Here is a 56,651-nt window from a genome sequence, read left to right on the forward strand (position 1 = left end):
CGCCTGCCCACCCAAGCCCGACCCCAGCGCCGGCTATGTGTGGGGGATCGATCCGTACGACATCTACGTGACGGATATCGACGGCCGGAACATGAAGCGCCTCACGAACTACGGCGTGTACACGGCCGAGGGCGTGCTCAGCCCCGACGGGAAGCGCATCGTGTTCACGAGCCTCAAGGACGGGGACCTCGACATCTACACGATGAACGTGGACGGCACCGACGTGAAGCGCCTGACCACGACGCCGGGCTACGACGGCGGCCCGTGGTGGAGCCCCGACGGCACGAAGATCGTGTACCGCGCCTGGCACTACGACAACCCGACGGACCTCAAGGCGTACCAGGATCTGCTCGCGAAGCGCATGATCCGCCCCAATCGCATGGAGCTGTTCGTGATGAACGCCGACGGCAGCGATCAGCGACAGATCACGACGCTCGGCGGCGCCAACTTCGGGCCGTCTTGGACCCCCGACGGGCAGCGGATCATCTTCTCGAGCAACCACAAGAACCCGCGCAGCCGCAACTTCGACCTGTTCACGGTGAAGCTCGACGGCACGGGGCTCGAGCAGATCACCACCAATCCCGAGTTCGACGGGTTCCCGATGTTCTCGCCCAACGGCAAGCAGCTGATCTTCGCGAGCAACCGCGGCGCAACGAAGCAGGGCGAGACGAACCTGTTCATCGCGGAATGGAAGTGAGGTAGGCGGAGGTCAGCGCTCCGCCTCCGGCAACGGCAGGGCGGCGGCCGTGCGCCCAAGCGCCTTCAAGACCGCGGCGCAGGCTCGCTGGTCTTCCGGGCTGAGGCCACTCATGGCGCGCGTTACCACGGCGGCGTGGACCGGAAAGATCTCCGCCACAAACGCCGTCCCCTGTTCCGTGAGGGCGGCGTAGCGCGCGCGGCGATCGTGCTGGCAGCTGCGCCGCTCCACGAGCCCCTTGGCGGTGAGGCGGTCCACCAGGAAGGTGATGCCCCCGCTCGACACGAGAATGCGCCGCTGGACCTCGCCGAGCAGCATGGGGCCGCGGTGATACAGCGCCTCGAGAATGCCGAATTCCGCGAGGGTGAGCCCATGGCGGGACACATCGGCGGCCGCATGGCTGGCCACGGCGGCCTGCGCCCGCGACAAGATGACCCACAAACGCAGCGCCGCGTCCGAGACCTCGTCGAGGTCGGCGGGGTGCGCCTCGGGGTGCGGCGCCTCGGGGTGGGGGCGCCCGTCGGAACGCGCGGCGGGGGTGCTCATGGGGGGGAAGCCTCGGCTCGGCGCGGGGGTTTGGCAAGTGCCGAGGTGATCACTCGCCCCGTATTCCCGGTATAAACCGGCGAGTCCTATTGAATAGTGGACCGTACGTTCCGAATGAAAAACCATCATAATCAACGAAAGATGGTTATCCCGCTTCGCAATAGTACGGGGGATGGTGTTGCGTTGAAAAAGGAGTCTATAGCTTTCCCTCGTTGACCGATTTCCCCGTCGGTTCAGCGAACTTTCCGCGAGGAGGCGTGATGCGTAAGCCCCGACCGAACACGTACAATCCAGCGCAGGCGCTGCATTTGATCGCAGCCGATCGCACTGGGCTCCCCCTGAGCTGTCCGAGCTGCGAAGGTCAGATCGATCGCGACCCGGTCAGTCAGCCACCGCAGACCCACGCACACGTGACGCTGAAGTGCACGAGCTGTGGTCGACTGGCCCGCTACATCGCCGGCGTGAACTGAGCGGCCCTCCCCCACGCACCACCCGCTCCGAATACAGAACGCCCCCGCCGAGTGTCCTCGGCAGGGGCGTTTCGACAGGGGGCGAAATAACGGACCACGGCACTCCGCAATGCCGCGCACAATCAGTAGGTGATCGTCCCCTGCTTGGTCGTGTCCACGTCGTCGGCCTGGCCGGCCTTGAAGAGGAACGCCTCCATGTTGCGCGTGAGGAACGTCCGCGCCTGCGGGTCCATCACATTGAGCCCATAGTGGTTGATCAGCATGGTCTGCTGCTTGAGCCACTGGCCCCAGCAGTCCTTACAGATCTCGGACACGATACGGGCGCCGATGGCGCCGGGGAACGGCGGGCGCTCGAAGCCTTCCCTGGCAGTGGCACACCGCGTGCAAGTCACGTCGGCCATGAATGAGTACTCCGCGATGGGGACGTGCGCGCCTTCACGCGCATACTGCACTTCGGCGAGCCCGAAGAGCGAGAACGGTGTGATGACCATCCACCCGATGGCACACGCGGGCAGGTCTACGCCCCACGTGAACACGCACACCGCTGACAGTCGGCGAAAGCTAGTCTGGCGCAGCGAGCGCGCCAACGGGCCCGCACGCCTTCAGTACCGTGGCAGCGATCGATCGACGTCGAGACTCCACGCATCGATACCACCGTCGATGTTGATCAGCTGGGTGAAGCCGTGCGCCGCCAGCCAGTTGGCCGCCATTTCGCTCCGCATGCCGTGGTGGCACAGGAGCGCATAGCGCCGCGCAGGATCGAGTGTGTTGACGCGCTCGGGCAGTGTGTTGAGCGGTATGAGCTCGCTGCCTTCTAGGTGAGCGATGTCATACTCCCACGGCTCGCGCACGTCGATGATGTGTGGCGGCGCGTCGCTGCGGAGCAACGCCACGATGTCCTGGACCGTCAGATGTTCGACCACGTGTGTGTCAGTGCGGGTGTCTGGTTCATCGGGAAAGCGCGTCGGACCTTACGTGCCACTCAACGCGGCCCGCGCCGTATCGAGCGCCGCGGCGGCGCGCCCGAACCGCTGCACGAGGTCATCGATCTCCGCCGCCGTTTCCGCCTGTGTCCCGTAGCGGATCGCTTCGTTCACGCCGGGGAACACCATGCTCGAATAGCCGTTGTCCACGTCGGACGCGTAGATCAGCGTCCGATACCACGGACGGCTCTTGAGTCCCGTGTCGCGCGCGAAACCGCGCTCCACCGTGAGCAGCGCGGCGTTGGCGGCATCACGCTGCCCCTTGGAGACCGCACCGGCGAGCGCAGCATCACGAGCTTTGGCAAACGCCAGCGCCGCCTGCTCGAGTTTCGTGATCGCGGCCGCCAGCGTGCCCACTGGCGCCGTGCTCCACCCCTGCTGCGTGAGCCCGCGCTCGACGGGCGCGAGATAGCGGCGCATGGTCCGCGCAAACTCGGCATAGTCGTAGGGCAGCACGTCGGCATTGGCGAGACGCAGCGCGAAGGCCGCCCCGATCCGCCCCGAGGCCGCGTGATACAGGAACCCGGGATCGCCGAAGCGCTCCATCCAGGCATGCGTGTCGTACGCCGAGTGGTATGTGCCGGCCGGCCCACCGAATCCCCAGTCGGCGGTGGGGATACCGAAGTGATTGTAGAAGCCGGCGAAGTCGCTGCCGCCACCCGGGTCCCCCATGTTGGGTTCGAGCGTATCGGCGCGCGTGCCCGTCACCAGACGCCACGCCTCGTACACGCTACCGCGGCCCTTGGGGTCGGGCACGCTCTTCACCACGTCGCGCAGCATCGCGCGCATACTGGGCGACCCGCCGCCACCGAACTGCGAGCCCTGCGCCGACACGTCCTGGTTGAGATACGCCACCGCGCCCTTCTTGAGGCGCAGCGAATCGTCCTCCACGTACTCACTGCTCCCCACCAGTCCCCACTCTTCGGCATCCCACGTGGCGAAGACGATCGTTCGGCGCGGGCGCTGCCCCTTCTTGGCCATATCGGCGAGGGCGTGCGCGGCCTCGAGCACGCTCACCGTGCCGCTGATGTTGTCAGCCGCACCGGGGCCCCACGAGTCGCGGTGCGCGCCGATGTACACATACTGGTCGGGGTACTCGCTGCCACGCAGATACCCGAGCGTGTTGTGAATGGTCTTCGTGCCGGCGGTGGCGGCATCGGTGGTCACCTCCACCTTCACGCGCACCGGGCCCGGGCCCACGTGGTAACGCAGTGACAGGCCGCCCTGCCAGTTGCGCGGAATGTCGGTGCCGCGCACGCCGTCGAGCAGCGCCTGCGCGTTGGCCGCGCTGATGGGCACCACGGGAATCTTCGGCAGCGCGGTCTCTTCCGGCTTGAGCCGCGGCGCCCCCGGCGTGCTCGCATATCCCGGCGTCAGCGGGTCACCAGCGCCGTTGAACACGCTGCCGCGCTGCACGCCGCGGAGCGGACGCATGGGCCCTTCGGGATACACGTCGCCGGTCACGAAGCCGTCGTCGAGCGGATCGGTGTAGATGAGCACCGCCACCGCGCCGCGCTTCTCCGCTTCCCGCGCCTTGATGCCGCGGAAGCTCCGCCCGTAGCGCGCGAGCACCACCTTCCCCTTCACGCTCACGCCGAGCGAGTCGAGCGTGGCGTAGTCTTCGATGAGCCCGAAGTTCACGAACACCACGTCGCCTTCGCCCACACCGGCAGGGCTCGACCCGTTGACCGTGAGATACTGGGGCAGTTGGGTGGCCGGATCGCTGCTCACCGACGGCTCGGTGAGATCGAGGGCCACAGTGTCACGATACATGCGCGTGATCTTCACGCCGGTGGCGTGCGGCAGCCAGACATCGTACGACCGAAGCTCGGTCTCGAGCCCCATGGCCTTCATCTGGGCCATGACATAGTCGGCGGTGCGCTTCTGCGCGGGCGAGCCGGCAATGTGCGGCTCCTTCGACAGCGCAGCGGAACGCGCGTTCGCGCGCGAGGCCATGGGCCCCGCAATGGCGGCCTGCTCGAGCTGGCGCTGCGCAGAGGCACCGGCGGGCGAATAGCCCGGAATGGCCGGCAGTTGCTGCGCAGCGGCGGGGGAGACCGCCGCACCGATCAGCGCAGCAGCAGAAAGTAGACGGCGAAACGACACGGCACGGCTCCGTTAGGGAGAGAGAGGTCTGGGAATGTACGCAGCAGCCGACCCGTTGCGTTACCTACCCCAGCTCCGTGCCTGCCCTCTTCCGTGCCGCGCGCCCATTCAGGACGCCTCGTACTCCTCGGCCGCGCGCAACAACGCCTGCTGCAGCAGCGCCTCACGGTTGGCGCCCTCGGGGAGGGCCGCGGAGATCACCCCGAACTGCCGCAGCATCTCGTCTTCCAGCTGGGCGCGCGTGGGCGAGTTGATCCCCAGCACCGCCAGCGACATCACGGCCAGATCGCGCAGCGGCTTCACCGTGTCCTCGTCGAGCGCCCCCAGACTGGGAGGGCGCGGCGCCACCAGCGGCCGCTCACGTCGCCGCTCGGGGGGGTCGAGCAGGGCCTGCACGGGCGCAAAGGTGACGACGAACGAGCCCGGGGTGTGCTCGGCGTAGCCGGCAATCACGTGGCGCCGGCGCAGCGAGGGGAGCAACCGCACGATCGACTCACGGACCGGCGAGTAGCCATCGAGACTGTTGTTGCCGCGCCCGGTGATGACCAGCGCCTCGTCCGCACCCAGCATCTGCTGCTCGCGTAACCACCGCTCCGCGAGCTGCGCCGCCTGCAGTGCCGTGGGTTGCAGGCGGCGCAAGTTGAGGGTTCGGCCGGCGCCGAAGCGCAGCTCGTCGAACGCGCGACCGAGGCCGGTCATGGCCTGCTACCGACGGACACCGCGGTTCGCCGCCTTTGCCGCCGGCCGCGCCGGACGCGGCGGCGTGGTCAGCACCTGCGTGAGCACCCGGCCGTCGATCCGCTCGATGGGTACCACCTGCGCGAGCGCCGCGAGCGTGGGGGCCACGTCCACCGAGCGAATCGGTGCGGGATAACGGCCGGCCTTGATGCCGGGGCCGAGGAACAGCACCGGGATCTTCGCATCCAGATCGTACGGCATACCGTGGGTGGCAGAGCGCGTGGTGGCCACATAGTAGCCGGGCTTGAAGACCACGGTGAGCGCCACGTTCATGTCGGCCGGCAGCGAATGCATCCAGCGGCGCGCCACCTTGTCGCCACGGGCGGCAAGCGTGGGGAGATCACGCACGCGATACACCTGGGCCATACCGGGCAGCGTGAGCAGGGCGGTGCGAACCCGCTCGATCACGGAATCAGCGTTGATGCCCTTGGCCGCGAAACGGTCACGGTCCACCATCAGCATCCTGTCCTGGTACTCCAGCGCGTCGGTCTCGAGCCCACCCGCCACGAGCGCGCTGCGTACGGCATCAATCACGGGGCGCACGTCCACGCGCCCGCGATTGGGGTCGGTACCGGGGAACGCGGCTTCCGGATACGGCGTCACGCCGTGGTCGGATCCCAGCGCAAAGACGATGCGCGTGGAGTCACGGAGCGTATAGAGCGAGTCGATGAGGCGACCCAGCACGCGATCCACGCGTAGCACCTGATCGTGCAGCTCCTTGGAATCGGGCCCCCAGCCGTGGCCGATGGCATCGGTGGTGGAGAGCGACACGGCCAGCACGTCGGTCGTAGGGCCCTTGCCGAGCTCCATGGCCTGCACGCCGGCGAGCGCCATGTCGACGGTCAGGTCGTCCATCCACGGAAATGCGGTGAGCGAGTCGAGGCCGCGACGGCGGTCGGTGCCGAGCGTGTGGGGGAACGCGATGTCCTTGCCCTCGTGCTCGTACGCCACGCTGTCGCGTTCCGGATATGCCGACGCCGGCAACAGCGGGTTCCACGTCTGTCCGAGATAGGTCGCGGCCTGTTCACGCGCGTTGAACTGCTGCACCCACGTGGGCAGGGTGTCGCCGTAGTAGCGGCTGGTGGTGAAGCGGCCATCGAGGCCGTACCAGTACACCTGCTGCTTGGCCTTGCCGAGCGGCAGGATGGCGCCGCGATCCTTGCGCGAGACGGAGAGCGCGCGCGAGAACTGATCCCGGGAGCGGATCCAGTCGAACAGGGCGCTGCCGCGGAAGCGCCACGGCGAGGCGCCCCCGCCGCGCCCCAGCAGCAGCGGGGCCTGGGCATCGGATACGCCAAGGTCATTGATCACGATGCCGTTGTTGGCGGGAATGCGTCCCGACCAAAGGGTAGCGTGACCGGGCGCGGTCTCGGTGGTGGCGTGGTCGTGGAACGTTTCCGGGAAGAACGCCCCCTGCGTGAGGAATCGCCGGAACCCGCCGGTGAACTGCGGCGCCCACTTGTCGAGATAATCGGGGCGAAGCTGATCGATCGTGATCTGGACGATCAGCGTGGGCTTGAGCGGCTGGGCCGCGAGTGCGCTCGGCAGGAGCGGCGCACAGACAAGCGCGCCGGCCACGGCGCGACGGAGGGCGCGAAGAGTCATGCCCAAAATGTAGCAGCTCTCGGGCCGCGTGGTTCCGCGGTGTGGTGCCGCGGCGCGTCACCGGTGTGCAACAAACGACCGGCAACGACTCACCCAACAGGCGGCACGGGCACAACACCGGCGGCCCCGTCCGGCCTCGTGCGCGTCGCCGGATCGACGCGCCAGGACAGGGCCAACACCGCCGGTGATACAGCCACACGGGCTGGTGCACATCGCGGTTGCATCACGCGCGTGCACCGCGTGGATCCCGCACCGATCACGGAGGCACGTGATGGCGACCGCAATATTGTGCAAACTTTCGGAATGCACTAGAGGGGTCGCAAAAATCGCGCGCGGAGGCGCGTCAGCGGTGTGGACGCCGCGCCACCATGAGCTGCGCCATCGTCGCCGCCGTCGGGTCGTGCGCGCCGCGGGTCAACCCGTCGACGACACCATCGATATCGGCGTCCACGCGATTCTGGCTCAGCTTGTACTTCCCCTCGAGCGACTCGATCTCGATCGATACACCCACCACCGCGCGCATCTGGGCGTCCAGATAGTCGGCGGGCGCATCGTGCATGGCCCACGGATGCGCCTGCGACGCCTCGTGATGATCAGTCAGTGCGGCGAGATGCGTCGCCAACCACGCCACATCGTCGTGGAGCGTGACCGGTCCCTGCACGTGCACGGCCACGTAGTTCCAGGTGGGCACGACCTTGGTGGTCGTCTGCTTGGTGGCGTACCACGACGGCGTGATGTAGTGATCGACACCCGAGAAGACCACCAGCCCCGGCACCAGGGTGCTCCCCGTGGGCTGCAGCCGCTGCACATGCGGATTCATGCGGGCAAGGTGGCCGGTCAGCACGCCCCGCTCGCGATCGAGATGGAGCGGGACGTGCGTGGCGTATGGCGCGGTGGCGTGTCCGTCGGCCATCGCCGACACGAGGACGCCCAGCGGATGCGCGACGATGAAATCGTACAGGGTGGCGCGATCTGACTCGCGAAATGGGGCCGGGATGTACATGGGTCCTCGGAGGTGGTGGCGCTACGGGTGGGGCGGTGCCCCACCCACGATCACCCCACCATCGCCGCCTCGAGCATCGCGAGCCCGCTCGCCAACTCGGCCTGCGTGATCACGAGGGGCGGCAGGAAGCGCAGCGTGTGTTCACCGGCACTCACCATGAGCAGCCCGCGCTCGAAGGCGCGCCCGATGATCGCAGCCGCCGGCTCGTGCACGTCCATCCCCCACATGAGCCCCTTGCCGCGAATACCACGCACAGCCCCGGTGCGGTCGGCGATCCCCTGCAACTGCTCGCCGAACCAGGCCCCCGTCTCCCGCACATGCTGGAGCAGCGCCGGCTCCGAGAGGCGCTGCACCACGTGGTGCGCCACATGCGCGAGCAGCGGGCCGCCGCCAAAGGTGGTGCCGTGATCGCCCGGCTGCATCACGCGCGCGACGTCGTCGGTCACGAGGATCGCGCCGATCGGCAGGCCGTTGGCCAGCGGCTTGGCGATGGTGAGCATGTCGGGCTCGATGCCGATCTGCTCGTACGCGAAGAACGAGCCGGTCCGCCCCAACCCGCACTGGATCTCGTCGAGGATGAGCAGCACGTTGCGCTCCTTCGTAAGCGCGCGCAGCCCGCGCAGGAATTCGGGATCCACCACGCGCACGCCGCCCTCACCCTGAATGGGCTCCACGATCACCGCGGCCGCCGTCTCCGGATCGAGCACCGCGCGCAGTTCGTCGAGGTCGCGCTCCACGATCGTCACGCCACCCATGAGCGGGCGAAACGGCAGGCGGTAGGCGGGACGATCGGTCGCCGCGAGCGTGCCGGGCATGCGCCCGTGGAAGGAGCCGCGCACCGCGATGATCTCGTGCTTGGCCTGATGCCCGGTGCTCTTGGCCCAGCGCCGCGCGAACTTGAAGGCCCCCTCGTTGGCTTCGGCCCCGGAGTTGGCATAGAAGACGCTGCTCGCGAAGGAGTGATCCACGAACCACTGCGCGAGCGCCTCGCCGGGCGCGGTGCGATAGAGGTTGGACGTGTGGATCAGCCCCGCCGCGAGCGCCTCCTGCACGGCATGGTTGACGCCAGCGTCGTTATGGCCGAGCGACGTGACGGCAATGCCAGCCACGAAGTCGAGGTAGCGTTTGCCGGTGTCGTCGATCATGTACACGCCGTCGCCTCGCACGAAGAGCGGCGCCTGTCGCTTGTACGTGCCCAGAATGGCGGGCAGCGGAGCGTTCACCGGCGAGGTGGCCGGTGCGGCGGGCGGGAGCATCGTGGACGTCATGGCAGCTACCTGAAAGAAGAAGGCTTAAGCAACACCGGTCGCGTCAGCGCGCGCGACGATCGCGGTCCCCGCATCGGGAACAGTGAGGGCGGCGAGATCGCCGATCCGCACCCGGAGCACACCACCCGCCAGTGCCGCGGCACAGGCGTCGAGCTTGGCGGCCATGCCGCCACCGGCCACCCCACTGGCCACGAGATCGCGTGCGGCATCCAGCGTGAGCGTGGGGAGCAACAGCTTGTGGCCGTCGAGGACCCCGGGCACATCGGCCATCAGAAACAGTTCGTCGGCACCAAGTGCGGCGGCGATCGCCGCCGCGGCGTCGTCACCGTTCACGTTGTACGCACCGGCTTCCGGCGCGTGGCCATCGACCGCGTCGCGCGCCGCTACCGGCGAGATCACCGGCAGAAAGCCAGCGGCCAGCAGTGCATGGGCCACCGCCGGGTTCACCGACGACGGTATCCCGGAGTGCCCGAACTGCGCGACGTCGATCGGCGTGGCGCGCAGCAGCCCCGCATCCTCACCGCTGATGCCGACCGCCGGCGCTCCGGCCGCGACCAGGGCGCTCACCATCTGCTTGTTGGCGAGCCCGCTCAGCACCATGCGTACCAGCTCGAGCGCGGTGTCGGTGGTCACCCGGCGACCGCCGATGAACACCGGCTCCTCGCCGCGTAGTCGCTGCAGGGCGCTGATCTGGTCACCACCGCCGTGCACGACCACCACCCGCCCGTTGGTCGCACGCCAGAGGGCGGCGATGGCCGCGGGAAGAAGAGGATCGCTTTGGGTCCGGCCGCCGAGTTTGACGACGATCATGCCTGCAGCCCCGCCGTCTCGGGGAGCCCCAGCATGAGGTTCGCATTCTGGACCGCCTGGCCGGCGGCCCCCTTCACCAGGTTGTCGATGGCGCTGAACACCAGCAGCGTGGGCTGGCGCATCCCGCTCGGGAGCACGGCGCCGAGGCGCACCACGTTGCGATGCTGCACGTCGGCGAGCGCCGGCAGCGCGGTCGTGAGCTCTACGAAGGGCTCGCCGTCGTAGGCCGCGTGATACGGCGCGAGGGCGTTCGCGAGCGGACGCGCCAGAGGCACGGTGATGGTACTGAGGATGCCGCGATCTACCGGCAGGAGATGCGGCGTGAAAAGCAGGTCGCAGTCCGCGCCCATCCCGCTGAGGGCGGCGCGCATCTCGAAGAGGTGGCGATGCGAGTTCCCCACGCCGTAGGCCCGGAAATCCTCGGTGATTTCGGCGAAGAGCAGTTCGAGCTTGGGGCTCGCCCCAGCGCCGCTCACCCCGCTCGCTGCGGCGATGCTCACGGTGGCACCGGGCGCGATCAGTCCGGCGCGGGCGAGTGGGGCGAGCGCCACGAGGATGCTCGTGGCGTAGCACCCCGGGTTGGCCACCACCCGGGCGCCACGCAGGTGGTCACGGGACAGCTCCGGCAGGCCATAGGGCGCATCGTGCGGCACGCCGGCCGGAAGCGCGTGCGTCACGCCACCGTGCCCGGGGCGGAGATCGCTCGACAGGTCCACCACCCGTGAGCCAGCGGCAATCGCCTTGGCCACCCACTCCGCACTCGCCCCGTGCGGCAGCGCCGCGAAGACGAGATCCACGCCCGCCAGATCAGCCGCCTCCGGCGCGATGAGGGGCACGTCGTGCATGCGGCCCGTCGCGCGCACACGCAGCGTGGTGCCGCGCTGCGTGTTGGCGGTCGCAAAGGCCAGCGTGAGCTGCGGATGGCCCAGCACGAGGGCGCACAGCTCGCGGCCGGAGTAACCGGACGCACCCAGCACGCCTACGCGGAAAGGGGGGGTGACAGAGAGGTCGGGCACGATCGATGATGCGGAAGACGGTTGATTCGGAACGGCCGTTTATGCAGTCTTAATGCATAATTTTGCACACCGGGACTGTCAATTCCCGAGGCCTCTCCGTGCCTCCCCGTCTCCGTGCCGCCTTATCGCCGTGCCTCCCACGAGGGGTATCCGAAGTGTCCGACAAACACGACCGCCACGCCGCCATCCGCGAGATCGTCACGGCCCACGCCGTGGCGAGCCAGGAAGCGCTGCGCCGGCAACTCACCAAACGCGGCTGGGATGTCACCCAGTCCACCCTGTCCCGCGATCTGCGCGAGCTGCGGCTGGCGCGCATCCCCGACAATCAGGGACGCGCCAGGTACGCGTTCCCCGAGAACGGCGCCAGCGAGGCCGCCCTCGCGCGCCTCGAACGCATGCTCCCCGAACTGCTCGTGGAGGTGGAAGGGGTGCAGGTCCTGGTGGTGGCCCGCACGATGAAGTCCGGCGCCCAGCCCGTGGCCGAAGCGCTCGACCAGCTCGAATGGCCCGACGTGGCGGGCACCATTGCCGGTGACGACACGGTGCTGATCATCTGCCGCAGCACCGAGGGGCGCGAGAAAGTGCTCAGGAAGTTGCGGGCGTACATCCGAGGGTGAGCGCACACGCGGGGCCAACCCCACCGCTTGATCTCCCCCCCCGAAACTGCTCAGTTCCTCTCATCTCTCATCTCTCAAGTCTCATCGTCTCTCCGATGTCCAACGATTCCGGCACCCATAAGCTCTGGGGCGGTCGATTCGCCGGCGGCCCCTCGCCGCTGCTCGACGCCATCAACCGCTCCATCAGCACCGACTTCCGCCTCTGGCCGCACGACGTGCGACTCTCGCGGGCCTGGGCGCTGGCACTCGGCAAGGCCGGCGTCCTCACCATGGACGAGGCGGAGGCACTGCGCAGCGGGCTCGATCGCGTGGCCCTGCGCATCGCCGACGGCGCGCAGCCCATCGCGACCGACGAAGACATCCACACAATGATCGACCGGCTGCTGCACGAGGAGGCCGGCACCGTGGCCTCCAAGCTGCACACCGGCCGCTCGCGCAACGACCAGGTGGCCACCGCCTCCCGGCTCTGGACCATCGACGCGTGCCACAAGCTCGACACGGCCATCCGCGATCTGCAGCAGGCCCTGCTCACGCAGGCGGAGACGCTCACCGAGGCCATCCTCCCTGCCTACACCCATCTCCAGCGCGCCCAGCCGGTGAGTGGTGCGCATTGGCTCCTCGCGCACTTCTGGCCGCTCGACCGCGACCGCACACGCGTGGCCAACGCCGCGCGCGGCACGGCCACCCTGCCGCTCGGCTCCGGCGCCATTGCCGGATCCGCGTTCCCGGTGCCCCGTGACCTGCTGCGCGACGAACTGGGCTTCCTCGCCATCTCCCCCAACAGCATCGACGCCACCGGCGACCGTGATTTCGTGGCCGAAACGATGTTCGCCTGCACGATGGTGGCGGTGCACTGCTCGCGCATCGCCGAGGATCTGATCATCTACGGATCGAGCGAGTTCGGCTTCGTGAAGTTCGGCGACGGCTTCTCGACCGGCAGCAGCATGATGCCACAGAAGCGCAATCCCGATGTGTTCGAACTCGCGCGTGGCGGCGGTGCCCGCGTGCTGGGTGACCTGGTGTCACTGCTGGGCACCATCAAGGGGCTCCCGAGCGGCTACAGCAAGGACCTGCAAGACGACAAGCGCGCCCTGTTCAATGCGATCGACCTGTTGCATTTGGTGCTGCCCGCCATGGCCGGCGCGATCAGTGAGCTGCGCTTCGATCGCACCCGCATGCGCGCCGCCGTATCGAGCGCGATGATGGCTACCGACCTCGCTGACTATCTCGTGAAGAAGGGCGCCACGTTCCGCGAGGCGCATGGCGCGGTGGGAACACTCGTGCGGCAGGCGGAAGACGCCGGCATCGAAATGACCGCGCTTCCCGCCGAGGCCTTCGCTACCGCGCACGCGCTCTTCGGCAGCGATGCACGTGACGCCCTCGGCGCCGAGGCGTCGCTCGCAGCACGCAACATTGCCGGTGGCACGGGCCCTGTCGCGGTGGCGGCGCAAATCGAGCTGGCGCGCGCGTCGTTGACGACGGCGCCGCGCGCGATCGGCTCGGCGACGTGACCGCTCCGTCGCTCGGGTCGGGCTTCGTCTTCAACGGCTCGCGCTTCGACGGCGTGCTGTTCGACTGCGATGGGGTGCTCGTGGACAGCGAGCGCATCACCAGTCGCGTGTGGGCAAGACTGCTCACTGAGCGCGGACTGCCCACGACCACCGAGCAGTCCCTTGCCACGTACCTTGGCAACTCCATGGCGCGGTGCCTCGAGATCGTGACGGAGCAGCTGGGGCACGCACCGCCCGACGACTTGCTGCCCACCTTCTACGCTGACGTGAAGGTGGCGCTCGAACAGGAAGTGGAGCCGGTGACCGGGATCCATGACGTGCTCGATGCACTCGATGCCGCGCAGGTGCCCTACGGGGTGGCGTCGAACGGCGAACATGAGAAGATGCGCACCACCTTGGGCGCCACCGGGCTGCTGGCGCGCTTTGATGGGCGCCGCTTTTCTGCCGTGGATGTAGCGCACCCCAAACCCGCCGCCGACCTGTTTCTTCACGCGGCCGCGCAGCTCGGCATGGAGCCGGCGCGAACAATCGTGGTGGAAGACAGCCCGCTTGGCGTACTTGGCGCCCATCGTGCCGGCATGACCGTGATCGGCTACGCCGAACTCGTGTCGCCGGAACGACTGCTCGCCGCTGGGGCCGTGCACACCGTATCACACCTGCACGAACTGCTGCGCTACGTGACCGCACGGGCGTGAGGCCGTGTGGCCGGCACAGACACCGGGGGCGCGGCGAAGCCGCGGCCCCGGTTCATGTCAGCGAAACGCGTAGCCGATCGTCAACCGCAGCGTGGGCACGTATTCCGTGAACACCTCGAAGCCCTGCGGCTGGTCGTCCACGTAGTAGCGCTTCACGCCGCCGCCGATCGCGACCGCCGTGTGCCGTGAGCGCCCCAAGAGCCACTGGTAGTGTGTTTCCACCGAGAACGTCGGGCCGGAGGCGGCGCGGTGTGTTTCCGTGCAGGGACCAAGCTCCGGGCAGTAGTACGACGAGACATCGGAAATCCTGCCGTACCCGAGACCGGCGGCAATGGCGAAGCCTTCGAGCCCCTTCTCCTGTGGATAAAGGCGCAGCTTCGTATCCACGCTCGTGTAGCTGTCGTCCAGTTTGGTGTGTGAGCCGGAGACCGCCACCGCGAGATTGTCGCGTAGCTTGGTCTCGAGTTCCCCCTGGAAATAGCCGGCGAGCGGAAGGAACGGGTTGATGGCAATGATCGTGCGTGGCGGAGCGTTGCGCGCCGGATCAGTCGCCTGTGCGGCGAGACGGTCGGGAGCCACGGTCGTTACCGCAGCGAGCATCAACGCCAGGCCAACGCGGCCGATGGAAACCATCCGCATCAGAACCCCCATCCGATCGTGAGTCGTGCCGTAGGCAGCACACGCATGAGGCCTCCGACGGCCGCATCGTCGCTGAAGAAATAACGCTTGGCGCCGCCGCCGACCGTAACCGCTGTCGAGCGCGAGCGCCCCATAAGCCACTGGTACTGCGTTTCGATCGACACGGTCGGTGCCGTCGTCCACTGACCCGCGCGTTCGACCGGCGTGCACGACGGCTGTGCTGTGCAGACGTCGTAGGTGTTGTCCTGTTTCGCCCGGGCCATCCCCAGCCCGGCGGAAAACCCCAGCCCCTCGAGCGCACGATCCTGTGGATACAAGCGCAGCTTGGCGTCGAGGTTGGCGTAGTCGTTGTTCCACGGGGCCACGGAGCCGCCCAGCGCGACGCTGAGGTTGTCCTTGAGCTTGCGCTCGAACTCCGCCTGGAAGTAGCCAAACAGGGGCAGAAACGGATTCACCGCGATGATCTGCTGCGGACGGGCAGCCTTTCCGGCCGTCTGCTCCCGCAGCGTGCCCTGTGCACCGAGCGCGGCAGGGAGGAACGACAGGCCGACGATGAGAATCCCGAGTGAGGCCGTGACGACGTGACGGTGGCGCATGGTGAGCCGTGGGAAAGGATTACGAGACCTGCAGCAAGGCCGCCGCCGCCATCTGGCCACCGCGTGCGGCCCCCTCGAGAGAACTGGAGTGCAGGGTTTCGCTGGCACGCCAGAGCCCCGGGATACCACACGCCGGGCCCGGACCTTGTTCCCGCCAGCCGGGGGCCTGCTCGAACTGTGCATAAGGTACGCGCCAGAGGGCAACGCGGTCGAGCGCACTCTGCTCCGCCGATACGTTGCCCATGTGTGCGAGCTCCGCACGCGCGGCGCGATCGAGGGTGTCATCGTCGAGATCCGCCGGTGCACCCACCGCCGTGGCGGCGATGAGCGTGCGCCCGTGGCTGGCATATTCCGGCGCCACATCGGTGAGAGTGACGGCGTGCGAGATCACCGCGTGGGGGGCCGCGTTGAGCCACAGCGCCTTCCCGGGGATGGGCGAGGTGCGTGCCGTGTAGTAGAGCGTGGTGCACCCCCGCGCGCCGGTGGGTTCGGGGAGTGTCACGCCTGCCGTGGCCGCCAGACGCGCCGCCATGGGCGCGTCGGTGGCGAGAACCACCTGCGCGGCGTCGATCACCCGGCCGTCCGCCTGTCGTACCCCGGTCACCCGGCCATCCGCCACCACGAGCGACGCGACGGGCGCATTGAGATGCACCGTGCCCGGCTTGAGCTGCGACGCCAGCTGCGCGGTGAGCGCGCCGATGCCGCCGGCAGGGATCACCGTATCGCCCTCGGCGAGCATCTTGAAGGTGAAGAGCAGCACGCTGGCCGTGGTGGCCAGGGTGCGGTCCAGCAGGATGCCGCCGTAGAACGGCGCAAAGAAGCCGTCGATGACCGCCGGGCCGAAGCCGCGCGCGAGCAGGAAGTCACGCGTGCTGATGGTGGCGTAGCGCGGACCGAAGCAGTCGTCGATCGAGAGGCGCTGGGCGAAGCGGCGCAACGCCAGCAATCGCAGCTTGTCGGTGAGGCCGATCGCGCCCGCAAAAATCGTGTCGAGCAACAGCGCCGGATTCGCGAGCGCATCGCCGATCAGGCTGGTCTTGCCGTCGCGCGCGATCCGCGCGGCGGGGAGGAAGCGGCGCAGCGACAGCGTGGAGACATCCACGTACTGGCGCAGCGTGGGGTAGGCCGTGAAGAGCACCTGAAAGCCGTGGTCGATCACGAGCCCATCGTGCACCGTGGTGCGGACGCGCCCCCCCACGGTGGGGGCGGCGTCGAGCAGCAGGACGGGGCGCCCGGCCCGCTGCAGGTCAATGGCAGCGATCAGGCCGGCCACGCCGGCCCCGACAATGACGATGGGATTCCCCTTGGCAGCGCTCATCCGTACAAACTGCACACACGCAATCGCCGGGCGCTACGTGTCGCAACGCCCGGCGAGTACGACGCGTGTGTACTGAGCGACTCAGAACTGCACGAGGACCGCGGAAGCCTTTTCCTGCGACAGCTCGACCGCCTGCTGCACCGCGTCCGACGGCTTCCCAGCCTCGGCCTTCACCGTGGGGATCCCGGCGTCGGCGGCGTTGCCGGCGCAGGTCACCGTGATGGTCATCGGCGTGTAGATCCCCCATGTCAGACTAGCGGCCAGCATGTTGAGGAAGGAGTGCTTGGTTTCCACCTTGGCCACACCGGACGGACACTGCTTCGCCGTCTCCGTGACGGAGGGCGGCACGAGACCGGCCACGAACCCGTGCGCCCACGGACGCTGGATGGTGGTGCCGTTCGGCGCCCGGCCCGTATCGATGATCGCGTGATAGCAGCCCGACAGCATCAGTGCGGAAACGCCAGCGAACAGCATGCCCTTCTTCATGACTCTCTCCTCGGAGAATGGTTTGGCGGCACCAGGGGTCTGTGGTGCCCGCCAAATCTCTACTGTCGAGCTCGAAAGGGTAAGGCGGATGCACCACCCCACGCGGCCGCCCCGCCGCAATCGGACGCGCGTCAGACATTTTCCCCTACTCGGCGGACCTCAGCAAACCCACCATGACGCTCAGCCTGCCGACATGTGGGTCGGCAGGCGCTCTTTTTCATGGAGGCAGTATGAAGCGCGTCTTGTTCGCTGCCGTGATCACGGCCAGCCTGATGACCGGGACCTCGGCACTTGCCCAATCGCTCCCCCCAGCCCGCCTGGGGGTGCTTGGCGGCGTGAGTTTCGCCACGCTTGGCGGCGCCGATGTCGATGATGCCAACACGCGCACAGGGTTCGTGGGCGGTGTGTCGCTCACGCTGCCGCTGCGCGAGCGGCTGTCGCTCGAGCTCAACGGCCTCTACTCCCAGAAGGGGGCGAAGGCCTCAGATCAGAGCGAGAGCCTGACCCTCAAATTCGACTACATCGAGGTGCCAATCCTGCTGCGCTACGATTTCACAGCCGAGGGGGTCCGGCCGTTCGTGTCGGGAGGCGTGAGCCTGGCCTATCAGACGTCGTGCGAGGCGAAGGCGGCGACAGCGGACGTGTCGGGAGAAGTCGACTGCTCTACCCTCGATAGCGATCCCGACATCGCGTTCGATGTGAAGAAGTTCGACGCCGGACTGGCGTTCGGTGGCGGACTCGATTTCCCGATGGCCAACGACCGCCTCTTCACGCTTGGAGCGCGCTACGTGCTCGGGGTCACGGACGTCGTCAAGGATCAGACGGTCCGCAACCGTGCGTGGCAGCTCTACGCCGGGTTCTCGGTGCCGCTTCGATAGGCGTACCCTCCCCGGACACAACGAAGGGCTGCCGAACGGCAGCCCTTCGTTGTGTCCGAGTATCGCCTAGCTCAGCGGACGAGGAAGCGCGCACCGACCCGGAATGTGAAGCTGGTCGCCGCCATATCAGCGAACGGAAAAGACTCACCGTTCGCCGTCCAGTCACCGAAGGATCCAGAGGCATACTGTCCGGACACGTCGAAGGCGACCGTAGGCTTGGCGAAGATCTGCACACCCCCACCAAGTCCGCCGCCGATGCTGCGCGCCTTCACATTGAACGCATCAAAGATGTCGGAGGCAATCTCTCGGCGGAGAAGGACGCCTTCCACGTAGGGGCGCGCACGCTTCGTATCGTCGCGGAAGAAGAGACGACCCACACCGCCGATATGCGAGAGGGCGTACTGACCAAGTCCTTCAGCGGCATCGATATTCGCGCGGGCGTACTCGAGACCAATAGAGAAACGCTTGTTGAGCCCGTACATGGCTTCGACCTGGAAACCGGCGCCACTTTCCGTGGTTGTCGTACCGTTTTCAGCGGTGCTGAAGCTTGCGCCGGTCAAGCTCGCGCCAAGCGAGAGCCCCGTGGTCTTGGACAACCGGCCACCAGCTCCCTGCGCCTGAACAACAGCGGGAGCGGCAAGAATAAGTGTCGCGATGAGTCCACGACGCACGTTCCGATGCATCAGTTTCCTTGTCCGGGAGAGAGAAGATTGCCGAGTCGTGACTGGCCGTCACCGACGCGGATTCCCTAGACGGCCGTCAGAACCGCACGCCAAAGGTCAGGGGAAGGTAGCGCAGGCTCGCCCCATCCGTGAACACGTTCACGAACTTCGCCTCGGCAAAGGTGGTGAAGCCGGAGAGCTGGAAGGCGAGGCCGCCGCCGATCTGGAAGCCGAGGTGCGTCGTACTCTGACCGCCGACCGACTCCTTGGAGTCAAATCCCCCGAGACCGGCAAGCAGGTAGGGGCGGGTGGCCGATGTGCCCGCGGCGGGGAAGTCGTACAGAACGTTGCCGACAACGCCGAGGGAGCGGAACGATCCGTTGTTGGCGGCCTCGAAGTTCCAGTTGTCGAAGGTGACATCACCGCGAAAGCGGAGCGACGCGAACGTCGCCGGCGTGATGTATAGGTGTCCGGCGAGAGCGTAGCCGGTCTGCAAGCCTGCCGTGTAGTCACCGGTGGGGAGCGAGACGCCGCCGCTGATGCCGAACATGACCGGCTTCTCGGTCGTGGTGACCTGCGCCGAAAGCGCGGCCGGTGCCGCGAAGGCCGCGAGTGCCGCGAGTGCCGCCATACGGCCAACGACCGATCCCAATGCATGCAATGTGCGCTTCATGATTCCTCCAGTGACAAGACAATGGGGAGTTCCTCTGCCGAACCCGTCGCCGGGTGCGGTGCCGGGCATTCGCCCGGCTACTCCGGTGTTACTTGGACGGCCGTGACGAAGTACTCGGTTTCGCCAAAGCACGACGTTGGGACACCGACATGCTGGGCATAGGTTACCGTCACCCGCTTTCCGCTGAGGGCGGCGATGGCCTTCGCCACTGAATCATCGCGGACCGAAAAGGAGAAGCTGTCGGAGCGGAAACCCTTGGCAATGTCGGTGTACAGGGTGCCTTCCCACGTTTTGCAGAGCCAGCCTTTGCGCGAGATCTTCTGCACGTATCCTGCCCGCGTGCCGTCGGAATAGCTCCACGAGAGCGCCACGGCGGTCCAGGCGGCGAATCCGAGGGCGGGAAGGCCAAGCATCGCGGAAACCGTGACCCCGAGCCAGTGCCGGCGGAGGAACGAGGCCGTGGGCGTGCGGGGGGGGACCGGGGTCCCGCCGGTACCGGCGGCGGGCTGGTCGGCACCAGCCGACGCGGCGGCATATTCGTCTGAGGAGGGCGCGTTCATGCACGGAACTTGGGGAGGACCGCCGGAACGCGCTACCTTTCCCCGTGGCTGCCACACCGGCTCGCGTGGGCCATCGTCCCGCCGCACTCAACAGGATTTTCGCATCGTGTCGTCTTCCGCTTCCGGCTTCGGTCGTCGTCGCGCTACGGTCACCGTGAAGGTGCGTGGCGTCCCCGTGGGCTCTTCCGCCCCGGTGGTCGTGCAGTCCATGACCAACACCGATACGGCAGACGCCGCCGGCACGGCCGATCAGGTTGCCGCGCTGTTCGAGGCGGGGTCGCAAAAGGTGCGCATCACCGTCAACAACGACGAAGCGGCCCAGGCCGTCCCGGAAATCCGCCAGCGCCTCGAGGACAAGGGCCTCGACGTGCCGCTCATCGGCGACTTCCACTACAACGGCCACCTGCTGCTCACCAAGTACCCCAAGACGGCCGCGGCGCTCGACAAGTACCGCATCAATCCGGGCAATGTGGGCACGAAGCACCGCGACACGAACTTCACGACGATCGTGCAGGCGGCGATCGATCACGACAAGCCCGTGCGCATCGGCGTGAACTGGGGGTCGCTCGACCAGAACCTGCTGACCGACATGATGGACGCCAACGCGAACAGCGCCACGCCGCGCGACGCGAAGGACGTGTACATGGACGCGATGCTGGAAAGCGCGCTGCGTTCCGCCGCCCTCGCGGAAGAAGTGGGGCTCGCGCATGACAAAATCATCGTGAGCGCGAAGATCTCGGTGGTGCCCGACCTCGTGGAGTGCTACCGCCGCCTCGCCGCGCGCTGCGACTACCCACTGCACCTCGGGCTCACCGAGGCCGGCATGGGCAACAAGGGCGTGATCGCATCGAGTGCGGCGCTCGCGATCCTGCTGAGTGAAGGGATCGGCGACACGATCCGCGTCTCGCTCACCCCCAAGCCGGGGGGCGATCGCCGCGAAGAAGTGTTCGTGGCGCAGCAGATTCTGCAATCACTCGGCCTTCGCTCATTCGCCCCGCAGGTGACGGCCTGCCCGGGCTGCGGCCGCACCACCAGCACCTTCTTCCAGCGCATGGCGGAAGACATCCAGGGTTATCTGCGCGAGCAGATGCCCGTGTGGCGCGAGAACAAGCCCGGTGTGGTGGACATGAAGGTCGCCGTGATGGGGTGCGTGGTGAACGGGCCCGGCGAGTCGAAGCACGCCAACATCGGCATTTCGCTGCCGGGCACCTTCGAGGAGCCCAAGGCGCCGGTGTACGTGGACGGCAAGCTGTTCACGACGCTCAAGGGTGACCACATCGTGCCGGAGTTCCTCGTGATCCTCAACGAGTACGTGGAACGCACGTACGCGGTGACGGCGTAACGTCCGAACCGCGCAACGGCACGGCAGCGGGGAACGGCGGGCGCCGCTACCGCCCTGCTGTTCCGCTGTTGCGCCGTTCAGCGGGCCGGCAGCACATCGATGCCGCCCGCCTGCTGCCCCACATCCACGCGCGCCACCGTCTTCAGCGCCACAAGATCAATGATCTCCACCGTGCCCGGCTCGCTACCCACGCCCTCGACCGTGACGAACGCGTAGCGGTCGTCGTGCGTGATCGCCACGCCGTGCACCACCCGCCGCTGTGTGGGCAGGGTGACGAGCGTGGCGCCGGTTTTCGTATCGAGCACGCTCACACTCTGCCCGCGCTTGTTGGTGGCCACGAGCTTCGTGCCATCCCGCGTGACGGCAAGATTGTACACGCCGTTCCCCGCGGGAATGCGACGACGCAGCGTCCACGATGCCGCGTCGATCTCGACGAGATCGCTCGTGCCATTGCACGCCACCCATACGGTACGATCGTCGGCGCTGGGCTGCGCCCACGTCGGCGAGCACGTGGTGCTCCCGGCTGCGGGCTGCGCCAGACCGTGCCCGCTCATGTCGTGCCCCGCATGCGCGGCATCAGCGCCGCGCACCAGCGGCGCACCCATCATGCCACGCTCGACCCCCTTGGTCAGGAGAAAGTGGCGCGATACCTGCAGCCCGTCGAGATCAATCTCCACGAGCTGCTCGTCCATCATGCAGGTGCTGTAATGCTTCGTGCCCGCCCGGTTCACGCGGGAGCCGTGCGGCATGGCGCAGGTGGTGATGCGCGCGATTTCCTGCAGGCTGTCGGTGCGCACGACACTCACGTCGCTCGCCACCATATCGCCGTGCAAGTTGAAGTTCACCACCACGACCTTGCTGCCGTCGGGAGTGACCTGCGCCGTCGCTGGGAAATTGCCGAGCATGACCTGCCCCGCGTACGCATTGCTGCGCGTGTCGAACTTCCAGAGCACACCGTACGGTGTGCCGTGCGCGGTGGTCACGTAGTAGTGCGCCCCATCGGGGGTCACGGCCAGGCCGTGCGGCCCGTCGGGATCGGCCAGCATCACCCCCACATCATGCTGCCGCACGACCTTCGCGCCCTGCGGCCCGAACTCGATCACGGCCACGCGGTCCACACTCTCGCTCGCGACCAGCGCGGTGTACGTCTTCTGCGGGAACGGTGCCCCCTGCGCCGCCGCCGTGGATGCGGCGGCGACACCGGCAGCAACAAGCATGGCAACCCGCCGCATCATGGAACGATCGCGGTCTTCTTGGGCTCGGGCTTGGGGTCCATGCGCACGATCCACAGCCCGTTGTACATGTCGTTCACGTAGGCGAGGCCATTGCGCACCACCACGCCCCAGGTCATGGCGGCATTCTTCACGTAGCCGTCCATGTCGCCGGTGTGTACGTGCACCATTTCGCGCTGCTGGGCACGCAGGTCGCCGCGCAGCTCTCCGCTGATATCGAAGGCGCGGAAGCCGGCGTTGTAGGCACCCATGTAGAGCGTGTCGCCAGCCACCCACACGTTGTGTACACCGCCGTACTCGGGCTCATAAAACGCCACGCTCTTCGGCTTGCTGACGTCGCTCACGTCGATCACCTGCAGGCGACCGTAGGCGCGACCGGCACTCGCATCCTTCGCCCCCTTCACCGGCGCGGCGGGAAACACCTCATCGGCAATGAAGACGTAGTTCTTGTGGCGCCAGGCGGTGTGCGTCCCGCGAATGAAGCCCGGGCCACCCGCCGCTTCCACCTGCCGGTACATGTCGTTCAGGTCATACTTGTACTGGCTCACCACCTGCGGATTGCTCGGCGAGCCGCCCTTCACGCCGTTGCCGACGTCGAGAATCACGAGGCCGTCGTTCCAGTAGCTCAGGTAGGCAAGACCGTCCTGCACATCGATGTCGTGGAGCGAACGGCCGGCATCCGGACGCGGCGTCTTCCACACCGCCGCCGTCTTGGGATTGCACGGATCATTCCAATCGATGATGTGGATGGCACCCGTGCCGTCGTTGGTGAGATAGATGTGCGTGCCCCACTTCTCCTGCTTGTACACGAAGGTGCTGTGCACGCCGCCGGTGAGCCCCTCGGTGTAGTCGGCACACTTCTTCGGATGCAGCGGATCGTCGAGGGTCGCGATCACGATGCCGTTCTTGCGATCGCTCGCGCCTTCGCGCGTGAACACGAGGTGCTTGCCGTCCGGGCTGGTCATGATGTCGTTCACGCGACGCGTGTTCTCGACGATCGAATCGGTCACCACCGGCTTGGCCTTGTCGGTGATGTCGATCGTGAACATGCGATCCCCACCCGAGCCGGTGCCCAGGTAGGCGATCTCGCGCGTGGGATGGAGCCACACTTCCTCGGTGGTGAAACCGGTGCGCGGCAGACGCCCCACGACGGTCGCGGGGCGGCGCACATCACGCGGCGTAAGGCGCACCACGGCCTGCGCACTCTGCGTACCGAGGGTGGCGGTCACCACATAGGTGCCGCCTTCGTAGCCGGTGAAGGCGCCGTCGCGGTCAATCACACCTTGACCGGGGCTGAAGCTCCAGCTGGGGGTCAGGCCAGCGAGCGCGCGCCCCGCGGCATCCTTCGCGCTGACGGCAAAGCGGATCACATCGCCGGTGCGGGCGTCCTTCGCGGAGGGCGTGATGGCGAGTGTGCCGATGCGACCGGCCACCACCTGCACCGCGTGCGTGGCGACCGCGCGGTCCACGCGCGCCGTGAGCACGGCGCGCCCCACGCCCTTCGCCTCCACCAGGCCGTCGGCGTTGACCGCCACGATGGCGGTATTGCTGCTGCTCCACTGCACGCGATCGCTGCGCACGTCCCCCGCCGCGCTCTTCACGGTGGGCACGAGCACGATGCGCTGTCCGCCCACGAGCCGGCCGGGGGCCGCGTCGAGCGTAATGCTCGCCGCGGGGCCGGGCACCATGCGCACCTCCACGCGACGCGTGATGGTGGGCTGCCCCGCCATCTGGGCCACGATCGTCACCGGCAACGTGCCCGTGGAACCGGAGCGCACCAGACCATCAGGATCCACCCCGCCTTCGAAGCGACCACCGGCAGCGATGAACCGGATCGTGGCGCCCGACACGGGCTGCCCATTGGCATCGAGTACGCGCGCCCGGAGACGCAGTGTGTCCTCGGCCACCACGACTGGCTCGGCGGGAGAGATCTCGAGCGTGGCAGCCTTGGGCGGCTGGGGCTGCAGAGAGAGAGACGCGACGAAAAGCGGCAGGAACATGGGCGTCGGTCAGCGGTGAGAGGTGAGAGGGGAGAGGAACGGCGCTACGACGGAAACAGTCAGGCCCCTTCGAGCCCGGCCACCGCGTGCTCCAGCTCCGCGACGATCGGCGCATGGAAGCCGATCTCGCGCAGACGGTCCGCCACCCGGCGGTACCACTTCACGGTGCCGTCGCGGCCGGCGCTGAGGCGCCCCCATATGGTCTCGGGAAAGGCCGTGCGGCGCAGGTCGGAGAGAATGGTGTTGGCATTGTGCACCTTGTCGGCGGCGCACACCCAGAGGGCGTCCTCGGCGGCGAGGGAGAGTCGCTGGAGATAGTCCTCCTTGCGATCCTCCGCCGACATCTCGATGCCATCGTCGTCCACCCGGCGCTGCGTGACCGCCAGGACAGTGGCGAGTACCCCGGTACCGAACTTGTGATCGATGCGCTCTTCGAGCATGTCGCGAGTCATGCCCTCCCGCACGCTATCTCCCACCACGTCGTGCAGGATCCCCGCCACGATCGTGTCCTCACCACAGCCGTAGCGGGTGAGAATCACCGCCACGTTGGCCGGGTGCGTGAGGTACGGCAATCGTGTGCCCTTGCGCACCTGCTGATCGTGATGCTTCGCGGCGAACGCGAAGGCGTGGTTGATCCGATCGGAGTAGCCGGTCATGGGTCCGGTCATTGGCAGCAGGGCGTCAGCAGGGCGTCAGCAGGTGACGGCGGAACCGACGGGAAGGCTCGGCGTCAGGCGGGGACGGGAACTTACGTCGTCCGGGCAAACCAAGCCACCAAACGCTCGAGGCCGTCCACGTCGGCGTCGCCGAACGCATCGTGGACTGGCGAGTCGATGTCGAGCACCGCCATCAATGCGCCCGTCGCATCGAACACCGGCACCACAATTTCGCTCTTCGATCGGGCGTCGCAGGCGATATGCCCCGGAAACGCGTGGACGTCGGGCACCACAACGGTGCGCTGCTCGGCTGCCGCCGTGCCGCACACCCCACGGCCGAAGAGGATCTCCTGACAACCGAGCGACCCCTGATAGGGCCCCACGCGCAGCAGGGCCCCGGGGGTAACCACACGGTAAAAGCCCGTCCACAGGTGCCCGAAAGCGTGATGCAGCAGGGCACTCAGCGTGGCCATGCCGGCGATGGCGTCGGTGCTGTCGTCGAGGAGCAGGCGCTGCATGTCAAGGAGCTGCGCATACGCATCGGCGCGCGACACATCGCGCAGGTCGGGAATGACAGGTTCCATAGGTTCTTTCGAAATGAAGGACTCAGCGCAACGGACCAATCGCCAGAATGAGCCGCAGGTCGAGCAAGGCCAGCGCCACCCCCTGCACCATCACCCCGAGACCCGCGCCAACAGCGCCCAGACGACGCTCCCAGCGCCACCCGGTGATCATGAGGGTGACCCCGACGGCAGCATAGCCCACATCGAGACCGGTGTTCAGCCAGAGAATGTTGAGCAGCTTCTGCGTCCCGGCGAAGTCGCGCATGGCCAGGCCCCGCCAGGCCCAGAGGGCGATGAGGCCATTGACGACACCCCACGCGGCGGTCTGAATCGCGAAATGCCGCAGCAGCGGCGCGCTGACCTGACGCACGGTCAACGACGCGAAGAGGGCCGTGCCCCCCAGCACGCTCAGGATCGCCCACACGCCCAGACGCAGGAGATGCCCCTGCTCGAGCGACAAGAGTGTATCTGCCCACATGGATCGGAGACTAGCCGGATGCACGCGAACCGGCCAGCGGCACGTCGCTGGCCCAAAGCACCACGGCGCGGATGCGACGACCGTCGTCGTCGGCCTGGCGCACGGCGCTGGCGAGCCACGCGAGCGGCGTCACGCCGAGCCGCGCACAGAGCACCAGGTCACGATCGGGGGGAAGCACGGGCGCGCGCGCGGTGTCGGTCACGAACACCACGAAGTCGAAGGGCCGGAGCCGCCCGTCGAGGGCACGGCGTGCGTCGGTGTCCTCGGCGCCACCGTGGCCGATGGTCGCATCACTCGCCGATCTGGCGGGACGGTAGCGGTACGACGGCGCGCGGCGGGGCAGGACGAGCGCCACCACCGCATCACGTCCCAGCGACAGCTCGCGCGAGACATCCCAGTCATGATCGTCGGTGTCGGCCGCGCGGGTGCCGCTGCTTTCCAGTACCGAAGCGGGCAGCAGCGGAATGATCGCGCCGGCGCGCTCGGCCGCGTCCACCAGCGCCGTGGCCCGCGACTCGCGCGCCGCGACAGCCGAGAGATTGAGACCGACGGCACCGGCCAGCAGGGGGCGATCGGCAAGCACCTGGACATGCCGCGCCATGCTGCCGATGTGCGACAAGGTAAGGTGCAGCAGGGGCCAGGCGTCGTCGGTGGGCGACAACGCGGGCACCAGCGCATCGCCGCGTCGTGGGGGTCGCCCGAGACGGGCGCCCGCGTCACGATCATGCACGATCACCCGCGAATGGGTGAGCATCTCGAGCTCCCGCGCATCCCCCACCGTGGGGTGTCGCAGCTCGCGCCACAGCGCCACCGAAAATCCGGCCACCACGCCCAGCACCAGCGACGCCAGCAGCATCGCCACCGGTGGAATGGCCACCTTCATGCGTGAACGCATCGCCGCCTTGCGGGCGGCAAGTGCCTCATTGAAGGTGCGCGCATCAGCAAGGGCACGGTCGATCCTCCCCAGGTGCTGTTCCGCAGTACGCGCCGCGTCGGCGAGCAAGGCATCGGGCGGTGGGCTGCCTATCACGGCGGGGGCGGCCGCAGGGGAAACGACGGGCGCATCACCCGGCGCCGGCAGTTCCTGTTCCACCACCTGCACGAGCTGCGCACCAAGCCGAGTGAGGCGCGCGGTCAGCGCGGCGTATCGGGCATCGGGGCCACTCAACGCCGCGTAGGCCTCACGGGCGCGATGGAGCTGTTCGATGGAATCGCGCAGGGCGCGCACTGTACCGGACTGACGAAGCCCCGGTCGCACCAGCGCCGCATCGGCCAGGGCGCGGAAGCTTTCCACCAGTGGGGTCTGTCGCGCGCGCAGCAGCTGCTGCCGCACCGCAGCGAGTAATGAATCGCCCGATGGGAGGGCCGTCACACTCGTCAGGGAGTCGGCGGGGACCAGCCCCAGCGAGTCGGTCGCGAGGGCGTCGGCCATGAGCGCAGCGGCGCGCTGGGCGGTTGCGGCGGCGAGTGAATCGACGGCGGCGCGCCGCATCGTCTGCAGCGCCAGCGTATCTCGCGGGGCCGGCAGCAGAGACAGGGCGGCCGCGAGGTTACGATCGGCCTGCCGCGGGACCAGGATCAGGGTCAACAACACCGTGATCATGACAACCGCGCCGGAGCCGACCATCACAAGGCCGTGCCGCGCAGCATTGCGGGTGCGGGCGGCGAGCCAACGGGCGCGCGGAGAAACCATGCGACTGAAACGAACACGGGGGCCGGCGCTTTGCGCCAGCCCCCGTGACCACCCCGATCCCGTCGTTTACTTGACGGTGATCTTGCCCTTCATGTTCATGGCGAGGTGCGGCGTGCAGTGGTAGTCGTACGCGCCAGCCGGAACGCCAGCGAACGACACCGTGTACTCTTCGTTCGCGTTGAGGAGCATCTTGCCCGAGAGCTCACCAGCCTGCTCCGGCATGTTGGCCGTGAGGGCCGTCTTCGCTTCCGGCGAGAGCGCGGCCGCGTCGAACGCCACGTTGTGCGGGCCGCCCGACACCATCACGAACTTGATGCCGTCGCCAGCCGCGATCGTGATTTCTGCCGGCTCAAAGCGGTAGCCCTGACCGTCACCCACCATGTTCACCGTGTGCGTGGTGCCCGTGATCGGGGCCATCGCACCGGCCGCCGGCGCCGCCGGAGCCGCAGGAGCCGCCGCCGCCGCCGAAGCGCCAGCCGCCGCCGTGTCCGTCGTCGCCGCGCTGTCACCACCGCCGCACGCGCCGAGCAGGATCGCCGCGCCGGTCACCACCGCAAAGCCGAGAAACCGCATGTTTGTAGGCCTCCAGAGCCTATATCGGAAATTTCCTTTCAACAGACCGCGAGGGCGGTCTGCGTCCGCAGGGCCCTGCGAACCTTGTGAACTTATTCACAAGTAGGGCGAACGCCAAGGCCCCCGGCTGGCCGACTCAGACTTGACGCCCCGATCCGACACGGCTACCCTCCCAAGGCTATGCTGACGTCTCGCCACACCCACCATCATGCGCATCACAGCCACGGCCCGACGGGTCGGGGTGACGTGTGCGTGATGGGGTAAGCAGCAGCCTACACCCGCACCACGGCGACCCTCGGCCCGTCCCTCTGGACGGGCCTTTTTTGTTGCCCGTGCCCGTGGATCGGACCGCCGCCGTCTCCGCTTTCCTCTTGCTCCATCATTCCAGATGCTGAGAATCGCCCTCCCCAACAAGGGTCGCCTAAGCGAAGACACCCGCGAACTCTTCAATGACGCGGGACTCGAAGTCCGTTCGTCCGGAGAGCGCGCCCTCACGGCCTCACTCGGCGGTGAATTCGAGGCCATCTTCGTCCGCGCTCAGGACATCCCCGAATTCGTCGCCGACGGCGCCGCCGACGTGGGCGTGACGGGATGGGACCTCGTGAATGAGTCGGGCCGGGCGCTCACGTCCCACCTCGACCTCGGCTTCGGCAAGTGCCGCCTGGTGGTCGCCGCCCGCGAGGAATCGGGAATCCGCTCCGTCGACGACATCGGGCGCGACGGCAGCCGGGTGCGCGTGGCCACGGTCTTTCCCAACATCACCCGGCGCTTTTTTGAACAGGCCGGCCGTCCCGTGGACGTGGTGCCCGTCTCCGGCGCCGCCGAAATCGCCCCGCACCTCGGGATCGCCGACGTGGTCGTGGACCTCACCTCCACCGGCTCCACCCTGCGCGTGAACGGCCTGCGCGAAATCGATATCGTGCTGCGCTCGAGCGCGCACCTCATCACCGCCGAAGGCGGTCCGCGCAACGGCGACAGCCGCCGCAAACAGGAGCTGGAGGATCTCGTCACCGCCCTGGCCTCGGTGATCCGTGCCCGCGGCCAGCGCTACCTCATGGCCAACGTGCCGCGCGCGGCGCTCGAGCAGGTCCGCGACGTGCTCCCCGGCCTCAACGGCCCCACGGTCATCGAGATCGCCGAGTCGTCCAAGTACGTCGCCGTGCACGCCGTCGTGAGTGCCGCCACGATCTATCGCACGATCTCGCAGCTGCGCGCGCTTGGCGGTGAAGGCATTCTCGTCACGCGCATCGAGAGGCTGGTGCCGTGAGCCGCACCGCCTCGACGGTCGTCCTGCGCGCCTTCGGACCACTCGCGTCACTCGACACCGCCACGCGCACGGCCATCGTGGATCGCGCCGCCACCACCGACGGCACGGTGCGCACGCGGACCGCGGCGATCATCGAGCAGGTGCGGGCGCGCGGTGACGCCGCGCTGTTCGACTTTGCACGGGACTTCGACGGGGTCTCGCTGGCAGCGCTCGAAGTGCCGCGCGCCGAGTGGGATGCCGCGCTGGTCACCCTCGACCCGGCCCTGCGCACGTCGCTCGAGCGCGCCGCGAAGAACATTGCCACAGTGCACGCCGCGTTCCGCCCGTCGGAGACGGTCTGCTCGCCGGAGCCCGGCATCACGGTGGGGCGCCGTCCCGATCCGCTGCAGCGCGTGGGGATCTACGCGCCGGGCGGACGCGCCGCCTATCCGAGTTCACTCCTCATGGGCGCAATTCCCGCGCGCGTCGCCGGCGTGAACGAAGTGATCGTGTGCTCACCGCCCGGTCCTGACGGGCGTCCATCGCCGGTGGTGCTGGCGGCGGCAGCGCTCGCCGGCGTAGACCGGGTGTTCGCGCTGGGTGGCGCCGGGGCGATCGCCGCGCTCGCCCTCGGCACCGCCAGCGTGCCGCGCGTGGATCGCATCATGGGCCCCGGCAATGCGTATGTGGCCGAGGCCAAGTTGCAGCTCGTGAACCGCGTAGCGATCGACTCCCCGGCGGGCCCCAGTGAGCTGCTGGTACTCGCCGACAGCAGCGCCAGCGCCGATGCGGTCGCGCGCGAGATGATGGCACAGGCGGAGCATGACCCCGACGCGGCGGTCATCGCCGTGCTGGCAGGGAATGACGTCGCGGTGCTCGCTCAGGACATCCGTGACGCGCTCGATGCGCAACTCGCCGTCGCACCACGCGCAGAGGTGGTGCGAACCTCCCTGCGGGCGCGCGGAGCCATCGTGACCATGCCCGAACTCGACGACGCCATCGCGTTCACCAACGTATGGGCGGCTGAACATCTGCTGCTGGTGGTGCGCGACGACGTGCGTGCCACTGCGCTCGCGGCGCTCCGTAGCGCCGGCACGATCTTCGTGGGCGCCTCCAGCAGCGTGGCCTACGGCGATTACATGACCGGTGCCAACCACGTGCTCCCCACCGCCGGCGCCGGGCGCAGCTACTCGGGGCTCAGCACACTCGACTTCGTACGCTGGACGACGTGGCAGGAAGTAACGCCCGCCGCGGCGGCCTCGCTGGCGGAAGACGTGGGCCGCTTTGCCGACGCCGAAGGGTTGCCGGCACACGCTGCCGCCGCCCGCGCATGGGGGGGGGCGCAATGAGCGACAGACTCGCATTTGCCAGAGCGCTCTACGACGCGGTCCCGCTCTACGATCCAAAGCGTACCCCCGTCGACCTCGACCTCACCGACAACACCAATCTGTGGGGCCTTCCGCCCGTCGCCGAGCGCACGCTTCGCGAGATCCCGGTGCACCGCATCACACGCTATCCGTCGCTGTATGCCGCGGAGCTTAAGGAGGCACTGGCCGGATTCGTGGGCGCTACCGCCGACCGCCTCGTGACGGGGTGTGGCTCCGATGACATCCTCGACAGTGCCATGCGCGCGTTCGGCGAACCGGGCAGCGTGGTCGCCAGCAGCGAACCGAGTTTCGCGATGATCCCGATCTTCGCGCAGATGAACGGGCTGCAGTACGTGGGCATCACGGAAACCGCCGATCATCAGCCCGATCTCGACGCACTGCTGGCCACGAAGCCACGCATCCTGTACCTCTGCTCACCCAACAATCCCACGGGCGCGTTGCTTCGCCGCGAGACACTCGAACGCGCCGTGCGCGAGGCACCGGGTGTGGTGTTTCTCGACGAAGCCTACGCGGAGTTCAGCGGCGTGTCCGCCGTGGATCTCGCCATGCGCGTCGACAATCTGCTGATCGTTCGCACGATGTCGAAAGCGTTCGGCCTCGCGGGGCTGCGCATCGGCTACGGCATCGGGGCGCCGGCGTTGGTGCGCGACGTGGAGAAGTCGCGTGGTCCCTACAAGCTCAACGCGATGGCCGAACAGGTGGCGCTTGCCGCGTTGCATCACGACATGCCGTGGGTGAACGCCCAGGTGGCACTGGCCGTGGAGAACCGGGAGCGTTTGGCGGCAGCGCTGCGCGACCGCGGCTTCACGCCACTGGCAACACACGCCAACTATGTCTGTGTGCCGGTGCCCAATGCCGTGGCCGTCGGGCAGGCGCTCCGCACCCTCGGCGTGGCGGCGCGGCCCTTTGCGCACCTGCCACACGTGGGCGACACGCTGCGCATCAGCGTGGGACCGTGGGTGCTGATGGAGCGCTTTCTTGCCGCCTTCGACGAGGCCGCAGCAACGGTGAACGGCGGTGAGGCCACATGAGCCTGCGGGTATCGTTATTTGACTACGGCGCCGGCAACCTGCACTCGCTGGTCAAGGCGCTCGAAGCCGGCGGGGCCACGGTGCGGGTAGAGACCGATCCGGCGGCCGCGGTGCGCGACACGCAGGCCTTGGTCCTCCCGGGCGTCGGCGCCTTCGCACCCGCCGCGGCGCGTATGGCCCCGGGGCTGCACGTCATGCGCGAGGCGCTGCACCGCGGATTGCCGGCGCTTGGCATCTGCCTCGGCATGCAGTTGCTCTTCGATGCCAGCGACGAGGGCCCGGGAGCGGGGCTTGGCATCGTGCCCGGTCGCGTCGCGCGACTGACCGCCGAGCGCGTGCCGCAGATCGGCTGGAACCGTCTCGTCGATGTGCGGGAGCCGCTGCTGTCTTCGGCGTCGCTCGACGTGGCCTACTATGCCAATTCGTTCGTGGGGCGCCCCACCGCCGAAGGTAGGACCTTCGTGACCGCCTGGAGCGAGCACGAGGGGGACCGCTTCCCGGCCTCCGTGCGCCGAGGAAACGTGATCGGCACGCAATTTCATCCAGAGAAGTCGAGCGCACCGGGTGTGGCCTTCGTGCGTGCCTTCCTCGACTTCGCGACCTCACAGCGGAGCTCCGTATGATCGCCATTCCAGCCGTGGATCTCCGCGGCGGCAAGTGTGTCCAGCTGGTGGGTGGCGACTACGACGTCGAGAGGGTGCGGCTCGACGATCCGGCCAGTGTGGCGCGTGAGTGGGTACACGAGGGCTTCTCGCGTTTGCACGTGGTCGACCTCGACGCGGCGACGAGTCGCGGGCACAACACCGAGATCATCCGCGAGATCCTGCACAACGCGGGCGTACCGGTACAGGTGGGCGGCGGTGTCCGTGACGACTCGCGCATCGAGCGGCTGCTCGATGAGGGCGCCGAGTGGGTGGTGGTGGGCACGCGCGCCGTGGAAGACGAGGACTGGCGTGGCGAGATGGCACACCGCTTTCCGGGGCGACTGATCATCGCGGCCGATGTGCGTGACCGTTTGGTCGTCACGAAGGGCTGGGCGGAAACGTCGCGCCGCAACGTGATCGACTTCGTGGAAGAGCTGCGCGGACTGCCGCTGGGTGGCGTACTGGTGACCGCGGTGCACCTCGAAGGGCAGATGCAGGGCACAGACCTGCCGTTGATGGAAGACGTGGCGGAGGCGAGCGCGTGGCCCGTCTACGCGAGTGGTGGCGTGAGCAGTCTGGAAGACATGCGGGCGCTCGAGCATCGCGGCCTGGCCGGCGCGGTCTTGGGCATGGCACTGTACACAGGCGCGATTGATCCGCGCCGTCTCGCTGAGGAGTTCGGCACATGACCGTCGTCGTGAGAACATCGAAGGAAACGCAGATCCGGATCGCGCTCGATGAAACGTCGACGGAAACTGCCGCGATCGAGACCACCGAGCCGTTTCTCGACCACATGCTCGTGGCGCTGTCGAAGTACTCGGGGGTGGCGTTCAACATCGAGGCCAAGGGTGACCTCCGCCACCACCTCATCGAGGATGTGGCGATCGCACTGGGGCAGGCGTTTGCGGTGCACACGCCGGCCACCTGTGCGCGGTACGGTGAGCGTACGGTGCCCATGGATGATGCGCTCGTGCAGGTCGTGCTCGACATGGGGGGGCGTCCGTACTACCGAGGCCCGCTGCCCAGCGGCATCTACGATCACTTCATGCGCTCCTTCGCCGACAACGCGAAGGCCACCCTGCACGTGCGGGTGCTGCGCGGTACCGACAAGCACCACATCATCGAGGCGGCGTTCAAGGCGCTGGGGTTGGCGCTGCGCGAGGCGCTCGTGGAAACGGGCACGGTGTTCAGCACCAAGGGCTCCGTGACGCTCGAGATCAACGGACAGACCTGAGATGCTCACCCGGCGCGTGATCGTCTGCCTGGATGTGAAGGGCGGACGTGTGGTGAAGGGGGTGAACTTCGTGGGGTTGCGCGATGTGGGCGACCCCGTGGTGCTCGCCGAGCGCTACGAGATCGAGGGCGCCGACGAGATCACCTTCCTCGACATCTCGGCCAGTGCGGAGGAGCGCGCCACCTTGTTGGATGTAGCGCGTCGGACGGCCGAACGGCTGTTCATCCCGCTGACCATCGGCGGCGGGATACGCACCGCCGACGACGTGGCACGTGCGCTGCGCGCCGGCGCCGATAAGGTATCGCTCAACTCCTCGGCGGTAACCAATCCCGAAGTGCTGACCGCTGCGGCGGAGCGCTTCGGTGCGCAGTGCGTGGTGGCGAGCATCGATGCCAAACAGAACGCCGAGGGCGTGTACAAGGTGTGGGTGAAGGGCGGACGCGAGGAAACCCCGCTGGAAGCGGTGGCGTGGGCGCAGGAGTGCGTAGCGCGTGGTGCTGGTGAGATCCTCCTCACCAGCATCGATCGTGACGGAGCGCGTACGGGATACGACCTCGAGATCACGCGCGCGGTCGCAAAGGCCGTCAACGTGCCGGTGATCGCATCGGGTGGGGCGGGAACTGCGCAGCATCTGGTGGACGCCGTGCAGCAGGTGCACGCGGACGCGGTGCTTGTGGCCGGCATCCTACACGATGGACTCACGACGGTACAGGCACTCAAGGACGTGATGCGCCATGCCGGGATCGTGGTGCGCAGCGCCGGAGCAGCCACATGAGCACTGTCCGCTACAATGAGTCGCCGGCGTCGCTCATGCAGGCGGCTGCCGAGGTGGCGAAGTTCGCCGCAGACATCGCGATGGGGTGGTACCACAGCAGCGTGCAGGTGGAGACGAAGGGCGATGGGTCTCCCGTGACGATCGCTGACCGCGAGGCGGAGCGGCAGACGCGCGCCTGGTTGCAGGAGCGCTTTCCGGAGTACGGCCTGTTCGGTGAAGAGTTCGAGGCCGTACGCCCCGAGGCAAAACGGCGGTGGATCCTCGACCCAATCGACGGCACCAAGGCCTTCGTGCGGGGCGTCCCGCTATGGGGAACGCTCATCGCGTGCTGTGAGGGCGATACCGTACTTGCCGGTGCCGCGTGTTATCCGGCCGTGAATGAACTGATCGCGGCAGCGCCTGGCGAAGGGTGCTGGTGGAACGGGACGCGGGCGAGCGTATCATCGGTGAGCACTCTCGCCGAGGCCACGCTTGTGACCACCGATGAGCGCTTTCTCGACCGGCCGCATCGCCGCGCCGCGTGGCAGACGCTGTCGAGTGAGGTGGCGGTGTGTCGCACGTGGGGCGACTGCTATGGCTATCTGCTCGTGGCAACCGGTCGGGCGGAGATCATGGTGGACGATATCGTGAACCCGTGGGACGCCGCCGCCATGTATCCGCTCATCACGGAAGCCGGCGGGCGCTTCAGCGACTGGCGCGGCTGCGACACGGCATTCGGTGGCAACGTGATCGCCACCAACTCGGCGCTGGCTAATGCGGCACGTCGTCCGCTGCTCGAATCGGGAGATCATTCTGCATGACCGCTCAGAACCAGACGATGCTGAATCTCGAGACCGTGAACTTCGCCAAGGGGGGCGGCCTCGTAACCGTGGTGGCGCAGGATGCGCACAGTGGTGCAGTCCTGATGATTGCCCATGCAGACCGCGAAGCACTGGAGCACACCGTCCGCACCGGTGAGATGCACTATCGGTCGCGCAGCCGTGGGCTGTGGCACAAGGGCGGCACCAGCGGCAACGTGCAGCGCGTGGTGTCGCTCACGCTCGACTGCGATGGCGATGCGGTGTTGGCTCGGGTGCTGTCGGCCGGCCCTGCCTGCCACAATGGAACCACCTCATGCTTTCGCGAAGAAGCCGTGGCGGCTGAGGTGTTCGGCAGGCTCGATGCCACCATTGCGCTCCGGCATCAGGGTGGCGGAGCGAGTGGCGAGAAGCCGAGTTACACCCAGAAGCTGCTCGGGGACCGCAACCTGCGTCTCAAGAAGCTCGGCGAAGAAGCCGTGGAGCTTGCCACCGCATGCGTGGACGGTGATCGCGCGCGGGCCGCCGAGGAGGTGGCCGATCTGATCTACCATGCCATGGTGGCATTGCATGCGGTGGGCGGCACGATCGACGACGTGCGCCAGGTGCTCGCAAAGCGCGCCTCCTAGCGATCAGCGCCGTGAGATAATTAAGCGACGCGCGCGACGCGGGCGCGCGATACGTGAGCTGTACGCATCAGAGTTCCCAACCCTTTCGGTAGGCACGCGTGAGGTACTGGTTGGCTTCGGGGGCATTCGTGAACTGCATCGTCTCGGCGTCGTAGAGCACCTTGCGTCCCTGTCCGGCACGGAGCGCGGCGATGCCTAGCAGCATCGTTTCGGTGAGCGGGGCGGCCTGCGAGAACGGCGAGCTCGCTGTGGCCTCGCCTTTCGATGCCTGGATCCAGTTCTGCTCGTGCGACACCGTGATGCGCGGAATACTCTTGGCCACCGCCTCGGCCTTCTTCGCCGTCCCCTCGGGATAGATGCGCGGCCGGCTACCGTACGTTTCGTGAATGAGCATGCCCTTGTCGCCGATGATCATCGCGCCGCCGCCGTCGCTGCCGGGGTTGGCAATGGGCGCATCATCGGGAAGCATCGCGGGACGGGGCGGGAGCAGGCCGCCGTCGTACCAGTAGAGATCCACCGGACCACGCTTGCCCACGGCGGGATATTCGAACTGCGCCATCATCGCCAGCGGATAGGTGGCAGGGTTCTTCTCACCGCCACCCCAGGGGCTCGAGCTCGCCGTGATGCTGGTGGGATACGTGAGTTCGAGCGCAGTGTAGGCCTGATCGATGAGGTGCGCACCCATGTCACCAATCGCGCCCACGCCGAAGTCGAGCCAGCCACGCCACGCGAACGGATGATAGGCGGGGTGATAGGGAATTTCCGGCGCGGGGCCGAGGTAGAGATCCCAGTTGAACCCTTCCGGCGGCGAGTGATCGTTGCTGGCCATGAGATTGCGCACGGCGTTGTCCACCGTACCCATGTTCCACTGCGGGCGCGGATTGCTGTTGATCACCGCGGCACCCGCGGGGCGCGGACGCGGAATGCCCTGCGCCCAATAGCGCACGGGGCGATCGGTCCACACATGCACCTCGTGCACCTTGCCCAACACACCGGAGCGCACAATCTCGGTCACCCGATGCGAGCCCTCCATGGAGTGCCCCTGATTGCCCATCTGCGTGACGACCTTCGGGTTCTCCGCTGCCTTCTTCGCGAGCAGGCGAGACTCGTAGACCGAATAGGCGAGCGGCTTCTGGACGTACACGTGCTTGCCGAGTGACATCGCGGCGAGCGCGATGGTGGCATGCAGGTGGTCTGGGGTGGCGATCAGGACGGCATCGATGTCCTTCTGCTTGTCGAGCATCTGCCGGAAGTCGGCGTACTTTGCCGCCTTGGTGTAGGCCTCGCCAAGCGCCACGTTTTCTGACGTGGGCTGCCCCTCGCGGGGCTTGAGCCGCCCCTGCAGCGAACGCTCCACGTACGGGAAGTCCACGTCGCACACCGCCACGATGTTCTCCGTGAGCATCTGCGACATGTTGCTCATGCCCATGCCACCGATGCCGACGCAAGCGATGTTGAGCTTGCTGCTAGGCGCACGGTACCCCTGACCACCGAGGACATGACGGGGAACGATCATGGCACCCATGGCCAGCGTGGCACTGGTACCGACGAAATCGCGGCGGGAGTAGGGAGTGGACATGGCGAGGAGGGAGGTCGGGGTCAGGCCGTGGGGCGCGGGAGGACGGGGGTCAGGCGGAAGACGTACCGGCACCCTGCGAGGCGTGGGACGCGGTCGCTGGGATCATGATATAGCCCTCGCGCCAGCTTCCGTCGAGGCGAAAGGGGGCGGCACCGGCAAGCGTGACTGCGTCGTGGTCACCACTGGCCCAGCGCACACCGGCGACGCCACCCACCACGGCCTGCAGCTGGTCGTGCGTGAGCGGCGTGACCGCGGGCGTGATGGCAATCCCCGTTCCCTGCTCGAATCGGTGCACGGCCGCCTCGAGGTCGTGCGGTCGCGTCTTCGACTTGGCCGGCAAGGGTTCAAGACGCAGTGCGCGCCACGCCGCCGTGGGAAAGCTCTCGGTGACGAACGGGGCATTCGCCTCACCGTCGGTGCCGGGGAGACGGTATCCGAGCTGCATGGTGAGCCGCTCGAACAGCGCGATCGAGAACGCGGTGAAGGCCAGATAGCTGCGCGGCTTCACGCCATCGGGGGGAAGCCCCGTCTTTCCGGGGGCACGCACGGCTTTCTCGCTCAGTCGGCAGTGCAGCGACTCGGTGTCAGGCGCCTTCCACCCCAGCGGCCCGTCGATGCAGAGGCCGGCCACCGCATGGGTGCGAGCCGTCTCGTGCAGCCAGTCGGCCAGCTGCCCAGGGTGGGGGGTGCCAGTCAACGGAAGATCGAGGCGCTGTGCCATCGTCCGGCCGCCATCGCGCGCGAGGAGGGCAACGCCGATAGCCGTATACGACGCGTAGGCGAGATCAACGGAAAGGACGCGGGTCACTCAGAAGCGCAGCAGCCGCGCCGGCGTGACCTTGGCGGGATCACCTACGTAGGCCCAACGCACCGTGCGCATGTACGTGCGCGCAGCGCGCTGGATGTCGAGCGGCGTGACCGCGCGCAGCTCCTGCACGAAGCGGGACGCGCGGCGGAAGTCGCCCTGATAGAGCTCGGCGCGTGCCAGCATATTGGCCTGATCGGCGTTCGTTTCGTTGTCGAGGAAGTAGGTCACGATGAACTGTTGCACCAGCTGATCGAGTCCTTCCGCGGTGATGATGCCATCCTGCAGCGCCTGCACCTGCTGCAGCATGATCGACAGCACCTCGTCGGGCTGCGTGGTGGTCACGTACAAACCACCAAGGGAGAACGCCCGCTCCACGAAGGGCGCGTTGACCGAATAGGAGAGATTGCGGCGCTGACGGACCTCGCCGAAGAGCCGGCCCGACAGCACGGCGCAGGCGAGACGCAGCGCGGCGTAATCGCTGCTGCTGGCCTTCGGACCGTGGAAATACCCCTGTAGATAGTTCGTGGGGAGCGTGCGCTTTTCCACCACGTAGGCCCCCGGGAGATCGGCCGGCGGATCCGGCAGCGACCAGGCGTAGCTGCCGCGCGGTAACCGACCGATCGTTTCGCGCACCAGCCGTTCCACCTTGCTGCGCGACACGTTGCCCACCACGACCAGCATCATGCGCGATGTGACCATCTGCGTGCTCTGGTACTGCCGCAGCTTCTGCGCGGTGATGCGCTTGTAGGACTGTTCCGTACCGGTGGGTTCGAGCGCATACGGATGCCCGGCGAAGGCGATACTGTCGGAGAGGAACTCGAGCAGCGCATCGGGGCTGTCCTTGCGCTGGGCCACGGCGGTGGCGAACTGCTCGCGCACGAACTCCACATCGGCCGTTTCGAGACGCGGGGCCATGAGGCGATCGGCAAGGATGGCCCAGGTGCTGTCGAGCCCCGCCGTGGTCGCGCGCAGCCCCACACTGGTCCAGTCGGCGCCGGCGCTCACCCCGATCGCACTGCCGAGCGCAGCCATCTTGGTGCGGAGCACATCGCGGGGATACTTCTGCGTGCCACGCTCACTGGCTTCGAGCAGCATCAGCTCGATTCCCTGCGTTTCCGGGGTAAGCTGACGGGCACCACCAAGCAGGTAGAGATTGGCGGCGACCACGTTGTTGGCGGTCACCCGACGCATGATCACGGGGATGCCGCTCACCTCGAACTTCATCGTGAGCGAATCGTCGCCCATGATGGCGGGGCTCATGGGCGGCTCGGCGGGCGCGGGCGCGGCTCGCGTGGTGGCGGGCCGACGGGGCGGCGCCTTACGCGTCGCCTGCTGCGCCTCGAGGGCGCCGGCTGCGAGGAACAGCGACGCGGCACACAGGGAGCGGAGCATCGTCACGGGCGGATCCCTCCCGTCTTGTAGGGGGTGAGGAGCTCCCGTTCGGTGAGTCCCATCGCGCGCCGTGTTTCGCCGGAGAGCAGCACGTTCACCACGCGCGGCTTCCCCACGATGTAGCTGCCGGTGTAGCGCAGAAGATCCGCAATGCGCTGCTGCGCCATGCGATCGGTGTAGCTCATGAAGTAGTCGAGACTCGCCACGCTCCACCAAAACCCGATGGTGTGCGCAATCTCAGACGCCTTCTCGATGCCGAACGCGCTCGATACGGCGCGTTGCGCCTTGACCGCCTCGAGTTCACGCGCCGTGATGTACGTGGGGTCGTTGAAACGGGCGATTTCGCGTTCGAGGGCGGCCATCGCCGCACGAAACTTGTCCGGCGTAGTCTGCCCACTGATCGAGATGGGGCCGACCTGATTGAGCGTGTAGTAGTTCACCCCCACGGCGAGCCACAACCCGGAGTCCACGAGGTTCTTCTGGAACGTGCTCCCCGGCGTGTTGAGCACGTCGCTGAATACGTCGGCCGCGAACGTGGCACCGGGATCCTTCCCCACACTCGGCCCCTGCCACTGCAGCAGCACCGCCACCGCGTTGATGGGTTCTTCGCTGATCTGCGAGGTGTTGCCGTTGAGCGCGGGAATGGGCGGAATGGGATCGGCCACGAACGGATCGGCCCCGCGCGGCCACGCACCGAAAACCGCCTCCGCAAGCGCGAACACCGTCTCCGGATTCACGTCGCCCGTCACGATGAGTGCGCAGTTGTTGGGCACATAATACTTGCGCTGGATCTCGCGCATCTGCGCCGGCGTGACACCGGCAATCACGTTGCGGTCCCCGATCGTGTTCTTGCGGCTGCCCTGCCCAGGGTAGAGCAATGCGTTCGCGCGCTGCTGCCAGCGGAAGCCGGGCTGCGCCTCGTTGCGGTCGTACTCGCCGAGCACCACTTCCTTCTCACGAGCCAGCTCGTCCTCGCGAAAGAGCGGGTTGATGAGCGCGCTGGCGAGGAAGCGCAGGCCACCGGGCAGCGAGTCCGCCGGGAGCGTGAGGTAGTAGTTCACGCGCTCCTCCTGCGTGGTGCCGTTGAACACCGCTCCCAGTTCCCCGGCGCGATCGTTGAACGCCTGCGCATCGGGCAGGTCCTTATTGGCCTTGAAGAACATGTGCTCGTACATGTGCGCAAGCCCGGCGAACTCCGGCGTCTGCGTAAAGGCGCCGTTGCGCACATTGATCTCGAGCGTAGCGATCGGCACACCGTGGTTTTCCACCACGATGACCTCCATGCCGTTCGCGAGCACCTTGCGGCGGAGCACCTTGTCGAGCTCCGCACGGGATTGGGCGGGGAGCGCCGTCGGGGCCACCGCGGGCAGCAGTGTGCCCAGCACGCCTGCGATGACCAGCAGCGTGAGCGGATGCAGCAGGGGGCGGAGGGGCGGGCAGTGTCGTGAACGCATCGACGTGACGGAGGACGGTCGGGACAGGGGGCGGCGTAACCGAGAGGCGCCGGAAGGATCCGGGAAGGCGCCGCATGTCGGCCACACGGTCTTCGGACGATACCACCCGTGTACCCCCGCGCGTTAGCCGAAGGCCGGGGACGACGGCGGAGTTCTGGACGCGATACATTCCGGCATGACGCTGCCTGCTCCCTTCGCGGCCCTCGCGCCGTCCCGCCTGCGCGCCAACGCCCCGCTGGCCCCCTACACGACCTTCAAGATCGGGGGACCGGCCGACTGGTTGTACGAGGCCACGAGCGCCGATGATCTCGCCGCGGCCATCGCCGCCGCACGCGCTGCCGGTCTGCCGTGGTTCGTCCTGGGCCTCGGGGCCAACATCCTGGTGGGCGACAAGGGCGTCCGCGGACTGGTCATCCGCAATCTCGCCAGCGCGCATACCCTGAGCGATGACGGCCTGCTCTGGAGCGAAAGCGGCGCGGTGGTGCAGGATCTGGTGCTCGAGACGGCCCGCGCCGGCTGGTCGGGCCTCGAGCATTACATCGGGATCCCCAGCACGGTCGGCGGGGCACTCTGGCAGAACCTGCATTTCCTGTCGCCGGCGCCCGAACGCGAACGGACGATGTTCATCAGCGAGGTGTTCTCCGACTGCGAGATCCTGACCGAGGACGGGGAGCGCCGCGTGGTGGATGCCGAGTACATCCAGTTCGGCTACGATGACACGGTGTTCCACCACCGCCGGGACATCGTGCTCAGCGCCCGCTTCCAGCTCTCGGCGGACGACCCGGCCCGCCTGCATCGGGTGCTGCAGGAGAATCTGTCGTGGCGCGGGTCGCGCCACCCGTGGCTGCAGGTGCACCCAAGCGCAGGGTCGATCTTCAAGAAGATCGAGGGGATCGGTGCCGGCCGCCTCATCGACCAGTGCGGGCTCAAGGGCTTCCGCGTGGGCGACGCCCAGATCTCCCACATCCACGCGAACATCCTGGTCAACCTCGGCCACGCCACTGCGGCCGACGTGCGGACGCTGATCGCGCAGGCACAGCACGCGGTGAAGGACCGGTTTGGACACGAACTGTCGGTCGAAATCGGGTTTGTGGGCGAGTTCTGAGACAGGGGAGCATGGCGTAGCGCCCCACTGACGGTCCCCCCACTCGGCCGACGACGCCGGACTACGGCAACCACTGCCCCCGCCGTCGTGTCGAAACGCTGGCGACCCTGCGCACGTACCGTGGGTGTCTCCTTTCCCCCGACACCCCTCGACGTGCTTCGTCGCTTTTCTCTTGTTGCCTTCCTGCTGACACTGCTCGCAACCACCGCCTCCCCGGTGGTCGCCCAGCAGGTCGACGTGATCCGCGGCCGTATCACTGGCCAGGACAACGAACCCCTCGACAACGTGGCCGTCGTCGTCACCTCGCTCTCGGGCAATGTGAACCGCACGGCGCGCACCGATCGCACCGGCCGATTCACCGTCACGTTCCCGAATGGCGACGGCGACTACATGGTCACCATCGCCGCGGTGGGCTACGCGCAGAAGCGCTTCGAGGTCAAGCGCGCCGCCGACGAAGACGTGCTCCTCGCCGACGCGAAGCTCTCCAAGGTGGGCACGGTGCTCGACGCGATGAAGGTGACCGCTGAGCGCCAGCGCGTCTCGCGGGGCGAAGTGTCGCAGGATATCGGCGGCACCGAGCGCACGATCAGCAATCTCTCGGCGTTGCCCCCCGATCAGCTCACCGATCTCGCGTCGCTCGCCGCCACGCTGCCCGGTGTGCAACTGGTGCCGGGCCAGGACGGCGGCGCCAACGGCTTCTCGGTCATGGGGATGGGAGCCGACGCCAACAATCAGACGCTCAACGGCATGATGTTCGGCGGGGCCGGACTACCGCGTGACGCCGGCGTACTGAGCTCACTGGTCACATCGCCGTACGACGTGTCACGCGGCGGCTTCAGTGGCGGACAGTTTCAGCTGCGCACGCGCTCGGGCACCAATTTCAGCAACCGTGGACTGAGCTTCGTTGGCGACGCCCCGCAGCTGCAATGGACCGACGCCGCAGCGCGAGCGACCGGGCAGGAGTACACCAACGCCTCGCTCGGCGGCAGTGTGTCGGGCCCGCTGGTGATCGACAAAGCGTTCTACAGCCTGTCGTACCAGCTTGGCCGTCGGAGCAACGACCTCCAGACGCTCCTCAATACATCGCCCACCGGGCTCCAGTCCGCAGGTGTGGCACCCGATTCGGTCACGCGGCTCGTGAGCATCCTCGGCAGCAACCGCGTCCCCATCATCAGCAGTGGCGTTCCGGGAAGCCGGCTGACCGATCAGGGATCGCTCCTCGGCGCGTTCGATTTTTCTCCGCCCTCCAGCAGCAGCGGCGCGGCCTACAACGTGACCCTCAACGGGTCGTGGAACACGCAGAACCCGGCGTTCACGCCCCTCACCACCGCCTTTGCCAATACCGGCGCCGAGCGGACCGGCTGGAACGGTGGGGTACAGGGACGACACAGCGGATATCTCACCGTGCGTGGCGTGGGAGTGCTCACCGAAACGCAGCTGGGCGCGAGTGCATCAGACAATCAGGGCACGCCGTACCTCGACCTGCCGGCTGGTCGCGTGCGCGTGAACTCCACCTTTGCCGACGGCACCAGCGGCGTACAGCTGCTGTCGTTCGGCGGCAATCAGTTCCTGAACACCACACAGCGTACCACCAGCCTCATGGCCACGAACACCCTGTCGTGGTTCAGCAGCAACAACAAGCATCGGCTCAAGCTCGGCACCGAGCTGCGCCGCGAGGCATCGGCGCAGGATCAGACGACGAATCGACTTGGCACCTTCACGTACAACTCCCTCGCTGATCTGCAGGCCGGGCGTCCGTTGTCGTTCACACGGACCCTGTCGCCACGCGAGCGCAACGCCGGCATGCTGATCGGCGCGGTCTCGCTCGGTGATTCGTACCGCAAATCGCAGACCTTGCAGTTCCAGTATGGCCTACGCGTGGACATGAACCAGTTCCTCGACGCGCCGCTCTACAACGCCGACCTCGAGCAGCGTCTGGGGATGAAGAACGACCGCGTGCCCAACGGCGTCTTCGTGAGCCCACGCATCGGCTTTTCGTGGCAGTACGGCACGGGCCCACAGATTGGTGCCTTCGAAGGCGCATTCCGGGGGCCGCGCGCCGTCGTGCGCGGTGGCGTGGGGGTCTTTCAGAACAGCCCCCAGCCCACGCTGATTGGCGGGGCGATCGACAACACGGGGCTGCCGAGTGCCATTCAGCAGCTCGCCTGCGTGGGGGCGGCCGCACCCAATCCTGACTGGAACGCCTACACGACGCTCGCCAACATCCCCTCGCGGTGCGCCGACGGCAGCACGGGCACGGTGTTCAGCAATGCCGTCCCCAACGTGACGGCGTTTGGCGCTGGCTTTGCGCCCTCACGCAGCATTCGCTCCAATCTCAGCTGGAGCGGGCCGGTGCTGTGGAACCAGCTCAACGCGAGCTTCGACGCGACCTACTCGCTCAACACGCAACAACAAAGCTTCGTTGATCGCAATTTTGCCGGCGTGCAGCGCTTCGTGCTCGACCATGAGGGAAACCGCCCCGTGTACGTGCTGCCCACGAGCATCGTGCCGCTCACCGGCGGTATCGCGGCGGGCGACGGGCGCGTGGTGCCGCAGTATCAGCGCGTGACCGAGCAATTGAGTGACCTGCGTTCGCGGAGCGGGCAGTTCAGCGTGCGTCTCTCGCCGATGAACGTCAGCACCAACGTTGGCTGGAGTGCCAGCTACACCTACGGCAATGTGCGCGAGCAGTTCCGTGGCTTCCAAAGCACGGCGGGCAACCCGTTCGAAATTGACTGGTCGCGCTCCGGCTTCGACTCGCGCCACCAGATCACGTATACGCTCAACTGGAACGCATTCGACGTGGTGCGTATCGGCTGGTTCGGGCAGTTCCGCGCCGGTTCACCGTTCACGCCGTCGATCGGCGGCGACGTGAATGGCGATGGCTTTGCAAATGATCGCGCGTTCGTCTTCAACCCGGCCACCACCGCCGACGCGGCGGTGGCGCGCAGCATGCAGGCCTTGCTGCAGCATGGATCGCGGGTCGCGCGCGCGTGCCTGTCCGATCAGGTGGGCCTGGTCGCTGCCCGCAACAGCTGCCAAGGCCCGTGGGTGAGCACGGCCAATCTCAGCATCGGCTTCAACCCGCTCAAGCTGCGGCTGCCGCAGCGCATGAATCTGTCCCTCAACGTGTCCAATCCGATCGGCGCCGCCGACCTCGTGCTGCACGGTGAGAACAACCTGCGTGGCTGGGGGCAGCAGCCCTTCCTCGACCAGCAGCTGCTGTACGTGCGCGGGTTCGATCCGGTCACGAAGCGCTTCAAGTACGAGGTCAACGAGCGCTTCGGCGCCACGAACCCGCAGTTCCAGCAGTTCCGAGCACCGGTCACGATCACGGCGTCGGTGCGCTACGACATCGGCGTGACGCGTGAACGGCAAACGCTTACCCAGGCGCTCGACCGCGGTCGCCGCACCGACGGCGTCAAGGCGAACGCCGCACTGATCAAGGCGCAGTTCGGCAACGGCGGCGTCCCCAACCCGATCGCCACCATCCTGCGTGACCAGGACACGCTCAAGCTGAGCGCCGATCAGGCCGATGCGATCGCGACGATGAACCGTCGCTATCTCGTGCGCCTCGACTCGATCTGGTCGCCGATCGCCACGCAGTTCGCCATGCTCCCCGACGGTTACGACAAGGATCGCATTTACGTCCAGTACGTGCGCGCCCGCGAAGCCAGTATCGACATCCTGCGTGGCTACGCGCCGCAGGTAAAGAAGATTCTGACCGACGCGCAGCGCCGGAAGCTCCCGCAGTTCATTGCCCTCGCCCTCGACGACCGCTACCTCAAGACCATCCGCTCCGGTACCGCCGGCGGCGGTGGTACCATGATGCTGGGTGGCGGCATGATGATGGCGGGAGGCATGGGCGGGGGGATGCAGACCATCATCATGCGCCAGTGACGTACCGGCTCCCCGCCCCCGCTCCCCATCGCGTACCCTTCCTTACCGATATGACCCTCTCTACCAGACTCCTGACCGGCGCCCTCGCGCTCTCCGCGACGACCCTCTCGGCGCAGGCTCCCACGTCGACCAGCCGCCCGCCCATCCGTCCCCTCGGGGCGGTGCAGGCGACCAGCACCGAGCCGCTGGGCAGCGTCTCCAACATCCGGGCGCTGCCCGGCGGGAAGCTGCTCGTCAACGACATCACGAGCCGTCGCGTGCTACTCCTGGACAGCACCTTCAAGATCGTGAAGGTCGTGGCCGACACCACGCCCGGGAATCCGAATGCCTACGGTCAGGGGTTCGCGAGCCTCATCGCGTTCCGCGGCGACTCCACGCTGTTCGTCGACGCACAGTCGCTGTCGATGCTGGTGATCGATGCCAACGGTGAGGTCACGCGCGTCATGAGCGTGCCGCGTGCCCAGGATGCCATGATGCTCGCGGCCGGCGGCGTGGGCGCGGGGGCGTTCTACAGCAACGGCCACCTGGTGTATCGCGGCATGCCCGGCATGCGCATGCAGGTGGTGAACGGCGCACCACAGATGCCCAGTATGCCGGACACGATGGCCATCACCCGGGTCAACCTGCAGACCCGCGTGGTCGATACCCTCGGGTTCGTGAAGATCCCGAAGACCAACACCAACATGCAGCGCACCGACGATGGCAAGATGAACATCTCCATCGAGGTGAACCCGCTCCCCATGGTCGACGAATGGGCCGTGCTTCCGAACGGCGATGTGGCCTTCGTGCGCGGTCGCGACTATCACGTGGACTGGGTGAGCCCGGACGGTTCCCGTCGGTCATCGCCCAAGATGGCCTTCGACTGGAAGCGCCTCTCCGATGAGGACAAGACGAAGCTTGTGGACTCGGTGAAGACGATCCTCGATAAGCAGGCCGCGGCCAATCCCAATCAGGGACAGGCCATGGCCTCGGCGTTCGGCGCCGCCATGGGCGGTGGCGCAGGGGCCGGTCGACCGCAGATGGTGATGCGATTCGAGACCCGTGGGCCTGAGGGAGGGGCCGCGCCGATGCGGGCACCGCAGATCTCCGCTCCCAAGATCAACGTGGTGTCGGCCAGCGAACTCCCGGACTACCAGCCGCCCTTCTTCGCCACGAGCACGCGTGCCGATGCCGATGGCAACCTGTGGGTCCTCACCATTCCCACCAAGCCGCAGCCGGCGGGCTCGGTGTACGACGTGATCAACAGCAAGGGTGAGGTCACCGAGCGCGTACTGGTCCCCGAAGGCCGCCAAATCCTCGGCTTCGGGCCGGGTGGGGTCGTGTATCTCGCGGAGCGCGCCGCGCCCGGTGCCGCGACACCGTTCACCAAGATCGAACGCGCGCGCGTGAAGTAAGCCTTCCGCGATCGCGCACCGGTTATCTGCCGATCTGCACCTGCCGCCGCGCGCTGCGGCACAGGTTTTCGCCCTGGCGACAGTAGCTCGTGGTGAGCGTACCCTCGAGGGGCAGATCGGCAAGCGGCACTGCCGCCGTGACATCGCCCACGAAGTACAGGCTGTCGCGTGTGATGGTGGTACCGGCAAACCGTACGCGCTTGCCGTTGGCCGCATCGAGCACGGGTGGCTGCAGCGCGTTGATCTGATCGCCCGGATTGGGATCCATCACCAGCCGCACACCATCGGGGCTCCGTTCCTGTTTCACACGTGGGCCGCTGTCCACCTCGACCGGCCCCACGCGTGGCAGTGACGGGAGCGCGCCGACTATGGGGCTCGGTGTGCTGTCTGCCGCGGCCCCACCGTGATCTGGTGAGGAATCGGCGCAGGCGGTGAGCGCGAGCAGGATGACGAAGGCGACGCGAGGCATGTGGGTCTGTGTTGTGCGTGTTACCGACCGATCCACCGGCTGTACTTGATCAGGAACACATGTCGGCCGGGATCGGCGAAGGCACGGCCCACTTGGTTCGCCACGCCGAAGTTGGCCGCGTCGAGCGCCTGCTCGCGTTGCTGTGACCAGACGAAGAACAGCGACGAACCCGGGGTGTATTCCCAGCGCAGCACCGCATTGCCGCGCAGTGCGCGCACGGTGAAGTCCTGTGCCGGAATGAAGAACGCGGGGGACCGGCCGCTCCCGTCAGGATCCACGCGCAAACCGCCCGCCACCGGCGTGACATTGCCCGCCTTCACGCCGTATTCAGCGAAGGCGAACGCACGTGGTGTGGTGAATTCCTTGAAGCGCGAGAACTCGCCGGCCGATGCGAACGGCTGCAGGAACAGCTGCAGCGACAGCCATGGCGAGAACGTCCAATCCACGCGCGTGTCGAGTCTGGCTTCGCGTTGACGCACGTCGGCAAACACGTAGCGACGACCGAAGGTGGCGGTGGCGAGCGGATCGACGATGGCCTGCACGTACTGCGCGGTCGTGATCCCTCCCTCGAACGACGGTCCCACGCGAATGCGCGCCTGCGGCAGTGGTCGCCAGTCGAGCTGTGCCGTGGCGCGGTGCACATCGCGGCCACTCACGTCGGTGGTGCGGAGTCCCTCGGCCGTGAAGATCAGGGTCTTGCGACCGTCAGTCGAGAGCGTGAGCGAATGCAGCCGTTCGGTGGGACGAAGCGCCAGCGGCCCGCCGCGCAGCAGACGGTCATTCAGCGTTTCCGGAGAATACGACAGCCGGTAGTCCAGCTCCCAGAAATTGAGCAGTGTGACATTGGCGATGAGGCTGGTGCGTGTTTCCACCCGATCACCCGCGAAGTTGAGGGAGCCGGTCTGGAACATCGCAGCGCCCCATTCCCGCGACCAGCGATTCTGGAACGGATTGCGAAAGCGGATCGCCGTGGAAAGCGAACGCACATCCGACCGTGTCTGAAAGCCAAGGTCATTGGATTCGAAGCCGGGGCTCGTTTCCTCGTAGGTAATGCTTCCCAACACGCGCTGACCGGCCAGCTTTGCAAACGAGAGCGCGGCAAAATGCCCGGAGAGGGCCGTCCGCGTGGGGTCGTACGACAGATGGGCCGCGTCGGGGCGCTGGAAGCTGCGATAGTTGGCCATCTGCAACCGCTGCATCACGGTGTTGCTGCCCCGCACCGTACTGCCGCTCACCACGCCACTGATTGCATACGTGCGATTCTTCCACGCATGCTCCCAATCGATGCCGGCTACCGTGGCCGTCCTTGCCAGGCGCGAGGCGAGCACGGTATCACTGAGGTCGCGGCGCGTGTCGGCAAGGAATCCGCCGACCCCCGTGTTGCCGCCACGGAGCAGCCGGCGTACGCGGGACACGTGATAGTTGGCGCGCGGCTCCACCGGTTCCTGCACTTCGCGTCCGGCGCGCAGCACGTCGGCATGCTCGTGGGCGGTTACCGCGTTGAGTACACCGACCTGCCAGCCTCCGGGTGTGGTGCCCGAGAGCTTGAGCGCCCCAAGAATGGGCGTCTGGGTGGCGATGCGGGTGGCCTCGAGATCGTCCCCCGCCGGACGTCGCTGCGGCGCACGCCCGATGCGTCGGCTATAGAAGAACCGGGGCGGATCATTGTCGTTGAGCGTGCGCGTAGTGCCGAAGGAAAACCCGTCGGCATTTTCGAGGAAGAACGGTCGCCGTTCCTGGAAGAACACCTCGAACGCGGTGAGATTCACGACGGCCGGATCGGCCTCGACCTGACCGAAATCGGGGTTCATGGTGGCCGTGAGCGTCAGCGACTGCGGCAGCTTGATGCGCGCGTCACCACCAACGGCGCCGGCCAGACGTTCGCCGGGCACGAAGCGGTTCCGTGCCGCCGCCGGCTGGCTTTCCACCTGCGTGCGCAGATAGGGGATGAATTCCGTGCGCGAGGGGGCCCGCAGTGAGTCGAGCCCGGTGAGCGTACCGAATCGTGAGACGAAGCCCGGGGCATCGGCCGGCGTGGGTGCCCAGAAGGCCTCTTCGCCGTGGCGGGCAATCACGCGCGAAAAGTTGAGCCCCCACGGCCGAACGGCGCCGAGGCTGCTGGCCACGTCGTAGCGCAACTGCGAGAGCGGGATACGGAACTCCGCCGTCCACCCCGCGCTGTCGATACGGGCCGCCACGTTCCATACGGCATCCCATGTGGGGTCGTAATCGTCGAAGCTGTCGTTGGTGATGTACGAGTCACTCAGTACCCCGCGCGGATTGACCCCGAACACGAAGGCCGTACGCTTGTCCCCGTAGCTGTCGAAGCCCACGTAGAACCAATCGCTGTAGATGTCATCGGCATCACGACGGCCTAGTTGCTGCGCAATGCTGTCGGGCGCGGTGTCGAAATTGCGCACCCCCACGTACAGGGCATTGGCATCATAGGCCACGCGCACCTCGCTACGCTGCGAGGCGGGCGCCCCATTCCGTGGCTGACGCTGCACGAAGCCGGTGGACGGCACCCCACCGCGCCACACCGGCTCATCGAGCTTGCCGTCGAGCGTAATGGGAGTCGACAGCCACTGGGCGCCCAGTGAGGGCTGGGCCAGCAGCGCCGTGGGAGACAGCAGCAGCACCCACACCCGTGGGGCCAGCCATGAAACAAGACGGGGCATGATCATCCCTGAAGGATAATCATGCCCCGGATGTGATTCACGCCGCTCAGTTGCCGCGCGCGCGTGCCGGCAGAGGAAGGGTGCCCTTGTTGGCGATCGCTTTCTTGATCGCCTCGGTGGTGACCGTGGCGCGGAAGGCCACCACGTCCTTGGCGAGCGCCGTCATCTGCTTGCGGTCGGCGAGTGAGAAGCCGTCGATGCTAGCCGTGCCGGCCTTCACGCGCTCGTCGTAGCGCACGCTCTTCGGGTCGTCGGCGAACATGTTGAGCGTGATCTCGGGGTCATCATGCAGCCCGTCGGGCTTCACCTTGTGGACCCCCTTGGTTTCCATGTGCTTCGCCACGCTGGCGTAGTCGTAGTACTCCTGGATGTGCGCCACAATCGGCGCGCCCTTCCAGAGCGCGGTGAGCGAGTCGGCCACGGCGCGCTGGCCACCCTGGTTGCCACCGCTGTCGCCGATGTAGATGATCGTCTCGAAGCCGTGCGCCTTCAGGCTGGCGGTGATGTCGGTGAGGATGGCCTTGAAGGTCTCCTCGCGCATCGTGATGGTGCCAGGTGACGCCATATGGCCCGACGGTGGATCGTAGCTGCCTTCGGGGACGAACTTTACGATGGGTGCACAGAGCGCGTTACCCATCTTGCGGGCGATCGCGTCACAGTTCGCGTGCAGCACGTAGTTGTGCTTGCCGGTGACCAGCCACGGCCCGTTGGGCTCCATGCCGCCCGTGGGGATGATGACCGTCGTCTTCCCGGCCTTGATGGCATCGCGCACGTCCATCCAGGTCATTTCTTCCAGCCACACCGTGTTGGGCGCAGGCAGGGGATTCGGCGCGTCCTTGCAATTGTACGGGTTGTCACGGCAGTCACCGCCACCCATGCTGCGCGGGTCGCGCTCACGGCGCTGTTGCTGAGCGTCAGCGGTGGTCGTGGCCACGAGGGTGAGCGTGGCGGCCAACAGGGAACGGCGAAGGACAGGCAGGAAAGTCTGGGACATCCGCAAGGCTCCCGGGGTGGATGGGAAGGTCGGGGCGGGGCAGCTGCAGGCGCAGGTACAGCTGCCGGTGCGCATGCAGGACAATGCTGCCGGATTCACGCCAGCGCCAGCGGAATATTTGCGCCGGAGACGATTTGGCACGAGCATTGTGTATGACTCGTGCGCACTCCCTCCCCCCGTTTGTCGTCGCGGCGCTTGTTGCTGTCACGCTCCCCACCACGGCGAACGCGCAGGCCTCCGGTTCCTCCTCAAGTTCCTCTTCCGGGTCGTCGTCCTCCTCGACGACCTCGCAGCCTCCCGCCACGTCGGCCACCACGGTGCTCACGCCCGAGGCCATCCGCACGCTCGCGGAAACGCACGTGCTGCTATCGGCGGTGCACGACTCCGCAGATGCCCGGGCAGCGCAGGCCAAGAACAAGACGAAGGACGCACAGACGGAGCTGGCCGAGCAGAAGCGCACGGCGATCGCGCAGGCCTTGCAGTCGAAGGGGTACAAGGCAGATGACTTCCAGCGCCTCCGCTTCGTCGTGAGCACCAACGGGGAGTACCGCGCGCAGTTCGACAGCGTGGTGGCCAAGCTCACCGGCGCCCCCATTCCCGGTCGGGTGGCCGCCGCCGTGGTGCCGGGGTTCGTACCCGCCGCCCAGTTACCGTCGGGGCTCGTGGGCACGCACATCGGTCACATAGCCACCAGCTACGTGGATACCCCGGACAAGGCGGGGCTCCTGGTGGTGGCGTTCGCCGAAGCGCAGGTGGCCAGCCAGCACGCCACGCTCGCCACGCGCAATACCACCGATCTGGCGGCGATGCAGATGCATGCGGGGCATGTGCTGCACGCGCTCGATCCGGCACTCATGAAGACGGGTCCCGGGAAGGGCTTCGGGCTGCGCAAGGCGGCCGGTGGGGTGGCGCAGCACATCGAACTCGCGGCCAAGGAACCCACCGCGTCGGGGAACGTGAAGATTCACGCAACCCACATCGCCGGTGCGGCGCGGGCCACGCTCGTGCGCATGGACCAGGCGGTGTCGCTCGCCAATCAGATCCGCAGCGCCACCGAGGCGAAGGCCGCGGCAGGCCTGTTGAGTCAGCTGGTCTCGGTGTGCAACCAGCTGCTGAACGGCGCCGACACCAACGCCGATGGCCGCGTGGACTGGGGGAACGGCGAGGGTGGACTGCAGCAGGCGCAGGAGCATGTCACCTTGATGCTCGCCGGCGAAAAGAAGTAGCGTTTCACTCGCGACCGGTAACCCGAAACCCGAAACTCCCCGCGGTTCACGAGCATCTCGTGAACCGCGGGGAGTTTCGGGTTTCGGGTGGCCAGTTCCGCGTTGTTCGCCGGTTCAGCAGCCCACGCACCGGTGATTGTTCCGCGCGCCCATCTTCTCGAGCAGCTGGATCGTTTCCGGGAAGGGACGCAGGCGCTGCACCGGCCCGTTGGCCAGATCCACCGTGGTGCGGAAGTCGCGGCCCACGGCCTTGGGGTCGGCCCCCTTGCTCACGAGATACTGGATCATCTCGTTGTCGCCGCGTGAGGCGGCATGGTGCAACGGCGTGTACCCGTTGAGGTCACGCTTGTTCACATCGTGGCCCAGCTCCTCCACGAGATACTTCATCACCGGCATCCAACCGTCGGGCGCGTGACGATGCGCGTTGCCGGCGAAGCCGTTGCCATAGCCCACGCCGGCCGCGGCGTGAACGGGGTACGTACCGATGCCGGCAGGCACGGCCTTCGACGCGGAGTCGAGCCACTTGTCGGGGCGGAAGCCCGCGCCTTCGCCCTGCGTGGGCGGACGGCGACGGCCAAGCTGCGGCGGACGATACGACGGCGTTGTGTCGATCGCTCCCGCCTTCTTGAGCAGCTTCATCGCCTCGAGATCCACCGCGTACGCGGCGCGCCAGAACGGCGTGGTGCCGTCGAGCAGCTCGAGCCCACAGTTGGCATTACCACAGTTGCTGTAGCCGAAGAACCAGATGTTCTTCTTCATCCGCACGTTCACGTCGGCGCCCGCCTTGATGAGCGCGTCCATGAGTTCGTAGTGCGTGGTCTTCTGCAGCTGCACGGCCTGCGGCTGCGGATAGCGCGAGCGCGGGTGCCAGAAGGTGTTGATGGCGGCATAGAGCGGTGTGAGACCATGCATGCTCGCCAGCTTCACATCGGCGCCACGCTTCACGAGCTGCATGGCCAGGTCGAAGTGGCCGTTGATGGCGGCGTGCAGCAGCGGTGTGGTGCTGTCGCTCGCCGATATCTCGTTGATGTTGGCCCCACCGTCGATCAGCGCCATCGTCGCGGCGATGTTGCCCTGACGCACGGCGTGATGCAGCGCCGTGAGTCCGCCCATCGTCCCCACGGACGCTTCGTAGTTGGCGTTGAAGCCGTTGGTGGTATCGCGCGGCACCACCACTTCGGCGGTCTTCCCCACGTCCCTGCGCTCGTACATCGCGCGACCGGCGAGAATGGCCTCCTCGATCTGCTTCGGCGTAAGCGCATCCACGGGCGGGGCGATCAGGCCGATCTTCGGACCCTTGGCACTATCGGGCTTCGGGGCGACGGCGGCAGCCGGTGCGGCCGGCCGCGGCGCGGACGCGGCGGCGGACGCGGCGGCGGGCGCGGCGGCGGAGGCGGCTGCGGGCTTCGCGGAGTCGGCGCCAGGCACCGGCTCCACGCCGCCCATGAACTGGCGACGCAGCGCGGCCTGCTCCGCTTCCGCCTTCGAGATGGCCTTCAGCGCCGAGTCGCGCACCTTCTCCGGGAGATAGGCGAAGAGGACCTCGTTGCGCTTGCGCGCCGCGGCCTGCTGGCGCGCCAGCTCCTCGGTGAGATCAACCGTGTTGGTCCGGAGCGCCGGGTTCGCGCCGGCCTTGAGGAGCGCGGTAATCGCCCCCGCCCGATCCGCCGCCGCCGCAAACATGAGCGGCGTCTGGCCCCAGGTGGTCTCGCGCGCATTCACGTCGGCCTTCTTGGCGATCAAGGCGTTCACCGCCGACACATCACCGGCCTGCGCGGCAAGATGCAGCGCCGTGGCCCCCGTGGCCGTGAGCACCTTGGGATCGCCCCCCGCAGCCAGCAGCGCCTTCACCACCGCGCCGTTGCCCGCGCGCGCCGCGATGTGCAGCGGCGTGTACGCGCCGTTGCGCGTCACCGGCGTGACCTTCGCACCCGCCTTGAGCAGCACGGTGGCCATGGGCAGATCCCCACGCTCGGCCGCCCAGTGCAGTGCCGTCATGCCATCGCCCTGCGCCGCGTTCACGTTGGTGCGCGCCGCAATCAGCGCGCGCACGGTGGCGAGGTCGCCCTTGCTTGCGGCATCGGGGAGCGAGGCGGCGACGTAGGCGAGACCCACCGCCACCGCCGTCACCGCCGCGACGCCGCGCCCACCCAGCAATCGATCGAGCATCCCTGTCTCTCCTCGAGCGGAGTCGCTCAGGCGTTGGTGTAGAGCGCGAAGGGCGCCACGCTGTCGCCGAAGCTCGGCGCATCCACGTTGAACTTGTGCAGCAGCGAGAGGAACACGTCGGCCATGGGCGTGCCGTCGGGCGCCTTGAGGTGCGTGTTGCCCGGGATCATGCCGTTGGCGCCGCCAACCATGATGAGCGGGCAGCGACGATGGTTATGCACGTTGCCGTCGGCCATCGGCGAACCGTAGACAATGAGCGTGTTGTCGAGCAGGCTGCTGTCGCCGTCCTTGGTTTCCTTGAGACGCTCGAGGAAGTACGGCAGCATCGCCACGTGGTACCGATTGATCATGTTGAACTCCATCACCGCCGACTCGCGGCCGCCGTGGTGCGAGGCGGGATGGAAGCCCTTGTTCGTCCCGCTCTCGGGGAAGGTGCGGCTCGAGGCGTCGCGGCCCGTCTTGAACGAGAACACGCGCGTCATGTCGCTCTGGAAGGCGAGCACCTGAATGTCGAACATGAGCTTCATGTGCTCTTCGAACGAGTCAGGCACCCCCACCGGCGCCTCGGGGAGCAGACGCTCCTCGCCACTCTTGTTCTTGGCCTCGACCTTCTGGATGCGGCGCTCGAGTTCGCGCACGTTCTCGAGATACTGGTCCACGCGACGACGGTCCGTGGGACCGAGCTGGCGCTTGAGCGACCCCATTTCCCCGACGACCCAGTCGAGGATGCTGCCGTTGTCGCGGCGGCGCGCCGAGCGGTCACGGTTGTCGCTTCCGGCTCCGAAGAGGAGATCGAACGCCGCGCGCGGATTGCGGATCATGGGCAGCGGGTCGTTCGGCGACGCCCAGCTGATCGTGTCGGTGTAGGCGCACGAGTAGTTGTACGTGCAGCCACCGGCCTGATCGAGATTTTCGATGCACAGCTGCATCGACGGGATCGGCGTGTCCTGGCCGATCTTGCGCGCCACGATCTGATCGAAGCTGGTGCCCACGAACAGATCCGACCCCTGCGTCTGCTTGGGGTGCGACTGCGTGAGGAACACGGCGCTCGAACGGAAGTGATCACCCCCGATCTCAGGCGCATCGAACGCCTCGGCCATGCGACAGTCGGTGTTGCTGACGATCGTGAGATACTCGCGCCACTTCTCGAGCGGACCGAGCGCGCTGTCGGCCACGAACTCGAACTGGCGCCCCACGCCCTCCGGTGCCCAGAGGTACTTGGACGCGCCCCAGGTGTTGCTGCCAGCGGCGCCGTGCACCGACTCGATGCACACGAGTCGCGTGTGTCCGGTGGCAGCCGTGCCGTTCGCGCCGGCAAGGAAACG

53 protein-coding genes (2 of these 53 cut by a window edge) are annotated in these 56,651 nt (G+C 67.3%); 20 read left to right on the plus strand and 33 right to left on the minus strand.

All coding sequences use genetic code 11. The features are described 5' to 3' along the window. Positions 1-697 carry the 3' portion of a TolB family protein gene (locus tag ACIQ51_RS00825; RefSeq protein ID WP_396203096.1) on the plus strand. Its footprint begins 383 nt before the window's first position, so only the last 697 of its 1,080 coding nucleotides appear in the window; the start codon falls outside the window, past its left edge; its stop codon occupies positions 695-697. Between the two features lie 12 nt (positions 698-709). On the opposite strand, the gene ACIQ51_RS00830 is transcribed toward ACIQ51_RS00825, so the two are convergent. Continuing rightward, positions 710-1,243: a MarR family winged helix-turn-helix transcriptional regulator gene (locus tag ACIQ51_RS00830; protein WP_396203097.1), complete on the minus strand. Its 534-nt coding sequence runs from the start codon at positions 1,241-1,243 to the stop codon at positions 710-712. Between the two features lie 260 nt (positions 1,244-1,503). On the opposite strand from ACIQ51_RS00830, the gene ACIQ51_RS00835 reads away from it, so the two are divergent. Then, positions 1,504-1,713, plus strand: coding sequence for a hypothetical protein (locus tag ACIQ51_RS00835; protein ID WP_396203098.1), 210 nt, complete (start codon positions 1,504-1,506; stop codon positions 1,711-1,713). 122 nt (positions 1,714-1,835) lie between these two features. On the opposite strand, the gene ACIQ51_RS00840 is transcribed toward ACIQ51_RS00835, so the two are convergent. The 9 genes from ACIQ51_RS00840 to argC form a co-directional block, all read right to left on the minus strand. Beyond that, entirely contained in the window at positions 1,836-2,114 is a 279-nt protein-coding gene (locus tag ACIQ51_RS00840) for an oxidative damage protection protein (protein ID WP_396203147.1), read from the minus strand. A 201-nt stretch (positions 2,115-2,315) separates the two neighbouring features. Beyond that, on the minus strand, positions 2,316-2,636 hold the full coding sequence (locus ACIQ51_RS00845; RefSeq protein WP_396203099.1) for a rhodanese-like domain-containing protein: 321 nt from the start codon (positions 2,634-2,636) through the stop codon (positions 2,316-2,318). A gap of 48 nt (positions 2,637-2,684) precedes the next feature. Next, complete coding sequence (locus tag ACIQ51_RS00850) at positions 2,685-4,802, minus strand: M20/M25/M40 family metallo-hydrolase (RefSeq protein ID WP_396203100.1); 2,118 nt, start codon at positions 4,800-4,802, stop codon at positions 2,685-2,687. Positions 4,803-4,910: 108 nt separating this feature from the next. Further along, a complete protein-coding gene (locus tag ACIQ51_RS00855; protein ID WP_396203101.1) occupies positions 4,911-5,501 on the minus strand; it encodes a hypothetical protein in 591 nt (196 codons plus the stop codon). A 6-nt stretch (positions 5,502-5,507) separates the two neighbouring features. Then, on the minus strand, positions 5,508-7,145 hold the full coding sequence (locus ACIQ51_RS00860; RefSeq protein WP_396203102.1) for an alkaline phosphatase family protein: 1,638 nt from the start codon (positions 7,143-7,145) through the stop codon (positions 5,508-5,510). 343 nt (positions 7,146-7,488) lie between these two features. Continuing rightward, complete coding sequence (locus tag ACIQ51_RS00865) at positions 7,489-8,148, minus strand: FMN-binding negative transcriptional regulator (protein ID WP_396203103.1); 660 nt, start codon at positions 8,146-8,148, stop codon at positions 7,489-7,491. Between the two features lie 50 nt (positions 8,149-8,198). Further along, on the minus strand, positions 8,199-9,416 hold the full coding sequence (locus ACIQ51_RS00870) for an aspartate aminotransferase family protein (RefSeq protein WP_396203104.1): 1,218 nt from the start codon (positions 9,414-9,416) through the stop codon (positions 8,199-8,201). Between the two features lie 24 nt (positions 9,417-9,440). Then, a complete protein-coding gene (gene argB / locus ACIQ51_RS00875; protein ID WP_396203105.1) occupies positions 9,441-10,226 on the minus strand; it encodes an acetylglutamate kinase in 786 nt (261 codons plus the stop codon). After that, entirely contained in the window at positions 10,223-11,242 is a 1,020-nt protein-coding gene (gene argC, locus ACIQ51_RS00880; protein WP_396203106.1) for an N-acetyl-gamma-glutamyl-phosphate reductase, read from the minus strand. The genes argB and argC overlap by 4 nt, the downstream gene beginning before the upstream one ends. 155 nt (positions 11,243-11,397) lie before the next feature. On the opposite strand from argC, the gene argR reads away from it, so the two are divergent. The 3 genes from argR to ACIQ51_RS00895 all read left to right on the plus strand — a co-directional run bounded on the left by argR (position 11,398) and on the right by ACIQ51_RS00895 (position 14,065). Next, on the plus strand, positions 11,398-11,859 hold the full coding sequence (gene argR, locus ACIQ51_RS00885; RefSeq protein WP_396203107.1) for an arginine repressor: 462 nt from the start codon (positions 11,398-11,400) through the stop codon (positions 11,857-11,859). A 95-nt stretch (positions 11,860-11,954) separates the two neighbouring features. Further along, a complete protein-coding gene (gene argH, locus ACIQ51_RS00890) occupies positions 11,955-13,370 on the plus strand; it encodes an argininosuccinate lyase (protein WP_396203108.1) in 1,416 nt (471 codons plus the stop codon). Beyond that, the gene (locus tag ACIQ51_RS00895) at positions 13,367-14,065 is read left to right on the plus strand and encodes an HAD family hydrolase (RefSeq protein ID WP_396203109.1); all 699 of its coding nucleotides are present in this window, start codon (positions 13,367-13,369) and stop codon (positions 14,063-14,065) included. The genes argH and ACIQ51_RS00895 overlap by 4 nt, the downstream gene beginning before the upstream one ends. 57 nt (positions 14,066-14,122) lie before the next feature. Here ACIQ51_RS00895 and ACIQ51_RS00900 read toward each other — a convergent pair whose 3' ends face one another. From ACIQ51_RS00900 to ACIQ51_RS00915, 4 genes are all read right to left on the minus strand, one after another. Then, positions 14,123-14,704, minus strand: coding sequence for a hypothetical protein (locus tag ACIQ51_RS00900; protein ID WP_396203110.1), 582 nt, complete (start codon positions 14,702-14,704; stop codon positions 14,123-14,125). Further along, complete coding sequence (locus ACIQ51_RS00905) at positions 14,704-15,300, minus strand: hypothetical protein (protein ID WP_396203111.1); 597 nt, start codon at positions 15,298-15,300, stop codon at positions 14,704-14,706. Before ACIQ51_RS00905 ends, ACIQ51_RS00900 begins: the two co-directional genes overlap by 1 nt. Positions 15,301-15,319: 19 nt before the next feature. Next, positions 15,320-16,618 (minus strand): FAD-dependent oxidoreductase, encoded by a 1,299-nt coding sequence (locus tag ACIQ51_RS00910; RefSeq protein WP_396203112.1) that lies wholly within the window; start codon positions 16,616-16,618, stop codon positions 15,320-15,322. 81 nt (positions 16,619-16,699) lie between these two features. Then, positions 16,700-17,104: a Bor family protein gene (locus ACIQ51_RS00915; RefSeq protein WP_396203113.1), complete on the minus strand. Its 405-nt coding sequence runs from the start codon at positions 17,102-17,104 to the stop codon at positions 16,700-16,702. A gap of 230 nt (positions 17,105-17,334) precedes the next feature. Here ACIQ51_RS00915 and ACIQ51_RS00920 point away from each other — a divergent pair, with 230 nt between their 5' ends. After that, positions 17,335-17,982 carry a porin family protein gene (locus tag ACIQ51_RS00920; RefSeq protein WP_396203114.1) on the plus strand — a complete coding sequence of 216 codons (648 nt, stop codon included), beginning with the start codon at positions 17,335-17,337 and terminating at the stop codon, positions 17,980-17,982. A gap of 71 nt (positions 17,983-18,053) precedes the next feature. Here ACIQ51_RS00920 and ACIQ51_RS00925 read toward each other — a convergent pair whose 3' ends face one another. The 3 genes from ACIQ51_RS00925 to ACIQ51_RS00935 form a co-directional block, all read right to left on the minus strand. After that, entirely contained in the window at positions 18,054-18,665 is a 612-nt protein-coding gene (locus ACIQ51_RS00925; protein WP_396203115.1) for an outer membrane beta-barrel protein, read from the minus strand. A gap of 76 nt (positions 18,666-18,741) precedes the next feature. Beyond that, positions 18,742-19,317 (minus strand): hypothetical protein, encoded by a 576-nt coding sequence (locus ACIQ51_RS00930; protein WP_396203116.1) that lies wholly within the window; start codon positions 19,315-19,317, stop codon positions 18,742-18,744. 77 nt (positions 19,318-19,394) lie between these two features. Beyond that, a complete protein-coding gene (locus ACIQ51_RS00935; protein ID WP_396203117.1) occupies positions 19,395-19,877 on the minus strand; it encodes a hypothetical protein in 483 nt (160 codons plus the stop codon). 106 nt (positions 19,878-19,983) lie between these two features. Here ACIQ51_RS00935 and ispG point away from each other — a divergent pair, with 106 nt between their 5' ends. Beyond that, positions 19,984-21,219 carry a flavodoxin-dependent (E)-4-hydroxy-3-methylbut-2-enyl-diphosphate synthase gene (gene ispG, locus ACIQ51_RS00940; RefSeq protein WP_396203118.1) on the plus strand — a complete coding sequence of 412 codons (1,236 nt, stop codon included), beginning with the start codon at positions 19,984-19,986 and terminating at the stop codon, positions 21,217-21,219. A 77-nt stretch (positions 21,220-21,296) separates the two neighbouring features. On the opposite strand, the gene ACIQ51_RS00945 is transcribed toward ispG, so the two are convergent. The 7 genes from ACIQ51_RS00945 to ACIQ51_RS00975 form a co-directional block, all read right to left on the minus strand. Next, entirely contained in the window at positions 21,297-22,454 is a 1,158-nt protein-coding gene (locus ACIQ51_RS00945) for a YncE family protein (protein WP_396203119.1), read from the minus strand. Next, positions 22,451-24,451: a hypothetical protein gene (locus ACIQ51_RS00950; RefSeq protein ID WP_396203120.1), complete on the minus strand. Its 2,001-nt coding sequence runs from the start codon at positions 24,449-24,451 to the stop codon at positions 22,451-22,453. Before ACIQ51_RS00950 ends, ACIQ51_RS00945 begins: the two co-directional genes overlap by 4 nt. Before the next feature lie 59 nt (positions 24,452-24,510). Next, positions 24,511-25,119, minus strand: a complete 609-nt coding sequence (locus ACIQ51_RS00955) for an HD domain-containing protein (protein WP_396203121.1) — start codon at positions 25,117-25,119, stop codon at positions 24,511-24,513. An 80-nt stretch (positions 25,120-25,199) separates the two neighbouring features. Then, positions 25,200-25,691, minus strand: coding sequence for a GAF domain-containing protein (locus ACIQ51_RS00960; protein WP_396203122.1), 492 nt, complete (start codon positions 25,689-25,691; stop codon positions 25,200-25,202). Between the two features lie 22 nt (positions 25,692-25,713). After that, positions 25,714-26,148 (minus strand): DUF6992 family protein, encoded by a 435-nt coding sequence (locus ACIQ51_RS00965; protein ID WP_396203123.1) that lies wholly within the window; start codon positions 26,146-26,148, stop codon positions 25,714-25,716. 10 nt (positions 26,149-26,158) lie between these two features. Beyond that, positions 26,159-27,841, minus strand: coding sequence for a hypothetical protein (locus ACIQ51_RS00970; RefSeq protein ID WP_396203124.1), 1,683 nt, complete (start codon positions 27,839-27,841; stop codon positions 26,159-26,161). 66 nt (positions 27,842-27,907) lie between these two features. After that, entirely contained in the window at positions 27,908-28,414 is a 507-nt protein-coding gene (locus ACIQ51_RS00975; RefSeq protein WP_396203125.1) for a plastocyanin/azurin family copper-binding protein, read from the minus strand. Between the two features lie 388 nt (positions 28,415-28,802). On the opposite strand from ACIQ51_RS00975, the gene hisG reads away from it, so the two are divergent. From hisG to hisIE, 9 genes are read left to right on the plus strand one after another with little or no spacing between them, the layout of a single operon-like run. After that, positions 28,803-29,681: an ATP phosphoribosyltransferase gene (gene hisG, locus ACIQ51_RS00980; protein WP_396203126.1), complete on the plus strand. Its 879-nt coding sequence runs from the start codon at positions 28,803-28,805 to the stop codon at positions 29,679-29,681. Continuing rightward, positions 29,678-31,009, plus strand: coding sequence for a histidinol dehydrogenase (hisD, locus tag ACIQ51_RS00985; protein WP_396203127.1), 1,332 nt, complete (start codon positions 29,678-29,680; stop codon positions 31,007-31,009). The genes hisG and hisD overlap by 4 nt, the downstream gene beginning before the upstream one ends. Continuing rightward, complete coding sequence (locus tag ACIQ51_RS00990) at positions 31,006-32,079, plus strand: pyridoxal phosphate-dependent aminotransferase (protein WP_396203128.1); 1,074 nt, start codon at positions 31,006-31,008, stop codon at positions 32,077-32,079. Before hisD ends, ACIQ51_RS00990 begins: the two co-directional genes overlap by 4 nt. A gap of 2 nt (positions 32,080-32,081) precedes the next feature. Then, positions 32,082-32,702: an imidazole glycerol phosphate synthase subunit HisH gene (gene hisH / locus ACIQ51_RS00995; RefSeq protein ID WP_396203148.1), complete on the plus strand. Its 621-nt coding sequence runs from the start codon at positions 32,082-32,084 to the stop codon at positions 32,700-32,702. Continuing rightward, entirely contained in the window at positions 32,699-33,412 is a 714-nt protein-coding gene (gene hisA, locus ACIQ51_RS01000; protein ID WP_396203129.1) for a 1-(5-phosphoribosyl)-5-[(5-phosphoribosylamino)methylideneamino]imidazole-4-carboxamide isomerase, read from the plus strand. Before hisH ends, hisA begins: the two co-directional genes overlap by 4 nt. Further along, a complete protein-coding gene (locus ACIQ51_RS01005) occupies positions 33,409-33,957 on the plus strand; it encodes an imidazoleglycerol-phosphate dehydratase (RefSeq protein ID WP_396203130.1) in 549 nt (182 codons plus the stop codon). The genes hisA and ACIQ51_RS01005 overlap by 4 nt, the downstream gene beginning before the upstream one ends. A gap of 1 nt (position 33,958) precedes the next feature. Beyond that, positions 33,959-34,732 (plus strand): imidazole glycerol phosphate synthase subunit HisF, encoded by a 774-nt coding sequence (gene hisF, locus ACIQ51_RS01010; protein WP_396203131.1) that lies wholly within the window; start codon positions 33,959-33,961, stop codon positions 34,730-34,732. Continuing rightward, positions 34,729-35,532: a histidinol-phosphatase gene (gene hisN, locus ACIQ51_RS01015; protein ID WP_396203132.1), complete on the plus strand. Its 804-nt coding sequence runs from the start codon at positions 34,729-34,731 to the stop codon at positions 35,530-35,532. The genes hisF and hisN overlap by 4 nt, the downstream gene beginning before the upstream one ends. Before the next feature lie 17 nt (positions 35,533-35,549). Next, the gene (hisIE, locus tag ACIQ51_RS01020) at positions 35,550-36,158 is read left to right on the plus strand and encodes a bifunctional phosphoribosyl-AMP cyclohydrolase/phosphoribosyl-ATP diphosphatase HisIE (RefSeq protein ID WP_396203149.1); all 609 of its coding nucleotides are present in this window, start codon (positions 35,550-35,552) and stop codon (positions 36,156-36,158) included. A 67-nt stretch (positions 36,159-36,225) separates the two neighbouring features. Here hisIE and ACIQ51_RS01025 read toward each other — a convergent pair whose 3' ends face one another. The 4 genes from ACIQ51_RS01025 to ACIQ51_RS01040 are packed head-to-tail and all read right to left on the minus strand — an operon-like array spanning position 36,226 to position 41,391. Continuing rightward, positions 36,226-37,737: a Gfo/Idh/MocA family protein gene (locus ACIQ51_RS01025; protein WP_396203133.1), complete on the minus strand. Its 1,512-nt coding sequence runs from the start codon at positions 37,735-37,737 to the stop codon at positions 36,226-36,228. Between the two features lie 49 nt (positions 37,738-37,786). Further along, positions 37,787-38,545, minus strand: coding sequence for a DUF429 domain-containing protein (locus ACIQ51_RS01030; protein WP_396203134.1), 759 nt, complete (start codon positions 38,543-38,545; stop codon positions 37,787-37,789). Then, positions 38,546-39,937 (minus strand): M16 family metallopeptidase, encoded by a 1,392-nt coding sequence (locus tag ACIQ51_RS01035; protein WP_396203150.1) that lies wholly within the window; start codon positions 39,935-39,937, stop codon positions 38,546-38,548. It lies immediately after the preceding gene. A 2-nt stretch (positions 39,938-39,939) separates the two neighbouring features. Further along, positions 39,940-41,391 carry a M16 family metallopeptidase gene (locus ACIQ51_RS01040; RefSeq protein WP_396203135.1) on the minus strand — a complete coding sequence of 484 codons (1,452 nt, stop codon included), beginning with the start codon at positions 41,389-41,391 and terminating at the stop codon, positions 39,940-39,942. 175 nt (positions 41,392-41,566) lie between these two features. Between ACIQ51_RS01040 and murB the strand changes: the two genes are divergently transcribed. From murB to ACIQ51_RS01055, 3 genes are all read left to right on the plus strand, one after another. Further along, positions 41,567-42,496, plus strand: coding sequence for a UDP-N-acetylmuramate dehydrogenase (gene murB / locus ACIQ51_RS01045; protein WP_396203136.1), 930 nt, complete (start codon positions 41,567-41,569; stop codon positions 42,494-42,496). A gap of 153 nt (positions 42,497-42,649) precedes the next feature. Then, positions 42,650-46,396 carry a carboxypeptidase regulatory-like domain-containing protein gene (locus ACIQ51_RS01050; protein WP_396203137.1) on the plus strand — a complete coding sequence of 1,249 codons (3,747 nt, stop codon included), beginning with the start codon at positions 42,650-42,652 and terminating at the stop codon, positions 46,394-46,396. A gap of 50 nt (positions 46,397-46,446) precedes the next feature. Beyond that, the gene (locus ACIQ51_RS01055) at positions 46,447-47,790 is read left to right on the plus strand and encodes a hypothetical protein (RefSeq protein WP_396203138.1); all 1,344 of its coding nucleotides are present in this window, start codon (positions 46,447-46,449) and stop codon (positions 47,788-47,790) included. A 22-nt stretch (positions 47,791-47,812) separates the two neighbouring features. Here ACIQ51_RS01055 and ACIQ51_RS01060 read toward each other — a convergent pair whose 3' ends face one another. From ACIQ51_RS01060 to ACIQ51_RS01070, 3 genes are read right to left on the minus strand one after another with little or no spacing between them, the layout of a single operon-like run. After that, positions 47,813-48,259, minus strand: a complete 447-nt coding sequence (locus tag ACIQ51_RS01060; RefSeq protein WP_396203139.1) for a hypothetical protein — start codon at positions 48,257-48,259, stop codon at positions 47,813-47,815. 20 nt (positions 48,260-48,279) lie between these two features. Further along, entirely contained in the window at positions 48,280-50,943 is a 2,664-nt protein-coding gene (locus ACIQ51_RS01065; RefSeq protein ID WP_396203140.1) for a DUF5916 domain-containing protein, read from the minus strand. Between the two features lie 40 nt (positions 50,944-50,983). Next, positions 50,984-51,931 (minus strand): creatininase family protein, encoded by a 948-nt coding sequence (locus tag ACIQ51_RS01070; protein WP_396203141.1) that lies wholly within the window; start codon positions 51,929-51,931, stop codon positions 50,984-50,986. Between the two features lie 152 nt (positions 51,932-52,083). On the opposite strand from ACIQ51_RS01070, the gene ACIQ51_RS01075 reads away from it, so the two are divergent. Further along, positions 52,084-53,157: a hypothetical protein gene (locus ACIQ51_RS01075; protein ID WP_396203142.1), complete on the plus strand. Its 1,074-nt coding sequence runs from the start codon at positions 52,084-52,086 to the stop codon at positions 53,155-53,157. Between the two features lie 114 nt (positions 53,158-53,271). Here the strand turns inward: ACIQ51_RS01075 and ACIQ51_RS01080 are convergent, their stop codons facing one another. Together ACIQ51_RS01080 and ACIQ51_RS01085 are read right to left on the minus strand one after the other, a co-directional pair. Then, entirely contained in the window at positions 53,272-55,326 is a 2,055-nt protein-coding gene (locus tag ACIQ51_RS01080) for an ankyrin repeat domain-containing protein (protein ID WP_396203143.1), read from the minus strand. Between the two features lie 26 nt (positions 55,327-55,352). Then, positions 55,353-56,651, minus strand: partial view of a DUF1552 domain-containing protein gene (locus ACIQ51_RS01085; protein ID WP_396203144.1) — the 3' portion only. 102 nt of this gene lie beyond the right edge of the window; 1,299 of the gene's 1,401 nt are visible here — the last part of the coding sequence; its start codon lies beyond the right edge, outside the window — the gene reads right to left on this strand; it ends in the stop codon at positions 55,353-55,355.

The organism is Gemmatimonas sp. (assembly GCF_044344655.1).
In the GTDB taxonomy this organism is placed as follows: domain Bacteria; phylum Gemmatimonadota; class Gemmatimonadetes; order Gemmatimonadales; family Gemmatimonadaceae; genus Gemmatimonas.

What these genes read in the sequence shown, in the direction of transcription:
- ACIQ51_RS01025 (WP_396203133.1), bottom strand. Translation starts at nt 37,737, where the DNA reads ATGTCCACTCCCTACTCCCGCCGCGATTTCGTCGGTACCAGTGCCACG.
- ACIQ51_RS00990 (WP_396203128.1), top strand. Translation starts at nt 31,006, where the DNA reads ATGAGCGACAGACTCGCATTTGCCAGAGCGCTCTACGACGCGGTCCCG.
- ACIQ51_RS01080 (WP_396203143.1), bottom strand. Translation starts at nt 55,326, where the DNA reads ATGCTCGATCGATTGCTGGGTGGGCGCGGCGTCGCGGCGGTGACGGCG.
- ACIQ51_RS00840 (WP_396203147.1), bottom strand. Translation starts at nt 2,114, where the DNA reads ATGGCCGACGTGACTTGCACGCGGTGTGCCACTGCCAGGGAAGGCTTC.
- ACIQ51_RS00970 (WP_396203124.1), bottom strand. Translation starts at nt 27,841, where the DNA reads ATGGTTTCTCCGCGCGCCCGTTGGCTCGCCGCCCGCACCCGCAATGCT.
- ACIQ51_RS01065 (WP_396203140.1), bottom strand. Translation starts at nt 50,943, where the DNA reads ATGATCATGCCCCGTCTTGTTTCATGGCTGGCCCCACGGGTGTGGGTG.
- hisA (WP_396203129.1), top strand. Translation starts at nt 32,699, where the DNA reads ATGATCGCCATTCCAGCCGTGGATCTCCGCGGCGGCAAGTGTGTCCAG.
- ACIQ51_RS00830 (WP_396203097.1), bottom strand. Translation starts at nt 1,243, where the DNA reads ATGAGCACCCCCGCCGCGCGTTCCGACGGGCGCCCCCACCCCGAGGCG.
- hisF (WP_396203131.1), top strand. Translation starts at nt 33,959, where the DNA reads ATGCTCACCCGGCGCGTGATCGTCTGCCTGGATGTGAAGGGCGGACGT.
- ACIQ51_RS01055 (WP_396203138.1), top strand. Translation starts at nt 46,447, where the DNA reads ATGACCCTCTCTACCAGACTCCTGACCGGCGCCCTCGCGCTCTCCGCG.
- ACIQ51_RS01040 (WP_396203135.1), bottom strand. Translation starts at nt 41,391, where the DNA reads ATGCGTTCACGACACTGCCCGCCCCTCCGCCCCCTGCTGCATCCGCTC.
- ACIQ51_RS01005 (WP_396203130.1), top strand. Translation starts at nt 33,409, where the DNA reads ATGACCGTCGTCGTGAGAACATCGAAGGAAACGCAGATCCGGATCGCG.
- ACIQ51_RS00860 (WP_396203102.1), bottom strand. Translation starts at nt 7,145, where the DNA reads ATGACTCTTCGCGCCCTCCGTCGCGCCGTGGCCGGCGCGCTTGTCTGT.
- argB (WP_396203105.1), bottom strand. Translation starts at nt 10,226, where the DNA reads ATGATCGTCGTCAAACTCGGCGGCCGGACCCAAAGCGATCCTCTTCTT.
- hisN (WP_396203132.1), top strand. Translation starts at nt 34,729, where the DNA reads ATGAGCACTGTCCGCTACAATGAGTCGCCGGCGTCGCTCATGCAGGCG.
- ACIQ51_RS00955 (WP_396203121.1), bottom strand. Translation starts at nt 25,119, where the DNA reads ATGACCGGACCCATGACCGGCTACTCCGATCGGATCAACCACGCCTTC.
- ACIQ51_RS00905 (WP_396203111.1), bottom strand. Translation starts at nt 15,300, where the DNA reads ATGCGCCACCGTCACGTCGTCACGGCCTCACTCGGGATTCTCATCGTC.
- ACIQ51_RS00915 (WP_396203113.1), bottom strand. Translation starts at nt 17,104, where the DNA reads ATGAAGAAGGGCATGCTGTTCGCTGGCGTTTCCGCACTGATGCTGTCG.
- hisG (WP_396203126.1), top strand. Translation starts at nt 28,803, where the DNA reads ATGCTGAGAATCGCCCTCCCCAACAAGGGTCGCCTAAGCGAAGACACC.
- ACIQ51_RS01075 (WP_396203142.1), top strand. Translation starts at nt 52,084, where the DNA reads ATGACTCGTGCGCACTCCCTCCCCCCGTTTGTCGTCGCGGCGCTTGTT.
- ACIQ51_RS00965 (WP_396203123.1), bottom strand. Translation starts at nt 26,148, where the DNA reads ATGTGGGCAGATACACTCTTGTCGCTCGAGCAGGGGCATCTCCTGCGT.
- ACIQ51_RS00945 (WP_396203119.1), bottom strand. Translation starts at nt 22,454, where the DNA reads ATGATGCGGCGGGTTGCCATGCTTGTTGCTGCCGGTGTCGCCGCCGCA.
- ACIQ51_RS00865 (WP_396203103.1), bottom strand. Translation starts at nt 8,148, where the DNA reads ATGTACATCCCGGCCCCATTTCGCGAGTCAGATCGCGCCACCCTGTAC.
- ACIQ51_RS00925 (WP_396203115.1), bottom strand. Translation starts at nt 18,665, where the DNA reads ATGCATCGGAACGTGCGTCGTGGACTCATCGCGACACTTATTCTTGCC.
- ACIQ51_RS00910 (WP_396203112.1), bottom strand. Translation starts at nt 16,618, where the DNA reads ATGAGCGCTGCCAAGGGGAATCCCATCGTCATTGTCGGGGCCGGCGTG.
- murB (WP_396203136.1), top strand. Translation starts at nt 41,567, where the DNA reads ATGACGCTGCCTGCTCCCTTCGCGGCCCTCGCGCCGTCCCGCCTGCGC.
- ACIQ51_RS00935 (WP_396203117.1), bottom strand. Translation starts at nt 19,877, where the DNA reads ATGAACGCGCCCTCCTCAGACGAATATGCCGCCGCGTCGGCTGGTGCC.
- ACIQ51_RS00920 (WP_396203114.1), top strand. Translation starts at nt 17,335, where the DNA reads ATGAAGCGCGTCTTGTTCGCTGCCGTGATCACGGCCAGCCTGATGACC.
- ACIQ51_RS00855 (WP_396203101.1), bottom strand. Translation starts at nt 5,501, where the DNA reads ATGACCGGCCTCGGTCGCGCGTTCGACGAGCTGCGCTTCGGCGCCGGC.
- ACIQ51_RS00960 (WP_396203122.1), bottom strand. Translation starts at nt 25,691, where the DNA reads ATGGAACCTGTCATTCCCGACCTGCGCGATGTGTCGCGCGCCGATGCG.
- ACIQ51_RS00950 (WP_396203120.1), bottom strand. Translation starts at nt 24,451, where the DNA reads ATGTTCCTGCCGCTTTTCGTCGCGTCTCTCTCTCTGCAGCCCCAGCCG.
- ACIQ51_RS00930 (WP_396203116.1), bottom strand. Translation starts at nt 19,317, where the DNA reads ATGAAGCGCACATTGCATGCATTGGGATCGGTCGTTGGCCGTATGGCG.
- ACIQ51_RS01060 (WP_396203139.1), bottom strand. Translation starts at nt 48,259, where the DNA reads ATGCCTCGCGTCGCCTTCGTCATCCTGCTCGCGCTCACCGCCTGCGCC.
- hisIE (WP_396203149.1), top strand. Translation starts at nt 35,550, where the DNA reads ATGCTGAATCTCGAGACCGTGAACTTCGCCAAGGGGGGCGGCCTCGTA.
- ACIQ51_RS01035 (WP_396203150.1), bottom strand. Translation starts at nt 39,937, where the DNA reads ATGCTCCGCTCCCTGTGTGCCGCGTCGCTGTTCCTCGCAGCCGGCGCC.
- ACIQ51_RS00835 (WP_396203098.1), top strand. Translation starts at nt 1,504, where the DNA reads ATGCGTAAGCCCCGACCGAACACGTACAATCCAGCGCAGGCGCTGCAT.
- argH (WP_396203108.1), top strand. Translation starts at nt 11,955, where the DNA reads ATGTCCAACGATTCCGGCACCCATAAGCTCTGGGGCGGTCGATTCGCC.
- ACIQ51_RS00975 (WP_396203125.1), bottom strand. Translation starts at nt 28,414, where the DNA reads ATGCGGTTTCTCGGCTTTGCGGTGGTGACCGGCGCGGCGATCCTGCTC.
- ACIQ51_RS00900 (WP_396203110.1), bottom strand. Translation starts at nt 14,704, where the DNA reads ATGCGGATGGTTTCCATCGGCCGCGTTGGCCTGGCGTTGATGCTCGCT.
- ACIQ51_RS01070 (WP_396203141.1), bottom strand. Translation starts at nt 51,931, where the DNA reads ATGTCCCAGACTTTCCTGCCTGTCCTTCGCCGTTCCCTGTTGGCCGCC.
- ACIQ51_RS00870 (WP_396203104.1), bottom strand. Translation starts at nt 9,416, where the DNA reads ATGACGTCCACGATGCTCCCGCCCGCCGCACCGGCCACCTCGCCGGTG.